50 protein-coding genes (2 of these 50 cut by a window edge) are annotated in these 57,671 nt (G+C 61.2%); 11 read left to right on the top strand and 39 right to left on the bottom strand.

Features of this window, described 5'->3' with window-relative positions; all coding sequences use genetic code 11:
• From CVS30_RS09805 to CVS30_RS09790, 4 genes are all read right to left on the bottom strand, one after another.
• Window positions 1-231 carry the start of a GNAT family N-acetyltransferase gene (locus tag CVS30_RS09805; RefSeq protein WP_245934534.1) on the bottom strand. Its footprint begins 339 nt before the window's first position, so only the first 231 of its 570 coding nucleotides appear in the window; the start codon lies at window positions 229-231; its stop codon lies beyond the left edge, outside the window.
• Window positions 232-323: 92 nt separating this feature from the next.
• On the bottom strand, window positions 324-1,238 hold the full coding sequence (locus CVS30_RS09800; RefSeq protein ID WP_110485149.1) for a glutaminase: 915 nt from the start codon (window positions 1,236-1,238) through the stop codon (window positions 324-326).
• 91 nt (window positions 1,239-1,329) lie between these two features.
• Entirely contained in the window at window positions 1,330-2,076 is a 747-nt protein-coding gene (locus CVS30_RS09795; protein WP_110485148.1) for an amino acid ABC transporter ATP-binding protein, read from the bottom strand.
• Window positions 2,073-3,578 carry an amino acid ABC transporter substrate-binding protein/permease gene (locus CVS30_RS09790; RefSeq protein ID WP_245934533.1) on the bottom strand — a complete coding sequence of 502 codons (1,506 nt, stop codon included), beginning with the start codon at window positions 3,576-3,578 and terminating at the stop codon, window positions 2,073-2,075. Before CVS30_RS09790 ends, CVS30_RS09795 begins: the two co-directional genes overlap by 4 nt.
• Window positions 3,579-3,792: 214 nt before the next feature.
• Here CVS30_RS09790 and CVS30_RS09785 point away from each other — a divergent pair, with 214 nt between their 5' ends.
• Entirely contained in the window at window positions 3,793-5,286 is a 1,494-nt protein-coding gene (locus tag CVS30_RS09785; RefSeq protein WP_110485147.1) for an arylsulfatase, read from the top strand.
• 101 nt (window positions 5,287-5,387) lie between these two features.
• On the opposite strand, the gene CVS30_RS09780 is transcribed toward CVS30_RS09785, so the two are convergent.
• From CVS30_RS09780 to CVS30_RS09765, 4 genes are all read right to left on the bottom strand, one after another.
• Window positions 5,388-6,422 carry a beta-sandwich domain-containing protein gene (locus tag CVS30_RS09780; RefSeq protein WP_110485146.1) on the bottom strand — a complete coding sequence of 345 codons (1,035 nt, stop codon included), beginning with the start codon at window positions 6,420-6,422 and terminating at the stop codon, window positions 5,388-5,390.
• Window positions 6,423-6,451: 29 nt separating this feature from the next.
• Window positions 6,452-7,861 carry a Gfo/Idh/MocA family protein gene (locus CVS30_RS09775; protein ID WP_110485145.1) on the bottom strand — a complete coding sequence of 470 codons (1,410 nt, stop codon included), beginning with the start codon at window positions 7,859-7,861 and terminating at the stop codon, window positions 6,452-6,454.
• 527 nt (window positions 7,862-8,388) lie between these two features.
• A complete protein-coding gene (locus CVS30_RS09770) occupies window positions 8,389-11,451 on the bottom strand; it encodes a bifunctional [glutamine synthetase] adenylyltransferase/[glutamine synthetase]-adenylyl-L-tyrosine phosphorylase (RefSeq protein ID WP_110485144.1) in 3,063 nt (1,020 codons plus the stop codon).
• 8 nt (window positions 11,452-11,459) lie between these two features.
• The gene (locus CVS30_RS09765; RefSeq protein ID WP_110485143.1) at window positions 11,460-12,806 is read right to left on the bottom strand and encodes a glutamine synthetase family protein; all 1,347 of its coding nucleotides are present in this window, start codon (window positions 12,804-12,806) and stop codon (window positions 11,460-11,462) included.
• Window positions 12,807-12,964: 158 nt separating this feature from the next.
• Here CVS30_RS09765 and panB point away from each other — a divergent pair, with 158 nt between their 5' ends.
• Window positions 12,965-13,903, top strand: coding sequence for a 3-methyl-2-oxobutanoate hydroxymethyltransferase (gene panB / locus CVS30_RS09760; RefSeq protein WP_110485142.1), 939 nt, complete (start codon window positions 12,965-12,967; stop codon window positions 13,901-13,903).
• Between the two features lies 1 nt (window position 13,904).
• Here the strand turns inward: panB and CVS30_RS09755 are convergent, their stop codons facing one another.
• Window positions 13,905-14,084 (bottom strand): SPOR domain-containing protein, encoded by a 180-nt coding sequence (locus CVS30_RS09755; RefSeq protein ID WP_370800743.1) that lies wholly within the window; start codon window positions 14,082-14,084, stop codon window positions 13,905-13,907.
• Window positions 14,085-14,184: 100 nt separating this feature from the next.
• Here CVS30_RS09755 and map point away from each other — a divergent pair, with 100 nt between their 5' ends.
• The 3 genes from map to CVS30_RS09740 all read left to right on the top strand — a co-directional run bounded on the left by map (window position 14,185) and on the right by CVS30_RS09740 (window position 16,736).
• The gene (gene map, locus CVS30_RS09750) at window positions 14,185-15,063 is read left to right on the top strand and encodes a type I methionyl aminopeptidase (RefSeq protein ID WP_110485141.1); all 879 of its coding nucleotides are present in this window, start codon (window positions 14,185-14,187) and stop codon (window positions 15,061-15,063) included.
• Between the two features lie 114 nt (window positions 15,064-15,177).
• Window positions 15,178-15,972, top strand: a complete 795-nt coding sequence (gene ppgK / locus CVS30_RS09745) for a polyphosphate--glucose phosphotransferase (protein ID WP_110485140.1) — start codon at window positions 15,178-15,180, stop codon at window positions 15,970-15,972.
• Between the two features lie 5 nt (window positions 15,973-15,977).
• Entirely contained in the window at window positions 15,978-16,736 is a 759-nt protein-coding gene (locus tag CVS30_RS09740) for an SDR family oxidoreductase (RefSeq protein WP_110485139.1), read from the top strand.
• A gap of 74 nt (window positions 16,737-16,810) precedes the next feature.
• Here the strand turns inward: CVS30_RS09740 and nrdR are convergent, their stop codons facing one another.
• The 26 genes from nrdR to dinB all read right to left on the bottom strand — a co-directional run bounded on the left by nrdR (window position 16,811) and on the right by dinB (window position 46,981).
• Entirely contained in the window at window positions 16,811-17,287 is a 477-nt protein-coding gene (nrdR, locus tag CVS30_RS09735) for a transcriptional regulator NrdR (protein WP_110485138.1), read from the bottom strand.
• Window positions 17,288-17,395: 108 nt separating this feature from the next.
• Entirely contained in the window at window positions 17,396-18,784 is a 1,389-nt protein-coding gene (hisD, locus tag CVS30_RS09730; protein ID WP_370800738.1) for a histidinol dehydrogenase, read from the bottom strand.
• Between the two features lie 10 nt (window positions 18,785-18,794).
• Window positions 18,795-19,325, bottom strand: coding sequence for a hypothetical protein (locus tag CVS30_RS09725; RefSeq protein WP_110485137.1), 531 nt, complete (start codon window positions 19,323-19,325; stop codon window positions 18,795-18,797).
• Window positions 19,325-22,891, bottom strand: a complete 3,567-nt coding sequence (dnaE, locus tag CVS30_RS09720; protein WP_110485136.1) for a DNA polymerase III subunit alpha — start codon at window positions 22,889-22,891, stop codon at window positions 19,325-19,327. The genes CVS30_RS09725 and dnaE overlap by 1 nt, the downstream gene beginning before the upstream one ends.
• A gap of 194 nt (window positions 22,892-23,085) precedes the next feature.
• Window positions 23,086-24,009 carry an RluA family pseudouridine synthase gene (locus CVS30_RS09715; protein ID WP_110485135.1) on the bottom strand — a complete coding sequence of 308 codons (924 nt, stop codon included), beginning with the start codon at window positions 24,007-24,009 and terminating at the stop codon, window positions 23,086-23,088.
• A complete protein-coding gene (lspA, locus tag CVS30_RS09710; protein WP_110485134.1) occupies window positions 24,002-24,586 on the bottom strand; it encodes a signal peptidase II in 585 nt (194 codons plus the stop codon). The genes CVS30_RS09715 and lspA overlap by 8 nt, the downstream gene beginning before the upstream one ends.
• A 96-nt stretch (window positions 24,587-24,682) precedes the next feature.
• Window positions 24,683-25,363 (bottom strand): DivIVA domain-containing protein, encoded by a 681-nt coding sequence (locus CVS30_RS09705; RefSeq protein WP_110485133.1) that lies wholly within the window; start codon window positions 25,361-25,363, stop codon window positions 24,683-24,685.
• 144 nt (window positions 25,364-25,507) lie between these two features.
• Window positions 25,508-25,798 carry a YggT family protein gene (locus tag CVS30_RS09700; protein WP_110485132.1) on the bottom strand — a complete coding sequence of 97 codons (291 nt, stop codon included), beginning with the start codon at window positions 25,796-25,798 and terminating at the stop codon, window positions 25,508-25,510.
• Window positions 25,799-25,939: 141 nt separating this feature from the next.
• Window positions 25,940-26,467 (bottom strand): cell division protein SepF, encoded by a 528-nt coding sequence (locus tag CVS30_RS09695; protein ID WP_110485131.1) that lies wholly within the window; start codon window positions 26,465-26,467, stop codon window positions 25,940-25,942.
• Window positions 26,468-26,553: 86 nt separating this feature from the next.
• The gene (locus CVS30_RS09690) at window positions 26,554-27,297 is read right to left on the bottom strand and encodes a YggS family pyridoxal phosphate enzyme (protein WP_110485130.1); all 744 of its coding nucleotides are present in this window, start codon (window positions 27,295-27,297) and stop codon (window positions 26,554-26,556) included.
• Window positions 27,294-28,100, bottom strand: coding sequence for a purine nucleoside phosphorylase YfiH/LACC1 family protein (locus CVS30_RS09685; protein ID WP_110485129.1), 807 nt, complete (start codon window positions 28,098-28,100; stop codon window positions 27,294-27,296). The genes CVS30_RS09690 and CVS30_RS09685 overlap by 4 nt, the downstream gene beginning before the upstream one ends.
• A gap of 74 nt (window positions 28,101-28,174) precedes the next feature.
• Entirely contained in the window at window positions 28,175-29,344 is a 1,170-nt protein-coding gene (ftsZ, locus tag CVS30_RS09680) for a cell division protein FtsZ (RefSeq protein WP_110485128.1), read from the bottom strand.
• Window positions 29,345-29,663: 319 nt separating this feature from the next.
• Complete coding sequence (locus CVS30_RS09675; protein WP_110485127.1) at window positions 29,664-30,749, bottom strand: cell division protein FtsQ/DivIB; 1,086 nt, start codon at window positions 30,747-30,749, stop codon at window positions 29,664-29,666.
• Entirely contained in the window at window positions 30,742-32,214 is a 1,473-nt protein-coding gene (gene murC, locus CVS30_RS09670) for a UDP-N-acetylmuramate--L-alanine ligase (RefSeq protein ID WP_110485126.1), read from the bottom strand. Before murC ends, CVS30_RS09675 begins: the two co-directional genes overlap by 8 nt.
• Window positions 32,215-32,219: 5 nt before the next feature.
• Window positions 32,220-33,329 (bottom strand): undecaprenyldiphospho-muramoylpentapeptide beta-N-acetylglucosaminyltransferase, encoded by a 1,110-nt coding sequence (gene murG / locus CVS30_RS09665; protein WP_110485125.1) that lies wholly within the window; start codon window positions 33,327-33,329, stop codon window positions 32,220-32,222.
• A 14-nt stretch (window positions 33,330-33,343) separates the two neighbouring features.
• The gene (ftsW, locus tag CVS30_RS09660; protein WP_181419764.1) at window positions 33,344-34,681 is read right to left on the bottom strand and encodes a putative lipid II flippase FtsW; all 1,338 of its coding nucleotides are present in this window, start codon (window positions 34,679-34,681) and stop codon (window positions 33,344-33,346) included.
• Window positions 34,681-36,234, bottom strand: a complete 1,554-nt coding sequence (gene murD, locus CVS30_RS09655; RefSeq protein ID WP_110485123.1) for a UDP-N-acetylmuramoyl-L-alanine--D-glutamate ligase — start codon at window positions 36,232-36,234, stop codon at window positions 34,681-34,683. The genes ftsW and murD overlap by 1 nt, the downstream gene beginning before the upstream one ends.
• A complete protein-coding gene (gene mraY / locus CVS30_RS09650; RefSeq protein WP_110485122.1) occupies window positions 36,216-37,328 on the bottom strand; it encodes a phospho-N-acetylmuramoyl-pentapeptide-transferase in 1,113 nt (370 codons plus the stop codon). The genes murD and mraY overlap by 19 nt, the downstream gene beginning before the upstream one ends.
• Window positions 37,325-38,830 (bottom strand): UDP-N-acetylmuramoyl-tripeptide--D-alanyl-D-alanine ligase, encoded by a 1,506-nt coding sequence (locus tag CVS30_RS09645; RefSeq protein WP_110485121.1) that lies wholly within the window; start codon window positions 38,828-38,830, stop codon window positions 37,325-37,327. Before CVS30_RS09645 ends, mraY begins: the two co-directional genes overlap by 4 nt.
• Entirely contained in the window at window positions 38,823-40,547 is a 1,725-nt protein-coding gene (locus CVS30_RS09640; protein ID WP_110485120.1) for a UDP-N-acetylmuramoyl-L-alanyl-D-glutamate--2,6-diaminopimelate ligase, read from the bottom strand. Before CVS30_RS09640 ends, CVS30_RS09645 begins: the two co-directional genes overlap by 8 nt.
• Window positions 40,540-42,360, bottom strand: a complete 1,821-nt coding sequence (locus CVS30_RS09635) for a peptidoglycan D,D-transpeptidase FtsI family protein (protein WP_306418766.1) — start codon at window positions 42,358-42,360, stop codon at window positions 40,540-40,542. Before CVS30_RS09635 ends, CVS30_RS09640 begins: the two co-directional genes overlap by 8 nt.
• A 73-nt stretch (window positions 42,361-42,433) precedes the next feature.
• The gene (gene ftsL, locus CVS30_RS09630; RefSeq protein WP_110485119.1) at window positions 42,434-43,102 is read right to left on the bottom strand and encodes a cell division protein FtsL; all 669 of its coding nucleotides are present in this window, start codon (window positions 43,100-43,102) and stop codon (window positions 42,434-42,436) included.
• Complete coding sequence (gene rsmH / locus CVS30_RS09625) at window positions 43,099-44,097, bottom strand: 16S rRNA (cytosine(1402)-N(4))-methyltransferase RsmH (protein WP_110485118.1); 999 nt, start codon at window positions 44,095-44,097, stop codon at window positions 43,099-43,101. Before rsmH ends, ftsL begins: the two co-directional genes overlap by 4 nt.
• 265 nt (window positions 44,098-44,362) lie before the next feature.
• Window positions 44,363-44,794 (bottom strand): division/cell wall cluster transcriptional repressor MraZ, encoded by a 432-nt coding sequence (gene mraZ, locus CVS30_RS09620; RefSeq protein WP_110485117.1) that lies wholly within the window; start codon window positions 44,792-44,794, stop codon window positions 44,363-44,365.
• 395 nt (window positions 44,795-45,189) lie between these two features.
• Window positions 45,190-45,567: an SCO2097 family morphological protein gene (locus CVS30_RS09615; RefSeq protein ID WP_110485116.1), complete on the bottom strand. Its 378-nt coding sequence runs from the start codon at window positions 45,565-45,567 to the stop codon at window positions 45,190-45,192.
• 199 nt (window positions 45,568-45,766) lie between these two features.
• Window positions 45,767-46,981, bottom strand: a complete 1,215-nt coding sequence (gene dinB, locus CVS30_RS09610) for a DNA polymerase IV (RefSeq protein WP_306418765.1) — start codon at window positions 46,979-46,981, stop codon at window positions 45,767-45,769.
• A gap of 103 nt (window positions 46,982-47,084) precedes the next feature.
• On the opposite strand from dinB, the gene CVS30_RS09605 reads away from it, so the two are divergent.
• On the top strand, window positions 47,085-47,645 hold the full coding sequence (locus tag CVS30_RS09605) for a hypothetical protein (protein WP_110485115.1): 561 nt from the start codon (window positions 47,085-47,087) through the stop codon (window positions 47,643-47,645).
• Window positions 47,646-47,713: 68 nt separating this feature from the next.
• On the top strand, window positions 47,714-48,841 hold the full coding sequence (locus CVS30_RS09600; protein ID WP_110485114.1) for a polyprenyl synthetase family protein: 1,128 nt from the start codon (window positions 47,714-47,716) through the stop codon (window positions 48,839-48,841).
• A gap of 95 nt (window positions 48,842-48,936) precedes the next feature.
• Here CVS30_RS09600 and CVS30_RS09595 read toward each other — a convergent pair whose 3' ends face one another.
• Complete coding sequence (locus tag CVS30_RS09595; protein ID WP_110485113.1) at window positions 48,937-49,290, bottom strand: Rv2175c family DNA-binding protein; 354 nt, start codon at window positions 49,288-49,290, stop codon at window positions 48,937-48,939.
• 181 nt (window positions 49,291-49,471) lie between these two features.
• Between CVS30_RS09595 and CVS30_RS09590 the strand changes: the two genes are divergently transcribed.
• Window positions 49,472-50,920 carry a LysM peptidoglycan-binding domain-containing protein gene (locus tag CVS30_RS09590; protein WP_110485112.1) on the top strand — a complete coding sequence of 483 codons (1,449 nt, stop codon included), beginning with the start codon at window positions 49,472-49,474 and terminating at the stop codon, window positions 50,918-50,920.
• 103 nt (window positions 50,921-51,023) lie between these two features.
• Window positions 51,024-53,150, top strand: a complete 2,127-nt coding sequence (locus tag CVS30_RS09585) for a Stk1 family PASTA domain-containing Ser/Thr kinase (protein ID WP_110485111.1) — start codon at window positions 51,024-51,026, stop codon at window positions 53,148-53,150.
• 129 nt (window positions 53,151-53,279) lie between these two features.
• Here the strand turns inward: CVS30_RS09585 and CVS30_RS09580 are convergent, their stop codons facing one another.
• Window positions 53,280-54,677 (bottom strand): class II 3-deoxy-7-phosphoheptulonate synthase, encoded by a 1,398-nt coding sequence (locus CVS30_RS09580; RefSeq protein WP_110485110.1) that lies wholly within the window; start codon window positions 54,675-54,677, stop codon window positions 53,280-53,282.
• 121 nt (window positions 54,678-54,798) lie between these two features.
• On the bottom strand, window positions 54,799-55,617 hold the full coding sequence (locus CVS30_RS09575; protein WP_110485109.1) for a lysophospholipid acyltransferase family protein: 819 nt from the start codon (window positions 55,615-55,617) through the stop codon (window positions 54,799-54,801).
• Window positions 55,618-55,761: 144 nt separating this feature from the next.
• Here CVS30_RS09575 and CVS30_RS09570 point away from each other — a divergent pair, with 144 nt between their 5' ends.
• A complete protein-coding gene (locus tag CVS30_RS09570) occupies window positions 55,762-56,532 on the top strand; it encodes an alpha/beta hydrolase (RefSeq protein WP_245934531.1) in 771 nt (256 codons plus the stop codon).
• The gene (locus CVS30_RS09565; protein ID WP_110485108.1) at window positions 56,532-57,035 is read left to right on the top strand and encodes a hypothetical protein; all 504 of its coding nucleotides are present in this window, start codon (window positions 56,532-56,534) and stop codon (window positions 57,033-57,035) included. The genes CVS30_RS09570 and CVS30_RS09565 overlap by 1 nt, the downstream gene beginning before the upstream one ends.
• Window positions 57,036-57,053: 18 nt before the next feature.
• Here the strand turns inward: CVS30_RS09565 and CVS30_RS09560 are convergent, their stop codons facing one another.
• On the bottom strand, window positions 57,054-57,671 hold the 3' portion of the coding sequence (locus tag CVS30_RS09560) for an ROK family glucokinase (RefSeq protein WP_110485107.1). The gene runs 387 nt beyond the window's last position; only the last 618 of its 1,005 coding nucleotides appear in the window; its start codon lies off the right edge, out of view; its stop codon occupies window positions 57,054-57,056.

Genomic DNA, 57,671 nt, shown 5'->3' with positions numbered 1-57,671 from the left:
CACATGTGAACCCTCCACAGCGGCTTCAGCGGCCGCTGAGACCACGATGGCGAAAGGGTGCCGGGCAGGATCATCCAAGGCCAGCTGAGCCATCTCGGTGGGCTCACCAACAAAGGCGTCCTGGCCGGCCGCTAGTTCTAGCCCGGCGATGCCTTCTCGGAGAGCATCTAGTTCCGGTTCCATAAGGTTTTTCAACGGCAGCAGTCTGAGCGTCGGCACGGAGGTCATCATGCCTCCAGCCTAGACGGCGACGGTGACAAGGCCGTAAAGTGATGCCGCGTCCACGAAAAACCGCCGGAAAGTGATGCCGCGTTGGAAGGGGGCTAGAAGATGGACCAGCCGGTTCGGCTTGTGAACGCGTCAAGGGCGGCAATGCCGGCCACGGAGTTGCCGTTCGGGCCCAACGCTGGACCCCAGACCGTGATGGAACAGCGACCCGGGATAATCGCCACGATGCCACCACCCACACCACTCTTGCCCGGCAACCCCACGCGGTAGGCGAACTCCCCCGCCGCATCATAGGTGCCGCAGGTCAGCATCACGGCATTCACACGCTTGCTTTGATTCGGACTCAGGAACGGAGATCCTCCCGCTGAGACACCCTGACGGGCCAGGAACAGTGACGCCTTGGCCAGATCCTCACAGTTCATCTCCATGGCACACTGCTTGAAATAGTTCTCCAACACCAGATCCACGGGATTCTCTAGATTGCCGTAACTGGCCAAAAGATGCGCCATGGAGGCGTTGCGGTGTCCATGATCGGCCTCGGAGGCGGCCACGACGGCATCGATGTCGATGGACGCGTTGCCTGATTCACTGCGCAACAGCCCGCGCACCGAACCTGCCGCGTCACCTGTGAGCGTCAGCAGTCGATCCGTCACAACGAGCGCCCCGGCATTGATGAAGGGATTACGCGGGATGCCGCGATCGGCCTCGAGCTGGATCATGGAGTTAAAGGGCGTGCCGGAAGGCTCCCGGAAGACGCGCTTCCAAATCGACTCATAGTCGTAGGACATCACGAGCGCGAGCGAGAAAACCTTGGAAATACTCTGGATGGAAAAAGGGGTGCGCCAATCCCCCGCCCCATAAATGGAGCCATCGGCCATGGCCACGCACATGCCAAAGTTATCGGGCGACACCTCCCCAAGGCTGGGAATATAACTGGCCACCTCACCCTGCCGGCACAAAGGTGCCACAAGATCGGCAATCTCGTGCAGAATGCCTTGAAGGTCTTTCATTCCCGCTCCCAACTGAAGTGTGCACGCCGTCGTGCATTAAAAAGAGGGGCGACTGGCACATAGCCAGCCGCCCCCGAAACGCGATAAATCTTTAGAGAACCTTCGCCAGGAACTCCTGCAGACGGGGCTGCTGAGCGTTACTGAAGATCGCCTCGGGGCTGCCCTCTTCACAAATGTAGCCGCCATCCATGAAGATGACACGGTCAGCAACTTCGCGAGCGAAGCCCATCTCGTGCGTGACAACCACCATGGTCATACCTTCCGCGGCCAGGTCACGAATAACCTGCAGCACCTCGCCCACCATTTCGGGGTCAAGCGCGCTGGTGGCCTCATCGAAGAGCATGATGCCGGGGTTCATGGCCAGCGCACGGGCAATCGCCACACGCTGCTTCTGACCACCCGAGAGCGACGCCGGACGGGCATCAGCCTTCTCGGCCAAACCCACACGCTTGAGCAGTTCCATGCCCTTGGCACGCGCGGCAGCCTTGTCCAACTTCTTGAGCTCGACAGGGGCCAGCATGATGTTCTGGATGACAGACATGTGCGGGAACAGGTTGAAGTGCTGGAAGACCATGCCGATGTTCTGGCGGACGGCGTTGAGATCAACCTTGGGGTCGGTCAGGTCAAATCCATTGACCGTCACGGTGCCGCCGGTGATGTCTTCGAGCTTGTTCAGGCAACGCAGGAACGTGGACTTTCCCGAACCTGAGGGGCCAATGACACACACGACCTCACCCTCAGCAATATCAACATCGAGGCCCTTGAGAACCTGGTTGGAGCCGAAGGACTTCTTCAGTTCGCGGACACTGATTTTCGCGGTTTTTTCGCTGACGCTCATTTGTTGAACTTCCTGTCCACGACGTTGGAGAGTTGGGTCAAGATCGTGATGACGATGAAGTACAGCGCGGCCACGATCAGCAAGGTTTCACCTGTACGGAAGTTGGAGGCGTAAATCTGCTGCCCCTGGTACGTCAATTCCGCGAAGCCAATCACGGCCAGCAAGGAGGTGTCCTTCAAGGTGATGACGAACTGATTAATGAACGACGGCGTCATGATCTTCACAGCTTGCGGCACCACGACACGGCGCATCGAGGTGACGTAGCCAAGACCCAGGCTACGGCTAGCCTCAAGCTGACCGGAGTCAACGGACTGAATACCACCACGGACGATCTCGGTCATGTACGCACCGGCGTTCAGGCTCAAGGTGATCACACCGGCCGTCAAAACGTCGATGGGCTGTCCCGTCATCTGCGGCAGACCAAAGTAGAAGAAGAAGGCCTGAACCAGCAACGGCGTGCCTCGGAAAATCGCCACGTACACTGTGGCCACTCCGCGCAGAATCTTGCTTTCGGAAACCTTGAAGAAGCCGAAGAGAACACCGAGCACAAGGGCAATCGCGAGGGAGAGTGCCGTGGCAACGAGGGTCAACCACAGGCCCTTCATGAGCGAGGGGAAGCTGTCCTTGACGAGCTGGAAGAAGCCGCCGTGCTCAACAGCCTCGGTCTTAGCGAGGTACTTGTCCAGAATTGCCTGGTATTCGCCGTTAGCCTTTAGATTGGCCAGACCCGTGTTGAACGCCTGCAGCAGTTCCTGGTTTTGCCCCTTGTTGACGGCGAAACCGTAGGAACTACCCTGCTCCTTTTCGGTGACAATCTTCAGGCCGTTGTTCTGGCCAACACCGTAGGCAAGCACCGGGTAGTCATCGAAGACGGCGACGGAGTTGCCGGCCTTGACATCGTCATACATGGTGGCAGAATCGGCCAGGGCCTTGACCTTGAAGCCGTACTGATCCTTGATGGAGTTAGCGAAGGTCTCACCTTCGCTACCGCGCTTGGCGGTGACGGTCTTGCCCTTGAGCTCTGCATAGCTCTTGATCTCTTCGTTGTTCTTTGCGATGGCCATTTGCACGCCGGAGTCAAAGTACGGATCGGAGAAGTCAAAGATGTTCTTGCGTTCATCTGTGATGGACATACCAGCGATGACACCGGCCACCTGGTTGGACTGCAGGGCCTGCAGGGCAGCATCGAAGCCCAAGGACTTGATGTCTGCTTCGAAGCCCTGATCCTTGGCGATGGCACGCAGCAGGTCCATGTCGATACCCACCAGCTCGCCACTGCCGTCACGGAATTCAAACGGGGCAAAAGTGGTGTCTGTGGCGATGGCAAACTTCTTGCCCGCCAGATCGGCACTCTGCACGCCGTGTTCCTGAATGGCGGGGGCCGGCACGCTCAACGCCGAGGCGCCAACCACCCCAAATGCCATAAATACGACGGTAAAGAAGGCGGCGAGAGCGGCAAAGGCGCCGCCTCTACGCCGCCGTATCGGCGGAATCCTCAGCATAAAATTTCCCTCACAAAGGTGTCGCGCCCCCTGTGGGGCGATGGAATTACCCCTTGACGTTACAGCGTTTGGCGCCGTCATGCGACACGCACCACCTTTGGGTAGCAGTCAGCCTCCCTAGAGCCAACTCATTCCACCCCTTAGGACGGGCACGCCACGCTAGGCTAGCTGTGGCCTACGTTATGTCACCACCCCGCATTGGAGAAGAAACCACATGATCAAGCCCAACGTCATCCTCATTTGTGTCGACGAATGGCGTGGCGACTGCCTCGGTGCCGAGGGGCATCCCTATCTGCAGACCCCGCATCTGGATGAGCTGGCGTCCAAGGGTGCCCGCTTCCGACACGCCTACTCGGCGACCCCCACCTGTGTGCCTGCACGGGTGGCCTTATTTACCGGGCAGTCTCAGGAGCGGCACGGTCGTGTGGGGTATGAGGAAGGGGTGAAGTTCGACGACGCCCATCCCGTCACGCTGGCCGGAGAGTTCCGTCGGGCTGGCTACCAGACCCAGGCCATTGGCAAACTGCACGTGTATCCGGAGCGTAATCGTGTGGGCTTTGACGAGGTCATCTTGCACGATGGCTTCTTGCATCACGCCCGGCGGGAACATCGACGCGACTTTAAGTTCTTTGACGACTACGTTCCGTGGCTGCGGCGCCAACCCGGCGTCACGGCCGACGAGGAGTACTTTGACCATGGCGCCGGGTGCAACTCCACGGTGGCCCGGCCATGGGATAAAGCCGAACGGCTCCATCCCACGTCGTGGACGGGCTCGCAGGCTGTTGAGTGGCTGTACCGCCGCGATACCACGGCGCCGTTCTTCTTGTACCTGTCCTTTCATCGTCCGCACCCACCGTACGATCCGCCGGCATGGGCTATGGACATGTATCTGGATCTGCCCGCCTTTGAGCGCAGGCTTGGCGATTGGGAGCACCACTACGAATCAGTGCGAACTAATGGCCATCATCAGTTGTCTTTCGGCGCACTGGCGCCAGCGGTCACCCACCGTGCGCGGGCCGGTTACTACGGGCTCATGACGCAGATCGACATGCAGTTAATGCGGGTCTTCGAGGCCTTGAACGAGTTTGGTCTAGCCGATGACACCATCGTGGCCTTCACCTCCGACCACGGTGAAATGCTCGGCGATCACGACTTTTACCGCAAGGCCGTCGGTTATGAGGGTTCCGCCCGTGTGCCCTTGATCGTCGCCCCGGCCCCCAACGATCCCGCCGCCCTGCGCGGGAGTGTCGTCGATGAGGTGGTGGAGCTGCGCGACATCATGCCCACGCTGCTGGATCTGGCAGGAGTCCCCATCCCGGAGAGCTGCGACGGGAAGTCACTCGCGCGGTTCCTGCACGAGTCCCCCGCCGACACGGTCGCACCCGAAGAGGAACCGTGGCGCGAGTGGCTTCATGGCGAACACGTGTATTTTGGCCAGTCGCTGCAGTGGGTGACCGACGGTCACGTGAAGTACCTGTGGGCCTCGGAGTGGGGCAGCGAAGAGCTCTTTGACCTCGACGCCGACCCTGGCGAGCTGCGGAATATCGCCCCGCTTCCCGAGTATGCCGAGCTTCTGAAGCTGTGGAAGGGCCGGCTCATCGCAGACCTCACCGGGCGTGAGGAAGGATTCGTGCGCGACGGCGAACTGGTCACCGGGGCACTGGTGGTCACCATGCTGTCCCACACTCGCGCCCTCCTGTCGGCTTAGCTTCTTTCCTCCGCGAAAAAGGCTGGGTTCCTGCACCTTTGCTTTGGTGAAGGAACCCAGCCTTTTCCTGAGCCTGAACTCTGGCACGAATGCGAGTAGTCCTACTCGGGAATAGCTGCGGCTGGCGCCGTCGTGGCGGGCGGAACCACAGCAACCGGAACAAATGCCACGCCAAAGATGTGAATGTTGGCGTTGCTGGGCAATGTCACCATGCTGACGGTCTTGGCCGGGTCAATGGCGATGGTGTTCGTGAACAGACGATAGGCAACATCTTGGTTCATGAACCCTGTCGGCGTGTTACGGCCCATGGTGGTCTTTACCAGCGTGGCACCATGTGCCGTGGGTTCCTGGAAGCCCCAGTTCGGGAAGCCGAAGGTTCCTTTTGAACTTGATCCATCGGTGTAGTGCACTGTGGTTTCACCCGAGGCACCATTGGCGACACCGGCACCCAGGAAGGCCAACTTGCTACCCTGACCGGTGAGCTTGAAAGTTTGCCCGCCGCCTGTGACGTTGTCCGGCTTGCCTGCTTCGGCAGCGGGCCAGGTGAATTCCGTGCCAGCGGCCTTGATCGTGGCACCCGGTGTGACGCCTTGCTCAGCAAGGCGCTCACGGGAGAAACTGTTCTTCTCCCCGTCGTAGTTGCCCTGGGCAGTGGTGCCAAGTGTTGTCGTGCCAACGTTGTTGAAAAGTTCGGCAAGGGATCCCGAAATGGTGCCTGTGAGCTGATTGCGCTCCACGAAGGACGTCTTCACACCGTCACCGCCAGCGTAGGAAGCCGTGGCGGTGAAGCCTCGGGTGACCGAACTGGCGGGACTATTGGGCACGTGAATTTCGCTGGTCACTGTGGTGGTGGCACCGGGGGGCAGTGCTGCGAGAGTGTGGGTGTCCGGGTACAGCGACCAGTTGATGGGCCCGGTGACCTTGACTTGAACCTTCGTCATGGCCTTGCCCGAGGTGTTCTGTAGCGTCACGACAATGTCCGAGATAGCCGGCCCTTCAAGGTCAACTTCGGCAATGGTCATGACCAACGCGGAATTGCTTCCCTCGGCCTCCGCGGGCGTGCTGATGACCGCCATGCCGCCACCAAAAACCAACGCAGTCGCCAGCATGGCAATGATTGCTCGTACTTTTTTCATTTCTTAGTTGCTCCTTTCTGAGGAAATTCTTAGACCACTGCTGGCATGTCGAGGGCAACTGAATCCAGACCAACGCGGGGGCGGACCCAGCCGCCGCGCGTGAAGTCGGGAATGTCCACCGGACGGCCGCCGTCGGCCAGAGACTGCACACTCAGGGGCACCGGCGCACACCAGGCGGCTGAATCGTAAACGTCGATGTCCGGGACGGTGCCGGTCCGCATGGACTGGATGGTGCGCCACTGCAGGATGTAGTCCATGCCGCCGTGGCCGCCGTTGGCAGCCGCGTCGTCGCCCACCTTCTTCCACAGCCAGTGATCAAACGAGCCGCGCGAGGGAGCGAAGTCAGCCCAGTTGTGGCCGCCGTGGTCCGGTTCCAGGTAGACACGTGCGCCAGTGCTGCCACCCCCGGCGTAGTCCTCAAATATCCCGCGGCTGCCGGCCAGACTGTTGATCCGGCTGTAGGGACGCGGGGTGGAGACGTCGTGTTCGGCGCGGATGATCCGGCCCTTTTCGGTGCCGATCATGCAGGTAACGAGGTCACCATTGATGTACTCCTCGTTCCACGAACGGTGCCCCTTGGGGACTTTGCGAGCACGATAATCCGCCAGGCCCTTGGGAGGGGTCGCAGTAGCGGAGAGCGTCTTCATGCGGTCGCCGCGGTTGATGTCCATAGCAGCGGCAATGGGGGCCAGACCGTGCATGGCGTAGAAGCTGGCGGTGCTTCGCGTGTGCCATTTCCGCCGCCAGTCGTCGGTGTAATAGCCGTCCGCGAACAAGAGCTCACGCAGGTCATGGAGGTAGCCACCGTGGCCGTTGGTGACATCTCCGAAGACCCCCTCATGAGCCATCTTGAGCATGGCCAGTTCATTGCGGCCGTAGCTGCAGTTCTCCGCAAGCATGAGATGCTTGCGCGTCCGCTCGGAGGTGTCAACCAGGTCCCACAGCTCGGCGAGCTCGGTGGCAACAGGCAGCTCCACCATGGCATGGGCGCCGGCCAGCATGGCGGCCTTGCCTTGTTCGTGATGGAACTCCCACGGAGTGGCGATGTACACCAGGTCCAGGTCCATAGTGTTCAGCATCGTCTTGTAGGCATCAGCCGTGCCGCCGAAGTCTGCCGGGCGTGGCCGTCCCCTGTTTTGCAGATTTGCAGCCATGTTAGTTGCCCGGTCCTTGCGAATGTCACACACGGCCACGACGGTGGCACCGGGGACGGCCGACCAACCTATGCTCATACTGTTGCCCCGGTTTCCCACGCCAATCACGCCCACCCGCACGGTTTCATGGCGCTCAAAGGGAACGCCAATCATGGTTTCCTGGCCGGGCGGACGTCCTAGCGGGTTCTTGTTGGCTAGGGAACTGGGTGCCATCGCCGCCATGAGCGTCGTTGCTAGCGCACCTCCCAAGACCGTTCGTCGAGAAGCCGTGGATAGTTGAACCATGAGCAATCCTCCTGCAAGAATCCCAGCCCACAGCTGTGCTGCTGAATGTGGCTGGATTGGTGAGTGATGCCTATCAATGTGACATGGCTCATACTTCCAAGCGCAAACTCCGAATGTCAATTGATGACTAATACTGACCAATAAAACGCATCATCAATCATAGTCCTGGAACAATTTCTCACAACCGCGAGCGTCGCCACGCACGACCACCCAGGAGGACAGCCTCAGCAGGAACGCAAAATTGTTATGGATAACTTCCACGGTGCCGGGATTCCGCGGCTAGGCACCCCGCAGCCTGGGCAGGAGTAGCGGCGAGCTGGATGTCTCCGTGAAATAACTACGGCCGCTTGAGAGGGCGATCAATTCATGAGCATCCACGGGTTTCCGGCTCAAAGATGCTGAATAGAACCCGAAGATTCTATCCCAATTGTCCACAAATGATTGAAATTGTTTGATATATACATCCGATGTTTCGTCATCAGGACGTCCCCGTCGCCACCTCACAACGGGGAATGGCTGGTGCCGAGCTACCCGTAAAACAGGCGTTCAAACACGGCCCGGGCGCGGCGCGTCAAGCTCAGGTAGTTCTCCTCGAAGACCGCGGCACTGCCCTGCTCATAACCGCAGAGCCGAGCAACAGCCTCAAGATCACGCCGTGCTGTTGGCAAGAGATCCGAGGGTGTGCCTGTCCACATCACGTTGGCATTGCGAATGCGTCCGGCGAGCCGCCACGCACTCTCGAGGATCTCGGCGTCGGCCGCGTCCACGAGCCCCAACGCCTGCGCCGCATGCAGGGCCGGCAGTGTCTGCGTGGTGCGCAGCTCCGCGTAGGTATGCGCATGCTTGAGCTGCAAGAGTTGGACCAGCCACTCGACATCGCTGAGCCCGCCACGACCCAATTTAACGTGCCGGGCAGGATCCGCGCCACGAGGGAGGCGTTCGGATTCCATTCTGGCCTTGATGCGCTTGATCTCTCGCAGACCGTCCTCGGACAGCGACTGCGGGTACCGGATGGGATCGGCCATGGCCACGAAGCCCTCCGCCACGGCATCCGATCCGGCCATGGGCAGGGCCCGCAGCAATGCCTGAGCTTCCCAAGTGGATGACCAGCGGGCATAGTATTCCCGGTAGGCCTCCAGCGATCGCACGAGGGGCCCGTTGCGACCTTCGGGGCGTAGGTCTGCATCCACGCTGAGCACACGTTCGGCCTGGATGGCAGGACGCAGCGGAGCCGTGAGTAGCGCCGTCAGCCGTTGCACGATGGCCTTGGCCTGTTGCGTTGCGGCCTCGTTCTGGCTTTCCGGCAAGTCGGCCACGGGCTGGTGCACAAACAAGACATCGGCATCGGAGCCGTAGCCAATTTCGCGGCCGCCCTGACGGCCCATCGCCACCACCAAGACCTGGGTCAGAGGTTCGCTTCCTGCGTAGATCTCTTCCTCGGCCACCATGAGAGCCCCGAGGACGGCGGCCCGGTCGGTGTCACTGAGCGCTGCGGACACCTCATCCTGAGCGAGCAAGCTGCAGCTATCGGCGATGCCGATGCGCAGAATCTCACGCTGACGCAGCAAACGGATCAAACGAATAGCCTCGGAGCCCTCGCGGTGCCGGGACAATTTCGATTGAATCTCTGTCCACTGAGATTCAAAGCTGACGGGCACCAATTCCTTAGAGTTCCCCAACCATGCCGTGGCCTCGGGCGAAACCTCCAGCAAGTCACTGACGAGGCGGGAGCTCGAGAGTAAATAGCACAGGCGCTCGGCGGCGGCCTGATGGTCACGCAGCATGCCGAGGTACCAATGGGAGGTTCCTAGGGCATCACTGACGCGGCGGAAGGCGAGCAATCCGGCGTCGGGATCAACACCGTCTGCCAACCAGCCAAGAAGCACAGGCAGCAATTGACGTTGCAGCGCGGCACGCCGGCTCACTCCGGCGGTGAGGGCCTCGATGTGGCGGGTCGCACCGGCAGCATCTCGGTAGCCCAGGGCTGCCAGGCGGGCCCGTGCGGCATCCGAGGTCAAGGCCGCATCCTCGGCGCTGAGGTGCGCCGCCGTGGCCAGGATGGGTCGGTAGAAAATTTGCTCATGCAAGGAGCTGACGGAGCGTTTGACTCTCGCCCAGTCGGCCAGCAAGGAGTCGGCACTGGGCCGTTTCAAACTCAGGGGCCCCTCGAGGGACCTCGCCAAGGCGCGTAACTGCTCCGGAGCCGTCGGCATCATGTGCGTCCGGCGCATCTGAACCAGCTGAATGCGGTGCTCCAAAACACGCAAATAGGTGTAATGGTTGCGCAGCAGCGCCGCGTCGGTGCGGCCGATATAGCCGGCCTTCGTCAAGGCGTCGATGGCAGCTGTTGTGGAGCGAATCCGCAGGCTGGGATCGTTCTTGCCATGGACAAGCTGCAGGAGCTGGACGGTGAATTCAACATCGCGCAAACCTCCCTTGCCGAGCTTGATCTGGCGATCGGCCTCCGAGTCGCGAATGTTGGCTGTCACGCGACGGCGCATGGCCTGCACAGATTCGACAAAGCCCTCTCGCTCGGAGGATGCCCAGATGAGCGGGGCTACAGCCGCCTCGAAGGACTCCCCCAGGCTCTGATCGCCCGCGATGGTGCGCGCCTTCAAGAGTGCCTGAAATTCCCAACTCTGGGCCCATCGTTGGTAGTAGGCAAGATAAGAGTCAAGGGTTCGGACCAGTTGCCCGTCTTTCCCTTCTGGCCGCAGGTTGGCGTCAACCTCCCATAGACCAGGCTCCCGCTCGGGCGCGTAGATGGCGCGTGAGAGTGCCGTGGCCATAGCGCTTCCCACCTTGACAACCTCACCCTCATCGAGCACCGAGGCTCCCGTAGCAGGGTCCACCACCGACTCCACGACATACATGACGTCGACGTCGGAGATGTAGTTCAGCTCGCGGGCGCCACATTTGCCCATCCCCAGGACGGCGAAGCGCACTGCGGCTACCTTGTCGGACCCTTGGGCCTCGCCCACTTCTGCCCGAGCCACCGCGAGGGCGCCCTCGAGGGCGGCCGCGGCCAGGTCGGCGAGCTCGGCACCGACAAGGGGCATGACCGACTGGGGCGAGGCCGCACCCAAATCACGTACGGCTAGCTCGCACAGGTGCCGTCGATAGCGGCTGCGTAAAGCCAGCCGCGCGGTGATTCCCGTCATCGCGGCCGTGGGCATCTCGGCCGCGGTATCGGCTCCGACGGCACGCAGTACAGAGGCCCGGAGCCCCGCCGCGTCTGCGGCCATCGGTTCAATGGACGGCACGCCATCGACGACATCCAGATGCTCCGGATGCCGCATGAGAAACTCGGCCAGAGCCTCCGAGGCTCCCAGCAGGCGGAAGAGCGACTCGTTAGAGATCGGCTCGCCACCTTCTGGATCGGCCATGGTGAGCTTGGTGCGGGCCTCCGGCACGGCACTGAGCAACCGCACGAGCGATTGCAGAGCCAAATCCGGATTGTCGGCAACCGACAGGGCATCCAGCAATGTCCCCTGGTCGATGTCGGCCAGCTCGGAGAAACCCAGAAACCGCTCGGAGGTTTCTAGGTCAGAGAAACCACGGGAAATGAGGGTACGGGTCAACGAGCTCATGGTGATTTTTAGAGCACTCCCAGGTAGCGGTTAATTTCATACGGGGTGACCTGCAGACGGTATTCCTGCCATTCGGCCCGCTTGTTGCGCAGGAAGTTTTCAAAGACCTGCTCGCCTAGGATCTCCGGCATAAGCTCAGATTCTTCCATCTGACGAATAGCATCGTGCAGGCTGGACGGCAACGGGTCATGACCCAGAATGCGTCGTTCGGCGCTGCTCAAGGCGCTAATGTCTTCTACAGCGGCGTCCGGAAGTTCGTAGCCTTCCTCGATGCCCTTCAGGCCAGCGCCCAGGAGTACCGCGTACGCCAAATACGGGTTCGCGGCCGAGTCGATGCCACGGTATTCCAGACGCGCGGCCTGGCCCTTGCCGGGCTTGTACAGCGGAACACGCATGAGAGCCGAACGGTTGTTGTGTCCCCAGGACAGGTAACTGGGAGCTTCTCCCCCACCCCAAAGGCGCTTGTACGAGTTCACGAACTGGTTCGTGACCGCAGTGAACTCCGGGGCGTGCTTCAAGATGCCGGCCATGAACTGGCGTGCGGTCCTGGAGAGCTGGTACTCAGCACCGGGCTCGTGGAAGGCATTGCTGTCGCCCTCGAACAAGGAGAAGTGTGTGTGCATGCCGGATCCCGGGTGCTCGGAGAACGGCTTCGGCATGAAGGTGGCGTAGGTGCCCTGCTGGATGGCTACCTCACGGATGACGGTGCGGAAGGTCATGATATTGTCGGCGGTCTGCAGCGCATCGGCGTAGCGCAGATCGATCTCGTTCTGGCCCGGGCCGCCTTCGTGGTGGCTGAACTCGACGGAAATTCCCACATCTTCGAGCATCGTGACGGCTGTTCGCCTAAAGTCCTGGGCGACACCGCCGGGGACGTGGTCGAAGTAGCCGGCCTGGTCAACGGGAACAGGAATGCCGTCCGGGCCGGGCTTGTCCGACTTCAACAGGTAAAACTCAATCTCGGGGTGGGTGTAGCAGGTGAAACCCATGTCGGCAGCCTTGGCCAGGGTGCGCTTGAGAACGTTACGCGGGTCAGCTGCGGAGGGTTCGCCGTCGGGCGTTAAAACGTCGCAGAACATGCGGGAGGTTTGTTCTGACTTGCCATTACCGCGCCACGGCAGGATCTGGAAGGTCGAGGGATCCGGCTGGGCGAGCATATCGGATTCAAAGATGCGGGCGAGCCCCTCGATCGCGGAGCCGTCAAAGCCGAGGCCTTCTTCAAAGGCGCCCTCCACCTCTGCGGGGGCCAGTGCCACCGATTTCAGACTGCCCACCACATCGGTGAACCACAGACGCACAAACCGTACGTCGCGCTCTTCAATGGTGCGAAGTACAAATTCCTGCTGACGGTTCATGTATGTGCCTCTTCCTGATGACGCCCCACCCCGACACCGATTGCGGGCAGGCAAGTGGATAGCTTTGCGGGTTGTTGTGTTCCCTGCAGTGATTACTCTACTAAGTCCTGCGCCATGGATTGCCCAATTCGACATACGACTCGTAATAAGGTGGAGGCATGGCACCCACAAGTACCCCCGATTCCACTGCAACGACCTCGAGCGCGACTGCTTCCGCTGAGCTCGTGGCCCCCTACGGCACTGGCGCTGGCGCCACTGCTCAGAGCACTGCACCGAAAAGCACCCACGCAATTCCGGGCACCGCACCCAAGGTCCGGACGCATCATTTGCGCGCGGCCAAGGAGGCTGGCGAAAAATTTGCCATGCTGACCGCGTACGACCAGTACACGGCACAGATTTTCGATGAGGCCGGCATTGAGGTGTTGCTCATTGGCGACTCCGCCTCCAACAATGTCCTCGGCAACGAAACGTCGCTGCCGATCACCTTGGATGAAATGATCATCTTTTCCCGCGCCGTCACGGCCGGGGCCAAGCGAGCCTTGATCGTGGCCGATCTGCCATTCGGCAGCTATGAGCAGTCCCCTGAGCAGGCCATCGCCTCCTCCGTCCGCCTCATGAAGGAGGGCCTGGTTCACGCGGTGAAGATGGAAGGCGGCGCCTACTACGCCCCCACCGTCAAGGCCTTGACGCAGGCCGGCATCCCCGTCATGGCCCATATCGGCTTCACGCCGCAAAGCGAACACACGCTCGGCGGATATCGCGTGCAGGGCCGTGGCGAGCTGGCCCAAACCCTGATCGACGACGCCGTGGCCTTGGAAGAGGCCGGCGTGTTTTGTGTCTTGATGGAAATGGTTCCGGCCACAACGGCGGCCGCTATCGATGCGGCGATCTCCGTCCCCACCGTGGGTATCGGGGCCGGCAAGGAGACCACGGGTCAGGTGTTGGTCTGGCAGGACATGGCCGGCTTACGCACGGGCAAGATGGCCAAGTTCGTCAAGCAGTACGCCCAGATGCGTACCGTCCTCGCCGACGCCGCCACGGAATTTGCCGACGAGGTACGCTCGGGCACCTTCCCGGGACCGGAGCACACCTTCTAACTCAGGCGTCCTCGTCGTCGTCCTCTTGGGCGTCGGCGAGCTCATTGCGTTCCCGGACCTTTGCCAACGCTTGTTCGGCTTCGGCTCGGCTCTCGTAGGGCCCAATCAGGGACTTCCACCCTGATTGGGCATCCTTTTCCACTTCGTGCGTCTGAACGTTGTACCAGTACTGCGCCATCATGCCCTCCGGAGCTGCTCAACAATGTGCCTGTCAAGGCCCATCATAGGCTCGCCTCGAGCAGGTCCCGGCAGCCAACGCCTAAAACTTATAGGATAAAGGCATGTCTTCAACAGCAACCACGGCTCCTATCGGCAAACTCGTTCCCGGAATTATCAGCCCGGAACTGCCCGTCCCCCTCTCCATCCCGCGTCCTGAGTACGTGGGCAAGGCAGGCCCGGCACCCTTTAAGGGTTCCGAGGTCAAGGACGCAGAAACGTTGGAGAAGATCCGCATCTCCTCCAAAATTGCCGCACAGGCCATCGTGGAAGTCGGCAAGCACATTGTCCCGGGCGTCACCACGGATGCCTTGGATCGCATCGGGCACGAATTCTTGCTCGACCATGATGCGTACCCCTCGACGCTGGGCTACCGCGGTTTCAAAAAGTCCTTGTGTTCCTCGATCAACGAGGTCATCTGCCACGGTATCCCCGACACGACGGTCGTCGAAGATGGCGACATCATCAACATTGACATCACCGCCTTCAAGAATGGCGTCCACGGCGACACGAACTGGACCTTCACAGTGGGTAACGTTGACGAAGAGTCCCGCCTGCTTGTCGAGCGCACGCAGGAGTCGCTGCGACGTGCCATTCGCGCCGTGGCTCCGGGTCGTGAAATCAACGTGATTGGCCGGACCATCGAGTCCTACGCGAAGCGATTTGGCTACGGCGTGGTGCGTGACTTCACGGGCCACGGTGTTGGCGAAGCGTTCCACACGGGACTGATCATTCCGCATTACGACGCCGCTCCGGCCTACAACACGGTCATGGAAGAAGGCATGGTGTTCACAATTGAACCCATGCTCACCCTGGGCGGTATCGAATGGGATATGTGGGAAGACGACTGGACCGTTGTCACCCGAGATCGCAAGCGCACAGCACAGTTCGAACACACTATGGTTGTGACCGCCACAGGTGCAGAAGTTCTCACACTTCCATAGACTCGCGACCCTTTGCGGTACCGGCGGTCTGTGAGCTGAAGTACACTACCAAAGGCGCCCATTGTGGGGTGTCGCTTTATACCCTTGCCATTTTTCTACTCTTCAGGAGTCTGCATGTCTAAGAAGCACTCATCCGCCAGCACTGTCATTGGTATCGATATTGGCGGCACGGGCATCAAGGGTGGGATCGTTGACTTGGACAGCGGAGAGGTTCTGGGTGATCGCTACCGCATCCCCACACCGACCCCCTCCACGCCGCAGGCAGTGGCCAAGGTTGTCAAGGAAATCGTTGACGAGCTCATGACCCGTGAACACGCACCTCACGAGGACGCACCCGTCGGCATTACCTTCCCGGCCATCATCTCCCACGGTGTGGCCCGCTCGGCCGCTAACGTGGACAAGTCCTGGATCGATGCCGACGTCGATAGCATCTTCACAAAGGAACTGGGCCGCGACGTTCAGGTCATGAACGACGCCGATGCAGCAGGCCTGGCTGAGGCCCGCTACGGCGCCGGCAAGGACGTCGACGGAACCGTTCTGGTCATCACCTTGGGCACGGGCATCGGCTCGGCCTTCATCTACGATGGCAAGCTCATCCCCAACGTTGAGCTCGGTCACCTGGAACTCGATGGCTTCAACGCCGAGTCCAAGGCCTCCGCCAGCGCCCGCGAACGCGACGACATCTCTTGGGATGAATACTCACAGCGCCTGCAGCGCTACTTCTCCCACGTGGAGTTCTTGTTCTCCCCCGAGCTGTTCATCATCGGTGGCGGCATCTCCAAGCGCAGCGAGGACTACCTGCCGCAGCTGAAGTTGCGCACCAAGATCATCACGGCCGAGCTGAAGAACAATGCCGGCATTGTCGGCGGCGCCTTGCAGGCAGCCGTCCACTTCAAGCTGACCAAGTAGTCACCGTGGCGGCATCTGGGCACGGCGTAGCCATCATTACGGGGGCTAGCCGAGGGATAGGTGCCGCCATTGCTGTCAGGGCCGCCGCGGCAGGCTATGCCGTGGTGGTCAACTTCAGCACCGATGCCGCCGGCGCCACGTCCGTCGTGGACCAGATCGTGCGCGACGGCGGGACCGCCTTCACCGTTCAAGCCGATGTCAGTGACGCCCAGGCCGCGACAACACTCTTTGACGCGGCAGAAGCCTTGGGCCCCGTGACGGCCGTGGTGAACAATGCCGCCATCACAGGTAACTACCTCGGTGAGCTGATCGATGTCCCGGCGAAAATCGTCAAACAGGTACTGGACGTCAACGTCTCCGGGACCATCTTCATGTGTCAGGAGGCTGCGCGCCGTATGTCGCGCCTCGCAGGCGGCAGGGGCGGCTCAGTCGTCAACATCTCCTCCACGGCCGTCAAGGCCGGCTCCCCCGGCGCCTGGGTGCACTACGCGGCCTCTAAGGGCGCCGTGGATGTCCTCACCGTGGGTTTTGCCACGGAAGCTGCTCCGCTGGGGATCAGGGTCAATGCGGTGTCGCCGGGTATGACGAATACCGGGTTGCATGCCGCCGCCGGAATGCCGGATCGGGTAGAGAGCCTCAAGCATCTCATCCCGCTGGGTCGTGGCGGCGAGCCGGAGGATGTCGCCTCGGCCGTGCTGTGGCTTCTGAGCGAGGAAGCTTCCTACGTCACGGGGGCCATTCTGCCGGTGGCAGGCGGACGCTAAGTCACAACTTTTAAAGCAAGAAGAGGGCTTGGACGGTGCACAATGCACCGTCCAAGCCCTCTTCTATATATGAACTAATTATCCGAGGCGTGAACGCTGGCTTCCGCCTTGTCGCTGCGAAGCTGCGCAATCGAGCTCTCGAAGTCCTCCAGCGATTCGAAGGCCTGGTAAACACTGGCAAAGCGCAGATAGGCCACCAGGTCCAGCCGCTTGAGCGGCGCCAAGATCGCCAGTCCTACGTCGTTAGCCTCAATCTCGGCCGCACCACTGGCCCGAATCGACTCTTCAACTTCCTGCGCCAATTTCGCCAGGTCATCGTCCGTGACGGGTCGACCTTGGCAGGCCTTGCGAACACCGCTGATGACCTTGCTGCGGCTAAAGGGTTCGGCTACTCCGGATCGCTTACTCACCGAGAGGCTTGCGGTTTCCACGGTGCTGAAACGTCGTCCACACTCTGTGCACTGTCTCCGTCGACGAATGGATGATCCGTCGTCGGAGAGGCGCGAATCAACGACCCGTGAATCGGGATTACGGCAAAACGGGCAGTACATGCTGATCCCCTCGAGAGTTGGTGTTTTCCAGTCTAAGGTGAGTTTTTCTCAAACAACAATTTCGCCGATACCACTTCTACACATCCACCACAAGGGCTAGCGCTAAAATCATGCGAAACGAACAGCCACCGCATCTCCGTGAGCGGGCAATCCCTCGGCTTTGGAGAGCGTGATGACGTGTTCGGCCACCTGCTCCAGCGCATCCTTGGTGTAGTTGATGAGCTGCACGGCACGCAGGAATGTGGTGACATTCAGGCCCGAGGAGAAGGCCGCCGTGCCACTGGTGGGCAGGACGTGGTTGGATCCTGCGCAGTAGTCGCCGAGGCTGACGGGGCTGTAGTTGCCCACAAAAATGGCGCCGGCGTTTGTGATCCGAGCCGCGATGGCCGGGGCGTCCTCCGTGGCAATTTCCAGGTGCTCGGCCGCGTAGGCGTTGCATACGGCGATACCTTGCGCCAGATCATCCACGAGCACAATGCCCGACTGCGGACCGCTCAGGGCAATCTCCACACGTTCCCGGTGTGAGGTGGCCGCCACCTGCTGTGCCAGTTCACGTTCGACGGCGTCAGCAAGTTCCACCGAGGTCGTCACCAAGACGGAGGCCGCGTGGGGATCGTGCTCGGCCTGGCTGATGAGGTCGGCCGCGACAAACGACGGGTTAGCCGTGTGATCTGCCAAGACAGCAATCTCGGTGGCACCGGCCTCCGAGTCGATCCCCACGACCCCCTTGACCAGACGCTTAGCCGTTGCCACAAAGATATTGCCCGGGCCGGAGACCACGTCCACGGGGTCGATGGTGTCGCCTCCCCCGTTCGGGCCGGTACCCGCCTGGACCCCGTAGGCGAAAGCAGCGATGGCCTGGGCGCCGCCCATGGCATAGACCTCGTCAATACCGAGCAGGGCTGCCGCAGCGAGAATGGTTTGACCCGGCATTCCCCCATTTTCCTTCTGTGGCGGGGAGGCCAGTGCGATTGATGCCACGCCTGCAGCCTGAGCGGGAACGGCATTCATGATGACGGAGGATGCTAGCGGGGCAAGGCCCCCGGGCACGTACATGCCAGCGCGGGAGACGGGCACCCAGTGCGAGGACACGACGGCGCCATCGGCAATCGGGTAATCAACGTCGGCGGGCTTCTGCGCCTGCGCGAAGGCCTTGGCTCGGGTGATGGACTCTTCCAGCGCTGCCCGAACCTTCGGGTCCAAGGATTCCAGCGCCGCAGCAAGGGCCTCGGCCGGGACCCGGGGGTGTTCCTGCGTCACGCCGTCGAACTTCTGAGCGAGATCTGCCAACGCGGCATGGCCACGCTCCCGGACGTCGGCGATGATGCCGAGAACGGCGGTTTCGGCGGTCGTGACAGTTGCCTGGGCCGTGCGAGGAACGGCACTTTTCAACTCGGCAAGGCTCAGGGCGCGTCCGCGCAGGTCGATGCGGTGCAAGGGTGCAAGGCTGCTGGCGCTGGACGGGGCGGTGGACACGGAAGATTCAAGGTTGCTCACCCGTGTAAGTTTACCCGTTGAGCTTGCTTTCCTCGTGCAGCGAGTCCTTCATGACGGGCACAAATGAGTAGGAGATCAGGCTCCAAATCCAGACCACGAGGGCGCTTGTGAGCGGCCAGAACAACAGCACAGGCCCAGAACGCAGCGAGAACACCATGCTTGGATGGGGCATGTTTTCCGGCGGTGTCTGGAACAAATCTCCCGCAAAGACGCCCATGCGCCAGGCAACGACGGCTCCGAGGAATCCCGAGAGCAGCAAAATGATGACCCTCAGACGCGTGTCCTCGAGCTGGTTCTGGGAGGAAGCACGACGGCGGCGCGGCCGCGGGTGGCGCATCGAAAAGAAAGCGCGGAGCGCCCCCGCGACGATGAGCAGTCCGGCCAGGACCGCGTCACGCGGCAGCCAGCTGAAGAAGTCCGTGCCAGCACCATACAAGGCCCCGCCGGGGGCCAGCAGCCACCAGAGGATTCCCGCAACAATGCCGGTGAGCACGGAGGATGTGATCCCCCGACGCCACAGCGTTGCGCTGCCTTCACGCATCAGCCCTCCAAACACGTCGGCCCCAGCAAGACTTTCAGGTCACCAAAGAGCGCCGGAGTGGGATTGACCCGGTGATGCAGAGGCAGCTTCATGACCTTCATGGAACGAGTGCCGGAGAGATGCATCTTCACCTCGGTCGTCCCTCGGTGGTCTCCCAACACATTCTTCAACGCCAACAACACCTGCTCGTTGGCCTTGTGCTCCGGCATCGAGATCACGAGCGGGCCGGTCAGCCCCTCCGTCAGGTCCGGAACCGTCAGCTCCATCGCGTTCAAGGTGACGGCTCCGTCGTCGCGCTTTTGCAAACGTCCCTTGATGACCACAATCAAGTCCTCCGCCAAGACATTGGCGATGGGACCATAAACCTGCCCGAAGAACATGACCTCAACGGAACCGCCAAGATCTTCCACCTCGCAGCGAGCATAGGGATTGCCGCTGCTCTTAGCGATACGGCGCTGGAGGTTGGTGATCATGCCCGAAATCGTCACGATGTGCCCATCCTGGGGGCCGTCGTCGCCGAGGAGGGCGGTGATGGTGATGTCGGCGTTCTGACTTAAGACCCCCTCAAGACCACGCAGCGGATGATCCGAGACGTAGAGACCGAGCATGTCACGTTCAAACGCGAGCTTGTCTTTTTTCTCCCACTCGGGCAGATCCGGAATCTCGGTAATCAGGGCCGCTTCGGGTTCCGCGTCGCCTCCGAGCCCCGCGAACAGGTCAAACTGTCCCACGGCCTCGTTGCGCTTGATGGTAATGACCGAGTCGACCGATTCCTCATGAATCATGGCCAGGGCACGGCGCGCATGGCCCAGTGAATCAAACGCTCCGGCCTTGATGAGAGATTCAATCGTGCGCTTGTTGCAGACCACGGCCGGAACCTTCATGAGGAAATCGGCGAAGTTCTCAAAGTTTCCGCGTTCGTTGCGGGCCTCCACCAAACCGTTCACAACATTGGCACCCACGTTGCGGATGGCCCCCATGCCGAAGCGAATATCGCGACCCACCGGGGTGAAGTTCAGCGCTGACTCGTTGACGTCCGGGGCGAGCACTGTAATGCCCATGTGGCGGCACTCGTTGAGGTACAGGGCCAGCTTGTCCTTGTCATCGCCGACGCTGGTGAGTAGCGCGGCCATGTATTCCGCCGGGTAGTGGGCCTTGAGATAGGCGGTCCAGTAGCTGATGACACCGTAGGCAGCCGAGTGGGCCTTGTTGAAGGCGTAATCGGAGAAGGGCAACAGAATCGCCCAGAGCGTTGCGACGGCGGCGTCTGAATAACCGTTGTCCAACATGCCCTGATGGAAACCGGCGTACTGCTTATCCAGCTCCGACTTTTTCTTCTTACCCATGGCACGGCGCAAAATATCGGCCCTACCCAGAGAGTAGCCGGCCAGCTTCTGCGCGATCGACATAACCTGCTCTTGATACACGATCAAGCCGTAGGTACCGCCGAGAATCTCCGCGAGCGGCTCTTCCAGCTCCGGGTGAATCGGGGTGATCGGCTGCAACCCATTTTTACGCAGGGCATAGTTGGTGTGCGAGTCGGCACCCATGGGGCCCGGTCGGTACAGCGCCAACACTGCGGAAATATCTTCAAAGTTATCGGGACGCATGAGCTTGAGCAGGCTACGCATGGGCCCACCATCGAGCTGGAACACGCCCAGCGTGTCACCGCGGGCCATGAGCTCGTAGGATTCGGCGTCGTCGTATTCCAAGCCCTCAAGGTCAAGCTCGAAGCCGGTGTTGGCCTTGATGTTCTCCAACGCGTCGGTGATGATGGTGAGGTTTCGCAACCCCAAGAAGTCCATCTTGATCAGGCCTAGGCCCTCACTCGTCGGATAGTCGAACTGGGTGATGACCTGCCCGTCCTGGATACGACGCATAATCGGGATGACGTCGATGATGGGGTCCGAGCTCATGATGACACCGGCTGCGTGCACACCCCACTGCCGCTTCAAGCCTTCCAGACCCTTGCTGAGTTCAAAGACCTTGGCGGCTTCCGGATCGGTGTTGATCAGATTACGGAAATCGCCGGCTTCCCCGTACCGCTTGGCTTCGGGGTTTTCAATGTCATTGAGCAAAATGTCCTTGGCCATGACGGCCGGCGGCAGCGCCTTGGTGAGCATTTCACCCATGCTGAAGGGGTGTCCCAGCACGCGCGAGGAGTCCTTCAAGGCCTGCTTGGTCTTAATGCTGCCGTAGGTGACGATCATGGCCACACGCTCGTCGCCGTACTTTTCGGTCACATACTTAATGACCTCATGGCGGCGACGATCATCGAAGTCCACGTCAAAGTCAGGCATGGAGACGCGCTCAGGGTTGAGGAAGCGCTCAAAGATCAAGCCGTGGCGGATCGGGTCAAGGTCGGTGATGCGCATGGCGTAAGCCACCATGGAACCGGCACCGGAACCACGGCCCGGGCCAACGCGGATGCCGTGGTCCTTGGACCAGTTAATAAAGTCGGCAACCACCAGGAAGTATCCGGGGAAGCCCATCTTGATGATGACGCCGAGCTCGTAGTCGGCGCGTTCGCGGACATCGTCGGGGATCCCCTTGGGGTACCTGAACTTCAGTCCGGCGTCGACCTCCTTGACGAGCCATGAGGTTTCGTCCTCGCCGGGCGGGCAGGGGAACTTCGGCATGTAGTTGGCGTCCGTATTAAAGGACACCTCACAGCGTTCGGCAATCAGGAGCGTGTTATCGCAGGCGGAGGGCAGTTCCGAGAACAGTGAGCGCATCTCGGCCGGGGACTTGAGGTAATAGCCGCTGCCGCTGAAGGCAAAGCGCTTACCGCCTTCGTCGTAGGTGGGCTCCGTCAGGGTGGAGGCCGATTGCAGCGCCAGGAGGGCCTCGTGGGCCTTGGCATCGTGCTCGTGGGTGTAGTGCAGATCGTTCGTGGCGACCAGTGGAATGTCCAGTTCCTTGGCCAGTCGCAGGAGATCCTTCGTGACGCGTCGCTCAATGTCCAGACCGTGGTCCATGAGTTCGCAGAAGTAGTTTTCTTTGCCAAAGATGTCTTGGAACTCGGCGGCGGCAGCCTTCGCCTCGTTGTACTGGCCCAGACGCAGTCGAGTCTGCACCTCACCGGAGGGGCACCCTGTGGTCGCAATCAGGCCGGGGTGGTACTGGTTGAGCAGCTCACGGTCTAGGCGCGGGTACTTGCCCATGGGCGAGTCCAGGGAGCCGATGGAGGAGGCCCGGAACAAGTTGCGCATGCCCTGGTTGTTGTAGCTCAGGAGCGTCATGTGGGTGTAGAAACCACCACCGGAGACGTCGTCCTTGCGCTGGGATTCCTCGGTGCGCCATTTGACCCTGGTCTTGTCTGTCCGGGCCGTGCCCGGGGTGACGTAGGCTTCAACACCAATGATGGGCTTGATGCCGGCGTCGGTGGCCTTCTTCCAGAAATCAAAGGCGCCGAAAAGATAGCCATGATCCGTCGTAGCCAAGGCCGGCATTTCAAGCCGCTTTGCCTCGTCGAAGAGTTCGGTCAGACGCGCCGCACCGTCCAACATGGAGTATTCGGTGTGCGTATGAAGATGAACAAAACTGTCAGTCGATGAGCTAGCCACCGAACCATTCTAGTGCTCATTTCCTCTTCCGTTTCCCCAACGCGGCACCACTTTAGTGCGTCGTCAGGCAGACGCGGCACCACTTCACTGCTACACAACAAACCCTGCACCACAAGGTGATGCAGGGTTTGTGAAAAATGGCCGTATTGTGATGCCGCGTCCGCGAAAAACGCCCGGAATGTGATGCGGCGTTGCTAGTGCTCGCCGCGCAAGTGCTCCAAGGCGTAGCTCAGATCCTGCGGGTAGGGGCTCGTGACCGAGACCGGCTCCCCCGTGGACGGGTGCGTGAAGCCGAGTCGGTGCGCGTGCAGCCACTGACGGGTCAAACCAAGTTCGGCGGCCAGGGTCGGATCCGCACCGTAGGTCAAATCTCCTGCGCAGGGATGACGCAGCGCGGAGAAGTGCACACGAATTTGGTGGGTGCGACCCGTTTCCAGGTGCACCTCCACGAGGGAGGCCTTACCGAAGGCCTCGAGAACTTCGTAATGCGTCACGGAGGGCCGACCGCCCTCGATGACGGCAAAACGCCAGTCATAACCGGGATGCCGACCCAGGGGCGCATCGATCGTGCCCTTGAGGGGATCGGGCAGACCCTGCACGACCGAGTGGTACACCTTTTCTACCGTGCGGGAGCGGAAGGCTTCCTTGAGCACAGTGTAGGCGTGTTCGGTCTTGGCGACGACCATGGCGCCGGAGGTGCCCACGTCGAGGCGGTGCACAATGCCAACGCGCTCTTGCGCGCCCGAGGTGGAGATCCGGTAACCGGCAGCGGCGAGTCCGCCCACTACGGTGGGACCAACCCAGCCCGGTGAGGGGTGCGCGGCAACTCCAACGGGCTTATCGACCACGACAAATTCATCGTCGTCGAGCAAAATGTTGAGGCCGTCGACGGGCTCGACCACGATTTCTAGCGGGTCGCGGCGTTCCGGGATCGTGACCTGAATGCTCGCGCCGGCACGGAACTTCTCGCTTTTGCCCAGAACGGCGCCATTTTGCAGCACATTGCCTTCGGAGCACAGCAGGGCCGCGGCGGAACGCGAGATGCCCAGCAAAGCCGCCAGTCCGGCGTCGGCCCGGCTTCCTGAAATGTCCTCGGGAACGGTAAAAGTCTCAGTCATTATTGTTGTCCTCTGCCGCCTGCGCGGGGTTTTGCTCTGATGAAACGGCCTCTGCCTTGACACCGTTCATCGGGATGCCGATAAGCGTCAGGAGGCAGATCGTAATAACTCCGCCCACAACGGCCATATCGGCCATGTTAAAGATGGCGAAGTTGGGGAAAGAAATAAAGTCAACAACGTGGCCCATGGCGAACGACGGCGGACGGAACAGTCGGTCCGTCAGGTTTCCTAGCGCGCCACCTAAGACGAGTCCAAGACCAACACCCCACCAAGCCGAGCCGATCTTGCGCGACATGACGATGATGGCTGTTGCCACGACCGCCATGACGATCGTGAAGAACCAGGTGAAGTTCTCACCGATGGAGAAGGCTGCGCCGGAGTTGCGAATGAAGTACCACTGGAGGACTCCAGGAATAACGGCCGTGGTCTGACCCTCAACCATGGTGGAGGTGACCCACCACTTGGTGAGCTGGTCACATACATAGGCAAATGCGGCGCATCCCACCCACAGCCACCAAAAGCGTCGGTGACTGCGTGCCGAGATAACTGTCGGGCCCTGCAAAGAGTTCTCGCTCATGATACTTTCATTTGTTCTGGGTCAGAAAAGTAATTGCTCAATCAAAAAAAGCCGGTGGAACAAGTTTCCTTGCACCACCGGCTTTTAGTTCTTGGCTTAGGATTCCGAGGTACCCTCGGCGAAATCCGGTGCTGCGACCGAACCGCGGGCATCCAGGTCCCGTAGCTGACCTTCAATGTAGGTCTTCAGGCGTGAACGGTAGTCACGCTCGAAGCCGCGCAACTGCTCAACCTTGCGTTCGAGAACCGAACGCTGCTGCTCCAAGGCACCAAGCGTCTTACGGCTCTTCTCCTGGGCGTCGTTGACCAGCGTGCTGGCTTCGATCTGTGCTTCTGCGATGATCTTATCGCGCTGCTCCACACCTGCGTTGACGTATTCGTCATGCAGACGCTGTGCCAAGGCGATAACGCCTGTTGCGGACTCAGCCGTGGTGGCGGACTCTGCCTTGGCCGCCGGAGCAGCCGCAACAACGGGCGCCTCGACAACTGCGGGCTTGGCCTCAACAACGGGCTCGGGCACGACAACGGGCTCGGCCTTGACCGGCTCCTTGACAGCTTCGGGTTCCTTCTTCAACACCGGTGCTGCTGCAGGAACGACCGCCGGGCTGGCACCACCGTCGGCGAGCTGCTTGCGCAGGTCGTCGTTTTCTTGGTGCAAGCGGCGAAGCTCTACGACGATTTCGTCAAGAAAATCATCAACTTCGTCCTGGTCGTAGCCTTCGCGGAACTTCGTCGGCTGGAACCGCTTGTTGACAACGTCTTCTGGCGTAAGCGCCATTTAGTCACCTCATTGGTTTTAGTGAATCTGATACTGACCGAAGTCGTCCAGACTACGGTACCGAATACAAATCTAATGACCTGTATAGGGGTCTATCGCTTTTTACAATATAACTTTTCGTCGGCGAAAACTAACGACGCGGCTCTAATTCACAAAAGTTTTTGTGAGGCTCATCCCAATGCCTACGACAAAGAGCAGCAAAATGAAGCCAATATCAAGGGCAACAGTGCCAATTCGCAGGGGCGGAATGAGCGCCCGCAACTTACGCAACGGCGGGTCGGTGAGCCGGTAAACAAAGGACGCACTGATCAAGGCAGCCCCCTTGGGGCGCCAGTCACGGGCGAACACCTGAATCCAGTCAAAGACCATGCGCAACAAAAGAGTCAGGAAGTACAGGAGCAACAACAGATACAGAAGAGCAAAGACAATTGTCACGCGAGGCACACAATCCCTAGGTGGCGGAAAATCGAACACAAATGTTGTGTCCAGAATAGACCAATACCCGGCACACATAGTGTCCGGGTATTGAAAATCATCGCTGGGCGCAATGGCACGGACTCAACCGGCCCCCGCGAACTAGCTCTGGTTGAAGAAAGTTGCCTGCGTGTCGGACAGCTTCTTGTCGTCGCCCAGAACCTCGATGTAGGACGGTGAGAGCAAGAAGACCTTGTTGGTTACGCGCTCAATCGAGCCGCGAAGGCCAAAGACAAGTCCTGCCGAGAAGTCCACGAGACGCTTAGCGTCGGCTTCGCCCATGTCGGTGACGTTCATGATGACAGGAATGCCATCCCGGAAGCTTTCACCAATGATCTTTGCGTCATTGTATGACCGGGGATGGACGGTGGTGATCTGGCGCAAGCTTTCAGCCTCTTCCCGATTGGATGCTGCACGTTTGATGGGGGTCACCGGAGCTCGGTATTCTTCGTCGCCGGCCTTGGGTGCGGCGGCTTCTACGACCGGAGCGGGCGTAACGGCCGGCTCACGTTCGATAGTTTGGGCGTAATCTTCGTCTTTTTGGACTGACGGAGCCTGCTCAGCGTCATAGTGCTCGTCACCATCGGCGAGTCCAAGAAAGATCATTGTCTTGCGCATAGCGCCAGCCATGGTTGCTCCTCATTAGTCTGCAATGCACACAACACGTCACCGTTAGCTTGTGCGATACTTCAGCGTTGTTTCCAACACTCAAAACGCTACAGTACTGCAGGACGGGGGCCGAGTATATCGGAACCGACACGCAGGTGTGTCGCCCCTACAGCCATGGCGGCCTCCAGATCGTGGCTCATTCCCGCAGAAATCGCCCGCGCGCCCGGATGTTGTGCGATCAGCGCCGCCGAGGTTTCTGCGAGAAGACAAAAGGCCGGCTCGGGCGCCACACCGAGAGGTGCCACGGCCATGACGCCTGCCAAGATCAAACCTTCAGTCGCAGCGATCTGATCCGCCAAACGAGCCATGTCCGACGGCGCCACCCCTCCCCTGCCGCTGTGGCTGGCAATCTGGGCATCCGCCAATCCGGGGTAGGCCTCGCTGAGGTCGAGTTGGATAAAGCATTCTAGATCCGCCCGGCCGGTAGCCTGTTGCTGGATAGCGACGGCCTTGCCGAGCGCCGTCACGAGCGATCCACGATCGATCGAGTGCACGGACTGGGCGTAGGCGGCCACCGATTTGGCCTTATTGCTTTGCAATTGGCCGATGAAGTGCCAGCGCAGATCAGCGTCAGCTACCTCTACCGCCTTTGCTGCCGCTTCCTGGTCCCGATTTTCTCCCACATCGGCCACGCCGAGGCTGCGTAAGCGCACAACATCGGCGGCCGGATGGAACTTCGTCACGACAATGAGCGTGGGGGCAGTGCTCGTGCCCGCCGCCGCTTCGATGCGCTGGCGAACGGCTGTGAGGCGTTCGGCGAGAACTGTCGTGCGGGCATCCTGCAAGGTCATGGTGTTGACGCGCTTTCCTTCAATGGTTCGACGTGCGGGTCCGAGAGTGCTGCGACTAGGCCGATGAAACGGCCCTCGCTTTCTCCATCTCGCTGTGCACGCCGATGAGAGTAATACTGGGAATCTTCTAGGGTACAAATGCCGGAACCATGAGCCGAGGCACCATGGGAGGCCAATTGCTCAAGCACGGCGGCTGGCAGGTCAAGGGCCGGGGTCCCCCATGAGGTGGTGGAGTACGACGCCGGGGCCACGGCGGCGACCGTCGCACGCATGTCTTCGGGCACCTCATAGCAGTGGCCACACACGCTGGGCCCGAGCCACGCCTCAAGGGCGACGGCTCCGGCCTGGCGCATGTGCGTAACGACGGCGCCGATGACGTCCTTCTCGACTCCTGGACGTCCGGCATGAGCCACCCCCATGACGTATCCGCCGTCGGGCTTCTCCCCCACCAAGACCACGGGAACGCAGTCGGCCACCATGACGGCCAGACCGGTTACCCCGCCCCCCTGGACGGGAGTTGCCACGGTCACCATGGCATCCACGGCGGGTGCGGCATCGCCGGTGAGAACGGGAGCGGCTGGGTCAATATCAGCCACGTCGGCACCATGGACCTGGTTCATATATCCAAGAACAGGCACGAGCGAGCCGGGCAGCCCGGCCTGCGCAGCTAGGCGTTCGGCCACCTGCGAGCGACGCTGCGTAACGGCTTGCGCGTCATCACCAACATGAAAGGCCAGATTGCCTGCCGTGGTATCGGTAAAGCCAACCCAAATTCCGGGACGGACTTGCTCTGACCACCACATGCAAACAACCTGACCTTTGTGGCGTCAGCGGCCTAAGCCGCTGACGCAGGGACGTACTTTTGTAAGGCGTGTTCCTACTTCAAGAAGTCCGGAACATCCAGATCATCGGCACGGTGACCACTTAGATCCGGTTCAACGATGGCCGGAAGCTCAACGTCGAAGCCACCATCGGCGGGAACGTTGTTGCCGGAGTGCTGACCCCACTGGTTCAGGTTAGTGACCGTGGCGCTGGCGGGAACGGCCGAAGGAACCGGAGGAGCCACAGCCACGACGGGCTCGGCTACCTCGGCGACGGCGTCGGGAGCGTCAAAGCCGGCGGCAATCACCGTGACACGCACCTCGTCACCCAAGGCGTCGTCAATGACGGCACCGAAGATGATGTTGGCCTCGGGGTGAGCGACTTCCTGTACGAGACGTGCAGCCTCGTTGATCTCGAAGAGACCCAGGTCGGAGCCACCCTGAACAGACAACAGCACACCGTGTGCGCCGTCAATGGAAGCCTCGAGCAAGGGCGAGGCGATGGCAAGCTCGGCAGCCTTGACTGCACGGTCTTCGCCCCTCGCCGAACCAATACCCATCAGAGCCGAACCGGCTCCCTGCATCACGGACTTGACGTCCGCGAAGTCCAGGTTGATCAGGCCCGGTGTGGTGATCAGGTCGGTGATGCCCTGGACACCGGAGAGCAGCACCTGGTCAGCGGAGCGGAAGGCATCCATGACGGAGACGTTGCGGTCGCTGATGGACAACAAGCGATCGTTGGGGATCACGATCAAGGTGTCGACCTCGTCGCGCAAAGCTTCAATACCAGCGTCGGCGCTGGAGGCGCGGCGGCGGCCTTCGAAGGTGAACGGTCGCGTGACGACACCAATGGTCAGGGCGCCCAGGGTACGTGCAATGCGGGCTACGACGGGCGCGCCACCGGTTCCGGTGCCACCACCCTCGCCGGCCGTCACGAAGACCATGTCGGCGCCGCGGAGGACTTCCTCGATCTCTTCCTGGTGGTCTTCGGCTGCCTGGCGTCCCACATCGGGGTTGGCGCCGGCGCCAAGGCCACGTGTCAGCTCGCGGCCAACGTCAAGTTTAACGTCGGCGTCGCTCATCAATAGCGCTTGTGCGTCGGTGTTGATGGCGATAAATTCAACGCCGCGCAAACCCACGTCAATCATGCGGTTCACTGCATTTACGCCGCCACCGCCGATACCGACGACTTTGATGACTGCCAAGTAATTCTGGGGTGCTGCCACGTTAGGTGTCCCTTGTTCGTATGTTGCTTCGAAGATCAATATTTACTGCTGCCGCCAAAGATTCCGGCTCCTCCATCAAGCCACCGGCGTCGATCTCCGGAGTAACCTTGAAGTCTTGCTTGAAACTTTAGTAGCTTAACCCTCAACTTGAAGGTTATAGTTATGTCAACTAACTCTTACCAGTGACGCTATGGTGCATCCCGGCCGCATGCAATGACCATTGCCGCGTGTCGCCCGAATCCGCCAAAAAAGACCCTCTGCTGGGCCGCTGCAGTGCCACAGCCCACTCCATCATCCCTTATCTGGCGTACCTTAGCGCTCATCGAGTCACCGGATGACGCGGCGCACTGACATCAAATACCTTGGCCGGCGCCGGATTAGGCTTCCCTGCGGGGGCCGTGGGTGCCGGGGCCGTGAGCAAAGCCTCAAGGACTTGAGCCTTCAATTCCATGTCGCTGGCGTTGCCCCAGATGACACTACGGCCGTCAGACAAGGCCAGCTCCACAGCATCAGGCGACTTCGCCGTGGCGTTGGCCAATTGCTCGAGAATACTCTGCGGCAGGTTCGACAAGACCGCGGTCATGGCACGGAAGGTGTCTTGTCCGATGGCGGCCGTGCCGCCATCGATCAGAGGCAAGGCCACCGTGGTGGGATCCTTGGTGGCGCCCAGTTGCACGCCGTCCTGATCCACCAGGAGGTACTCGTCTCCGTTTTTTAACAGGGCCACAGGGATGCGCTCCACAATGTGCACCAGCAGAGTCGACGGCGGTCGTGCCTCGATGCGAGAACTTTTCACCTGCACGACCGTGCTGAGCAGTTCTTGCACCTCGGCCTCACTGACCTGGGGCAACGGCGTGTTCACAATGGGAGCCACGGCCAGCTGCAAAGTTGCCTCCCCCACCAATTTCTGACCATCAAAGACCACGGTCTTGACGTTCAGAACAGGCGAGAACAAGGCCATGCCCATGACGAGCGCCAGTACCGCGGCCACTCCAGCGATGGAATACCACACGGTGCGTCGGCGCCGCTTGAAGCTCGGTACCGGGAACGCCAAGACCTTGGCATCCTCGCCAGGTGCATCTTGAGCAGCTGTGGCCGTCTTGACCGTGGCGGCTTTTCCACTGTCTTTGGAGTGTGGTCTCGGCTGTGCCTTTGCCTCGGACTGCGACGTCGGCTTCGGCTTCGGCGCCAATTTTTCCTTGAGCGCGGCCCCCTTGAGGGAAGGCCGCGGGATCTTACGCGCTGCCTCCTTCTTCGATGGTGCCGTCACCAAGGGCTCAACAGAGACCTTGGAGCTAGTTTTCCGCACGGCCGTCTTCTCGGTAACGTCCGGCGCAGGATCGTGAGCGGCGGGGGCCGGCGACTGCCGCGTCTTGATGACCCGAGGCTTGCGTGGCTCAGCCATCACTGCCCTTGACCGGACCGTCACCGTTGAGCGCGGCAACAAGCACCGGGCCAAATTCCGTCACGTCTCCGGCGCCGATGGTCAGGATAATATCGCCCGCGGCGGCACCATCTGTTAGTCGGCGCACGGCGGCGGCGCCGTCGGGGGCGTATCCGTCATCTTGACGCAAGGCACGCGTAATGAGCTCACTCGTCACGCCGGGGATGGGATCCTCGCGCGCGGGGTAAATATCCAGCACGGCCACGGTGTCGGCCAGATCGAGCGCCTGGGCAAACTCGGCAGCAAATTCGCGGGTCCGTGAGAAGAGGTGTGGCTGGAACAGCACGTGCACCTTGTGCTCCCCCGCGACGATCCGGGCAGCCTTGAGGGCGGCCGTGACCTCTGTGGGGTGGTGAGCATAGTCGTCGTAAACGCTCACGCCACGTCCCTCACCCTTTGCCTCAAACCTTCTGGCGGCGCCGCTGAAGTTCGCCAAGGCGAGCAGGGAGGACTCGAGGTCAACGCCGAGCGCCACGGCAACCGCCACGGCGGCCGCGGCGTTGCTGAGGTTATGGTTTCCCGGCACCTGCAGACGCAAGGTCAACGGGGTCTCCTGGACGCCCGGCAACAATCCCTCACGGAATTCAAGGGTTGCCGTGCTGTGCAGGCCCTGTTGCGTGCTGGGAATCAAACGAATATCGGCACCCTCGGCGAATCCGTAGCTCAGGCAACGTGTTCCGGAAGCCGCCGCCTTGGCAGCCAAGGCGAGGGATCCGGCGTCGTCGGCGCACGCAACCAGCGTACCGTCGGCCGGAATCAGGGCCGCGAACTTCTCAAAGGCGGCAAAAACGGCCTCTGCCGTTCCGTAGTGATCCAGGTGATCGGCCTCAAGATTAGTCACCACGGCAATATTGGGCCGGTAGTTAAGGAAGGACGCGTCGGATTCATCGGCCTCGGCCACGAAGACCGGGGCCTCGCCGTGAGCGGCGTTGACGCCCAAGCCCTGGACCGTGCCACCAACGGCAAAGGAGGCATCTACGCCGGCACCCTTGAGCATGACCGTGATCATGGAGGTCGTGGTGGTCTTGCCATGCGTTCCGGCAACGGCCACGACGGCGTCATCGGCCATCGCGGCGGCGAGGGCCTGGGAACGGTGCAAGATGCGCAAGCCGGCGGCACGAGCGGCCATCAGCTCCGGATTGCTGTCCCGGATCGCGGTCGAGATGACGATGGTGTCCGCCCCGACAACATTTTCGGCAGCCTGACCAACGTGCACCGTGGCACCGAGGACGCCCAGCTCGGACAGTCCAACGGATGCCTTCGCGTCCGAACCACTCACGGGAACGCCCTGGCCCAGCATGATCCGGGCAATGGCTGACATGCCAGCCCCGCCCATGCCGATGAAGTGGACATGACCTAGGTCAGAGAGTGTTGGTGGAATATAGGCCACGGCGGTTGTTTCCTCAGTGCTTGATTGTTCGGTCATGGTGGTTACTTCCCGCTCGCGGCAAGAACCATGGCCGCCATGCTTTCGGCGGCGTCACGGATGCCCAGATGTTTCGCAGACTCCCCCATCGTGGCCAATCGGAGGTCATCTTTGCAGAGCGGGATGACGTTCTCCGCGATCCATGCGGCATCCAGAGACGCGTCGTCGACCAGCAGCGCGGCGCCCGCGGCGACCAGCTCGGCGGCATTGCGAGCTTGTTCGCCATTGCCAATGGGCAGGGGAACAAAGACGGCAGGCAAGCCCACGGCGGCCACCTCGGAGACCGTCCCGGCACCTGATCGGCAGAGCAGCAGATCGGCTGCCGCGTACACATCTTCCATGCCGTCAACGTACTCCCTCTGCTGGTACAGGGGCGCGGTGAGCAGTTCGCCGCTAGCCGTTTCCACGGCCTTGCCCTTACCCGTGATGTGCAGTGTCTGAATTCCTGCCGCGGCCAAGGCCTCGAGTGAGGCGGCCACGGCCTTGTTGATCCGCAATGCACCTAGGGAACCACCTGTCACGATCAGGGTTGGCCGATCGGCGTCGAGCCCCAAGCGTTCCCTCGCTGCGGCACGTTCGGCAGCGCGATCCAGGGTGGCCACGGCCTTGCGCATGGGCATGCCCACGAGATGTGCGTGACGGATCTGCGTCGCGGCAAAGGCGGTGCCCACGAAGGTCGTGTACCGGGCACCCACCTTATTGGCCAGGCCGGCCTTGGTGTTGGCCTCGTGAATAACGATGGGCACGCCCAGGGATTTCGCGGCCAGGTACATGGGGGTGCACACATAGCCGCCCACACCCACGAGCACATCGGCGTTGGCATCCCGAAGGATCGACTTGGCCGTAGCAATCGCACGGCTCATGCGCATAGGCAGTTTGAGCAGATCGAGCGAGGGCCTGCGGGGAAAAGGAATACGGTCAATGAAGGCCAACTCGAAACCCGCCGCCGGAACAAGCCGAGTTTCCAAGCCATCCTTGGTACCCACGGCCACGATGGCCGCCTCCGGCACGGTGGCCTTGATCGCGTGGGCGATGGCCAGCAAGGGGCTCACATGACCGGCCGAACCACCACCGGCCAGCACGACAGATAGCGGGGCGTTGCTTGAACGAGTCATTCTTGTCTTCGACATCAGGAGCTTTTGGTTCTTTCTTTAATGGCGGCGGTGGGATCGGTGCGGGCGAAGGACAACACGATGCCTATCGCCGCGAGCACCATGATCAGCGAGCTACCGCCGTAGGAGATCAAGGGTAAGGGGACGCCGATGACGGGGAGCAAACCCGTCACCATGGCGATGTTGGCCACGGCCTGGCCGATGACCCAGAAGAGAATCGAGCCGCAGACGACCCGGGCAAAGGTGTCATTGCGCTTCATGACCACGGTGAAGATGGCAAAGGCCAAGACCCCGTAGAGCCCCAGGATGACGATGGTGCCCAGCAGCCCAAATTCTTCGCCGATAATGGCGAAGATGAAGTCATTGTGGGCTTCGGGAATCCAGCTCCACTTTTGCCGGCTTTGTCCCAGCCCGACACCAAACCAGCCACCCGAGGCCAAGGCGTACAAACCATTCTGAGCCTGGTCGCAGAGACCGTCCGTGTCATTACACTTACCCAACCAACCAGCCAGGCGCGCGGTTCTATTGCCACTGACGGCCGCCAAAATAAGGGCCGCCGCAGCGCCGACCACAATGGCCAGGATCAAGACGCGCTTGCTGCCGCCACCAAAGAAGAGTCCGGCGCCGAGAATACCCATGACGATCACGGCGGTTCCCAGATCGTCACCCTTGAGAATCAGCGCAACGAGGGCGATCCCGACGGGCACGACGGGCAAAATGGTGTGGCGCCAATCGGAGACGAGCCGGCCCTTGCGGGCCATGACAGCACCCATCCACAAGGCCAGGGCGAGCTTGGCCGCCTCGGAGGGCTGGAAGCTCAGCGAGCCACCGAGGTTGATCCAGTTCGTGTTACCACCGGCGGACCTACCCAGCGGGGTAAAGACCACGGCCATCAACAAGATCACGGCCAGGATGATGGCGGGCCAGGCAATCTTTCTCAAACCCTCGGCGCCGACGAAGGATAGAGCCATCATGACGACCATGCCCACGAGGGCAAAGATGGCGGCGCGCACGAACAGCGCGTACGGATCGGCGCCTTCGGAGATGGATTCTGCGGCTGAGGCCGAGAGTACCGTCATCAGGCCGATGCAGGTCAGCGCCACCGTGGTGGCAATGATCCAGTAATAGGACGCACTGGGGCGTCCCGCACGGGCATTGATGCGCCCAAAGATCCGTTGCCACTTTTTTGCGGACTTGACCGGAGCAACAGGCGCGGCAGGAGCTTTCGTGCCAGCCGCCGTCGAGCTTTTCGACGGCGACACGGAAGAAGCCGGCTTGGCAGTGGATCCCCCAGCAGCCTTGGCCTGCGCTGCACGGGCGGCGGATGTGCCTGGCTGTGTGGGGGTCCTAGCCACTATGACTCCTTATCGGCGCTTGCCTGTGATTCCAACAGCTCACGAACCGCGTTGATAAACGCTTGGCCTCGGTGGGCGTAGGAAGAGAACTGATCCATGGAGGCCGACGCCGGTGCCATCAGCACGGTGTCTCCGTCGGCTGCCAGCGACGCGGCGATCCCGACGGCCTCGGCCATGACGGCGTCCCCGCGGAGCGTGTCGGCATCGGCATGCCGTCCGCCCTCTGCCCGAGTCACGATGACTTGAACCTCGGGGGCATGGCGTTCTAAGGAACTCGCGAGAGCGGAGCTATCCGCCCCGATCAGCACCACGGCCTTGAGTCGCTTCGCGTGTTCTTGCACGAGCGCATCAAAGTTCACGCCCTTGGGCAAGCCGCCGGCGATCCAGATGACGGGCTTAAAGGAGGCCAGGGAGGCCGAGGCGGCGTGGGGGTTGGTGGCCTTGGAATCGTTGACCCACAGGACACCACCGGAACTGGCCACGGGCTGGATGCGGTGATCGCCCGTATGGTAGTTCTGCAGGCCCAGGCGCACATCCGCCGGCGTCACACCGTAGGCGAGCACGAGCGCCGCGGCGGCCGCAGCATTGGCGACCAGATGGCGCGGCACGAGGTCACCGATGTCGCTCATGGTGGCCAGCTCTGCGGCTGAATCTTTGCGCTCTGCAATGAAGGCACGGTCAACGAGCAAGCCCTCAACAACGCCGACCATGCTCACCGATGGCACACCGGTCGTGAAGCCCACCGCGCGGCAGCCTTCTTGAACGTCGGCGTTTTCCACCATGCGTTCGGTTTCGATTTGCTCGGCGTTGAAGACACAGGCGATCTTCGTATTTTCGTAGATCTTGGCTTTGTCAGCGGCATAGGCCTCAAAGCTGCCGTGCCAATCAACATGGTCCTCGGCCAGGTTCAGGCACACGCTCGAGACCGGCGCCAAGGATTCACTCCAGTGCAGCTGGAAGGTGGAGAGCTCCACGGCCAGCGCATCATAGCCTTCGGGGTCGCGCACCGCGTCAAGAATGGGCGTACCAATGTTGCCGGCGGCGATGGCGCGTAATCCTGCGGCCTGCAGCATGGACTCCACCATGGTGGTGGTGGTGGTCTTACCGTTCGTGCCGGTGATAGTGATCCACTCGGCCGTCTTTCGGCCAGCCTTGGTGCGCACGCGCCAGGCCAGTTCGACATCTCCCCAGATAGGAATGCCGGCCTCGGCGGCTGCGGCCAGCAAGGGGTGGCTGGGCTTGAATCCGGGGCTCGTCACGACGAGTTCGGCGGGCAGCCCATCGACGAGTGGGAGGACCCAGGAGGTGTCCTGGCCCAGGATGACCTCCTGGACCCCCACGATCTTGAGGGTATCGGCGTTGGCCCGGGCCTCGTCGTCGTCCGACGCGGCAACAACCACCACGTGGGCACCCAACTCGGCCAAGGTGTCGGCCACAGAGAAGCCCGTCTTGCTGATGCCGGTGACGACAACTCGCAACTTAGACCAATCGGCGTCCCAACTTGTCAGCGACTCAAGCCGGTTTTCTTCAACACTCACAGGCGAACAATCCATTCAGCATAAAAAGCTCCAAGCCCGACGGCGACCATCAGGCCAGCCAGGATCCAGAAGCGGACAACAACCGTCACCTCACGCCAGCCCTTCAGCTCAAAGTGGTGCTGCAACGGCGCCATGAGGAACACGCGCTTGCCCTTTGAGAGCTTGAAGAAGCCCACCTGAATGATGACCGAGAGGGAAATAACAACGAACAGGCCGCCGATGATGGCGAGCAAGATTTCGGTGCGGGAGAGGATGGCGAAACCAGCCATGGCACCACCGATCGCGAGGGAGCCGGTGTCGCCCATGAAGATCTTGGCCGGGGAGGTGTTCCACCACAGGAAGCCGATGAGGGCCGCAAACATGATGCAGGCCACCAGGGCGAGATCTCGGGGGTCACGAACCTCGTAGCACACGGTCTGGCTCGGCAGCTTGTGAGATCCACAGGCCTGGCTGCTCTGCCAAATACCGATCAGCGTGTAAGCAGCGAAGACGAGAATCGAGGCACCTGTGGCCAGACCGTCGAGACCATCGGTGAGGTTCACACCGTTGGTGGCGGCCGTGATGATCAGGTTCGACCAGATCACAAACAGCACCACGCCCAGACCCGCGCCAGCAAAGGCCAGGTTCAGGGCCGGAATATCGCGGGCGAAGGAGATGAAGGTACTGGCGGGCGTACGCCCCGCATCATCCGGGAAACCCAGGGCCATGACGGCGAAGGAAATACCCACGACAGCCTGCCCAATGAGCTTGCCCTTAGGGTTCAAGCCCGTGTTGTGCTGCTTGGAGATCTTCAGGAAGTCATCAAGGAAACCAACCAAGCCCATACCCACCATGAGGTAGATCATGAGCAGGCCCGAGGCCGTGGGGCCTGTCCATTCCGGATTCAGCAACCACACGATCAAGTGCGTCAGGAAGTAGGCAGCCACGACAGCGCCAACAAAGACGGTGCCGCCCATGGTGGGTGTACCGCGCTTGATCTGGTGCGAGGTGGGACCATCCTCACGGATGATCTGTCCGTATCCCTGCTTGACGAGGAATCGAATGAAAAACGGGGTGCCTGCCAGGGCAAAGGCCAAGGCCAAACCTGCACCAATGAGCAATGCGATCACGGCTGGACAGTCCTTTCACCTGGAGTGGGTTCACTTGTCTTGGTGGGGATATTCCCCGTGGGTAATGCTATCCGATCACCCAAGAAGCGCAGTCCAGCGCCATTGGATGATTTGAACAACACGACATCTCCGGGCGCCAATTCGGCGCTCAAAAGTTCATAGGCCGCCTCGGCATCTGGCAGGAACATTGATTCGTCCCCCCAAGATCCCTCCATCACGGCACCCACATGCATGGCCCTGGCACCGGCGCCAACCACGATCAGGCGGGAAATATTCAGGCGTACGGCGACACGGCCAACGGCGTCGTGTTCGAGCACCGAGTCCTCGCCGAGTTCGAGCATTTCACCCAACACGGCCCAGGTGCGGCGTGTCCCGCTGCCACCCAATTCCGCCAAGGTGCGCAGTGCGGCACGCATCGACTCGGGGTTGGCGTTGTACGCGTCGTTGATGACGCTCACGCCATCGCTGCGATCCGTACGCTCCATGCGGTAGCGGCTCGCCGCCCGTTGTTCGTTGAGCGAGTCCACGATGTTTTCGGCAGAAATACCGAGCACGTGCGCGGCGGAGGCCGCGGCGAGCAGGTTCGTGACGTGGTGCAGGCCAAGGAGCTTGCTGTGGACCTGGTATTCGCTGTCCTCTCCGGGGAAGAGCAGATCAAATTCCGGCTCCCCCTCGGCGTTAGTGCGAACGTTGCGAGCCTGCACGGTGCTCTGAGCCGTCTCGTCCGGGGCAGCGTCGGCGCTGCTGAAGAAGGTCACGGGTGCGCCGGAGCGCTGCGCCATGGCCCGCACTCGGCCGTCGTCGAAATTCAAGATGGCCCGGCCGGCGGGTGTGAGCGCCTCAACCAGTTCGCCCTTGGCTGTGGCGATGTTGTCGATGGAGCCAAATTCGCCCGCATGCGCGCTGCCGACGCCCAGGACGACACCCAGATCGGGGTGGACCATGCCGCTGAGATAAGCGATGTGGCCAATCTTGGTGGCGCCCATTTCGATGATGAGGTAGCGCGTGTCTTCGACGGCGCGGAAGACCGTCAAAGGCACACCAACCTCACCGTTGTAGGAACCAATCGGTGCCACGGTGGCGCCCGCTGCGGAGAGAATACCCTCGAGCAGATCCTTCGTCGTGGTCTTACCGGCGGAGCCCGTGATACCGATAACGGTGAGCGGTGAATGGGCGCGAATCTGGCGCACCACCTCGGCCGCCAACGTCCCCATCGCAAGGACAGCGTCGGCGACGATGACAGCGGGGAAGGGAGTTCCGGCGTCGTCCGCTAAGACCTCACGCTCGGCCAGGGCCAGCACGGCACCGGCAGCAAAGGCGGGGGCCATGAAATCGTGGCCGTCAGCGTTCTCGCCGGCTTTCGCGACGTAGAGTCCCCCGGGGATCACCTCGCGTGAATCCGTGGCGATGCTAGCCACCTCGATGGAGGTAGCCGGGTCAGTGCCAGCGGTCAAGGTGCCGCCGGTCAGTTCGGCAATCTGGGCCGCAGAAAATTCAATCATTAGTTGTGGACTCTATCTTGCTTGCATCTGTCAGGGGGAATCCGTGGGCCAGCAGTGCCGCCCGTAGTTCCACCCTGTCGTCGAGGGAAATATTGACACCCTTGACCTCTTGGAAAACTTCATGGCCGCGCCCCGCAACCAAAATCACGTCATGGGGTGTGGCTAAGTCCACGGCTCGGGCGATGGCTGCGGCACGCTGATCAAATTCCTCAACGACCCGGCCCAGGCCCTCGTGCGTGTTGGCGTCGCGTGCCCCTGCCAGCACCGCGGCGCGAATGACGGCGGGGTCCTCGTTGTGCGGATCGTCGTCGGTGATGATGACAACATCAGCTCCGCGCGCCACAACGGCACCCATGATGGGACGCTTCGTGGCATCCCGCTCCCCCGTGGCGCCAAAGACGGCAATGACGCGCGCACCAGGGGTTGTGGGACGGACAGCGTCGAGGGCACGTTCGAGGGCGTCGGGATTATGGGCAAAATCCACCACGGCGACAGGAGCGGTCCCGACGAGCTGCATGCGCCCGGGCACCTCCACCGTGAACGGGTCGTGGCGGTCGAGTGCACCCTGGACCCGCTGGAGCACATTGTTGACGGAAAGTTCGACGCCGGATCCCGCGTCCTCGGCGATCGCGAGCAGGCGGGTGGTCACCATGAGCAACGCCAGGGCCGCGTTGGCCACGTTGAAGTCCCCGGGCAAGCCGGTGTGGGCCTCGAGCACAACGCCGTTGGGGCCTGACAGGCTAAAGCGCGAGCCAACGCCCTCGCGGCGAATCGTGCGAACCTGCCACATGGCGGGAGCGTCTGTGCTCTCCTGTGGCCTCGTGGAGAGCGTGACAACGGGAACCGTGGCGGCCGCGGCCATACGGCGACCCCAGGAATCATCTACCGTAATCACGGCAGCGCGGGCGTGCTCGGGTGTGAACAAGGCCGCCTTCGTCTCGAAGTAGCCTTCCATGCCGCCGTGCAGGTCCAGGTGATCCTGGGTGAGGTTGGTAAATCCGGCTACCTGGAAGTTCACGGCATCCACGCGCCCAAAGGCCAGGGCGTGTGAGGAGACCTCCATGGAGGCTGCGCTGAGCCCTTTTTCCGCCATGACGGCGAGTAAGGCATGTACGTCTGTTGACTCGGGCGTGGTCAATTTGCTGGGAATGGCTTCTTCACCGGCCAAGATCTCGATGGTGCCGATCAGCCCGGTGGTGTTTCCCAGCGCCCGGAGCAGGGAGTTCAGGAAGTACGTTGTGGTGGTCTTGCCGTTAGTTCCCGTGACAGCAAAGAGTTCGAGGGGCGATTCGCCGCTGCCATACACACGTGCCGCCGCCGTTCCTGTGACCGCGCGGGCGTCTGCCACCGTGAGGACCGGGAGAACCGGCGCTTCTCCGAGAAGCCGCGTTCCGGCGTCGTCCGTCAAAATCGCCACGGCACCTGCCGCGATGGCTTGTGCCGCAAACTTGGCGCCGTGGACGCGGGCGCCAGGAAGCGCCACGTACAAATCCCCGGGGCAAATGGCGCGAGAGTCAAGGCTGACACCGCTAATACGCACGGGAGCATCCATGCTCGCAGGGGCGCTCTGGGCGGCCCCCACCAGGGCAGCCAGCCCCGCAAGATCCGCACCACGATGGTGCTGCGGACGGAGCGGGGCGGCTGAAGTATTCACAGGCACGTGCTCAAAATCCTTTTCTGTCACTTTTACTCGGCTCGGGTCTTGGCGGCTATTCATAGAACTTAGCTGGCTTGACCGCAGGTGTGGTGGAGGGCGGCACATCGTTGCTGCGCAGGACCTGTCCCATCACCTGATTAAACGTATACCCCTGTGTGACTCCGTAGATGCTTCCCTTGGGGCGTTGGACAGTAATACCCACCACATACCGCGGATCATCCATGGGAGCCATGCCGATGAACGAAGAAGTGTAACCGTCAAAGCCCACTCCATTATCCGCCGGAGCCTCAGAGGTACCCGTCTTGCCGCCCGTTCGGTAGCCGGGGACGTTGACGACCTTGTAGTCGGTCATGGTCACAACGCCCTCAAGCATGTCGCGGGCGGCCTGAGCGGTTGCCGGGCTCACAACCTCGACGCCGGGTGCCTGGGCTACCTGATCGACGGTGCCGTCGGCATGCGTGAAGGACTCAATGAGGGCGGGCTTGAGGCGCACGCCGTTATTGGCGATGGTCTGGAAGATCATGGTGGTCTGCAGCGGCGTTTGGGCCACACCCTGGCCGAACAGAACGGTGTAGCGCTGACGACCGTCCCAGTTTTGCCAATTGGCCAAGATGCCGGGGCTCTCACCGGGCAGAGGAATTCCGGTTTTCTCGCCCACGCCAAATTTGCGCATGTAGTTGTAATACTGCTCCAGCGACAGCTTGGAGCCAGCCATGACGGTTCCGGTATTCATGGAGTCGGCGATGATGCCGGCCAGCGTCCGCTTTTCCGTGCCATGGACGAAGGAGTCGGAGAAGTTCTGCCCGCCAATATTCAGCGTGGGAGGGACCAGGTACTGGCTCATGGGGGTCGCGAGACCTTCCTGGACCAAGGCCGCGGCCGTCATGATCTTGCTCGTTGAGCCCGGCTCCACGACGGAGCTGACGGTGCGTGAACCAATATTGGCTACGGCCGAGGCCCCCACGTTATTGGGATCGTAGGAATCGCTGTCAGCCAGGGCTACGACCTTGCCGGTCTTGGCCTCAATGACGGTGATGCTTGCCCAGTCGGCGCTGTACTGTTCCTTCTGCTGCTGTGCTGCTTGCTGGGCGTAGTACTGCAGGTCTTGATCGATGGTGAGCGTGACGGTCTGCCCATCGACGGCTGGTTCGGTACGGACAGGAGCCGTGGGAATGATGATGCCGTTCTTTCCGGCCTGGAAGGTGCGCTTGCCATCTACACCTGTCAGCTGTTTATTCATGGTCTGTTCGATACCGGCCAAAGGATTTCCATCAGCGTCAAGGAAGCCAACGAGGGGGCCACCAACGGCTCCCATAGGGTAGACGCGCTTGGTGATGGCTTGGGGGTAAATACCCGGAATGCCGAGCTCAGCTACCTGCTTCTCCACGAGGGGACTGACATCCCGGGCGATGTAGTTAAAGTTCGCCGTTCCCGTGGCGTTCTTCTTAACGTCGGCATAGTTCAGATCCAAGACCTTGGCCAGCTGGGCCAGACCCTCATCGACGGTGTAGGTGGCCTTGACCTTGTCACCTGTTTTGGGGTCTACCTCGGTCCGGCTGAAGTCCTTGACTTCGGCAAGATTGTTTTGTGCCACGGTGATGTCGTAACGGATGATGCTTTCGGCCAGTACATGACCCTTGGAATCTACGATTTTGCCGCGGACTGCCGGCAATTTTTGAACCACGGTGCGCTGGTCTTCGGCCGCCTGTGCCATGTTGCCAACATCCAGGCCCTGGATCAGGATGAGCTTTCCCGCCAAGATCAAGAGCACAATCATCATGAGTACAAAGCCGATACGCATTCGCGTTCGGCCGACTTTATTGAGCTGTTGTGCAGTTGCGCCGTGTGCTGACTGGGTCGGTTTCTGTGCCACTGCTGCTGTTCCTTGCGCTGTTAGCTTTGGGGGCGATCATGCCACCTGAGGTGATGAGGCTTCTCGTTTAACTCTAGTCGCCCTTCTCGAGCGGTGCCGGGATGGTACCGCCGTTGAGTTCTGGAGCGAGAACAGCGGCAGGAGCCGGAGCGGTCTTTTCTGCCGGGACTGCGGGTGTCTTGGACGCATCGTCCTTGACGGCCGGAGCCTCGGGTTCGGCCACGACAGGAGCAGTCGGCGTGTCTATGAGGGCTGGCGGAAGCACGACCAGGCCCTTAGTATCTGCCGAGGCAGGCTGAGGTGAACCACTGACCTGTTTGGTCCGCACATCGATCTGCCCGGTGGTGCTGGCCGGAACCATACCGAGGGCAGAAGCCTGAGCAACGAGTTCCTGAGGAGCCTGCTTAGCTGCAATGTCCTGCCGCAGTGATTGATTCACCTTGTACAGATCTTGCTGCTGGTTCTTCAGTCCTACTAATTCGTACTGGCCCTTGGATACCGAGATGCTTATGACGAGCACCACAGCCATCGCGGCGACAATCACCATGAACAAAATCACCACGAGGGAGCGGGAGCTGCGCTTGGGCGGGGAAACCACCAAACGAAGGGGTGCGCGGACCTTTTTCGCCTTCTCAGGAGCCTGGGTGGGGCTGCCAATGAGTGGGTCAAGCAAGGGCGCACGCAGCACAGGGGCAGAACTGCCCGACATCACCGGGATATTGCGTGCCGCTTGCTGGCTCATTTTGCGCTCCTGATCCTAATCTTTTCCACGGCCCGCAAACGCGCTGACGCGGCTCGCGGATTCTCGGCAATTTCTTCCTCGGTGGGTATCTCTGTGCCCTTGGTGAGGCGTTTGAGCGTTGCTTTGTGTTCTTCGAGCTCCACGGGGAATCCCGCGGGAGCCGAGGACTGGGCACCTGCAGCGAAGACAGACTTGACGATCTTGTCTTCTAGCGAGTGGTACGACATAACGACGGCGCGACCGTGGAGGACCAGTGCATCGACGGCGGCGGGAATGGCGGTTTCCAGCACGCTCAATTCCTCGTTGACCTCGATGCGCAGCGCCTGAAAGGTGCGCTTGGCGGGGTGTCCACCCGTTTTCGCGGCTCCCGAGGGAACGACATTGCGGATGATGTCTACGAGCTCGCCCGTCCGGGTCAGCGGGGCCTTGTCGCGGGCAGCCACAATGTGGTTGGCGATACGCCCGGCGAACTTTTCTTCGCCCCACTTGCGGATGATACGGACGAGGTCCTCTTCGGAGTAGCTGTTGATGACGTCTGCGGCCGTCTGTCCGCGGCTGGTATCCATGCGCATATCCAGCGGCGCATCGAAGGAGTAGGCGAAGCCGCGGTCGCGCTCATCCAGCTGGAGTGAGGAGACGCCGAGGTCCATCAAAATTCCGTCGATACCCGGCACGCCCAGGTCGGCCAGGACGTCGGTGATCTCGTCGTATACGGCATGGACCAGATCGGTGCGATCGGAGAAGGGGGCCAATCGCTCGCCGGCGAGGCCCAGCGCCTCTGTGTCACGGTCGATGCCGATAAGATGCAGATCGGGATAGCGCTGCAACATGGCCTCGCTGTGACCGCCCATGCCCAGGGTCGCATCGATCACGATGGGGGTCCGGCCAGCCACGCGGGCCAGCTCAAAGGCGGGGGCTAAGAGGTTAATACAACGATCTTTTAGAACAGGAGTGTGGCGTTCGGACGTAGGTGGCGTGGGGTTCTCCGACGTCATCACGACTCCGTTTCTCTTCGGTCAAAACCGGCTAGGGTATGCAATCCCCGTGGGGCAAATCTTTACTAACAATGTGTACTGCGGTGGTGCCTTGGTTCATCCCCATGGGGAACTCTTGCTCTTGAACCAGATCCCCCTCCGCGCCAAGCTGTGCCATGCCTGACTCCGGGGAAGGTGAGTCAGGAAGGGCTGTGCTGGGCGGCTGGAGATCTCATGCAAGACCATCGCTGAAGGCGAAACTACTGCCTCTCAGCGAAAACATCATCTAGCTGATACCTGGAATAGCGAGTTCGTCAGTTGCTGCGAAAGCGCTCTCCTTGGCGGCTAGATAATCATGCCAAGCTTGGGCGTCCCAGATCTCTGCCCGGCTACCGGCGCCAATAACCACCAGTTCCTTCTCGAGGCCTGCATAGGATCGCAGGGTGGCCGGAATGGTCACCCTTCCCTGCTTGTCGGGAACCTCGTCAGAGGCTCCCGAAAGAAATATTCGAATGTAGTCTCGTGCCGCCATGTTGGACAGTGGAGCATCCTGCATTTGAGCTAAGACTTTTTCAAATTCCCTTGCACTGAAAACGTAAATGCAGTTTTCCTGGCCCTTTGTCAGAACCAATCCGCTGGAAAGTTCCTCCCGGAACTTTGCGGGAAGGATAATGCGACCCTTGTCATCAAGGCGCGGTGAATGTGTTCCAAGAAACACCGTCCACCACCTTCATTGCCGAGAGCCTACCCAATCCCCTCTTACGTGCTCCACATTACTCCACAATCCTCCACCGTCAACTCCACTTTTGGGCGTGTTGACCATGGAATGGATTAATTTTCCGCGTCATTTCAAGGATTCTCTTGAGGGTTTGCGGTGGAGGGAAAAATAGGGTGTGCACCACAGTTGGCACCGACATCGCTCATTTGGCCCCATGGAGGCACGATTTGGCAGCACAATGCCCACCCGGTGGCGCAAAGTGGAGGGATTTAGGGTTGGCGGTGTTTGAGGCCTGATTCACAGGAAACTATTTCGAACGTGCCCGCCTTAAAACAAAAAAGACCCCTGAGGGTCTTAGTTGTTAAGGCCAAACGTCAACGTTTGAGGTGGTGCCGCTATTGCTGGCGGCGCCGCTCTTCCCACTTTTCCTCGAGGCCGTTCATGAAGCCGCCTTTTTGCTTGGCTCCGCCGTTCCCGCCAGCCCTCGTGGACTGCTGCGAACCGGAGGCCGACTTGGACTTGGCCAGTGCAAGGTAGACGCCCCCGCCCATAACCAGGAATCCGAAAACTCCGAGCAGCAAAATCTTCAAGGCGACTGCGCCAAGAACACCCACCAAACCGACAATAACTATGAGCACGCCGATGACAACGTTCCGCATGGACATGGAATGCTTTGCTTCCGAGGACAGTGCCTGGGCAAACTTGGGATCTTCAGCATGCAGCTGCTGTTCCAACTGGTCCAACAGTCTCTGTTCGTGTTCAGAGAGGGGCATGACGACCTCCTTCAGGTCAGGGCCGCTGGGGTCTTTCATTGTTAACGACAATACCGTCGAAATGATTCCCGAAGAACCAGTTCGATGTGAGAACGTCACGATCGTGTTTATCGTGACATCTTCACCGTAGCGGCGCCAATCAATTAACTCCTATGACTAACAATAATCCTGATTTTCTCGAACTGAAAGTCCACTCGTACTAGTCTCTGCGAGGCCTAATCAGCCGTGCCGGAGCTATTTTCGCGGTCCCGAATTTGGCGGCAATCGCGTCGGCCACAACCTCCGCATTGCGTGAGTGGTCATCCCGCGGATCCAGGGTGAATTGCAAGGGGGCACTCTCGAGAGATTCCAGCTTTTCCACTCGGAGTCCAATGAGTCGCACGCTCTGCGGCCTGTCGCCGAGCGCCTGCAGCAGGGCCACGGTGCCGGCATAAATTTGCGTGGCGCTATCGGTGCTGGCGGGGAGCGCCTTGGATCGGGTGATCGTGGTGAAATCTGAGTATTTAATCTTCAGGGCGAGGATGCGACCGCTGAGGCCTGCCTCTCGGAGCCGTCCTGCGACGCGGTGTGAGAGCCGCAGTAGTTCTCGTGTGAGCAATTCCGTCTCAAAGGTGTCTTGCGCGAAGGTCTCCTCCGCACCAATACTCTTCTCTTGATGCTCTGGGGTGACTGCCCGGGGATCTATCCCCCATGACAGTGCATGGAGCGCCGTCCCGGTACTGCCCAACGATCGCTGCAGGGAGGGCAAGGGAGTTGCGGCAACATCGGCGACGGTAAAAATGCCCAGCCTAGCAAGCACCTCGCGGGTCTTGGCGCCGACGCCCCACAGCGCTTCAACGGGCAAGGTGTGGAGGTATTCGACGGTTCGCGCCTTTTCGATCAGCAGCATGCCGTTGGGCTTGCATCGGGTCGAGGCGACCTTGGCCACAAATTTACTACCGGCGATACCCACCGATGCCGTGATACCAATCTCGGTCAGAATCCTTGTCCGAATCAAAGCGCCAATCTCCAGGGGCGTGCCGAGCCGTCGCAGGGAACCGGCGATATCAAGGAACGCCTCGTCAACGCTGAGCTGCTCCACGGTGTCTGTAATGGAGCGAAAGACCTCCATGACCTCTCCTGAGACCTGGTAGTACAGCTGGTGCCGAGGCTCGATCACGACGGCGTCGGGACACATCCGCAGCGCCGTGGACATGGGCATGGCCGAGCGCACCCCCACGGCACGCGCCTCATAGGAGGCCGATAAAACCACCGAGCGCCCCGTGGGGAACCCCACAATAACTTTCTTGCCAATCAACTCCGGGCGCTCACGGAGCTCAACGGACACGAAGAAGGCGTCCATATCAACATGCATGACGGTGCAACCCTCTTGCACGGGAGCCCGCTCACCGCCTACCTGCCGATCTTGATCCACTCCTCAAGTGTAGTGATTGCCGAAGAACTCCAGCAGCGGCTCTTATCGTGGGTAAACTGGACAAGATGCCATCTCGCAGGCTCCGGAAGCTAAGGAAATGCTCATGACTCTTGTTTCACCCTTGACAGGGCGCACACTGCCGTTGATGCGTCGCCGACTTGCTGTTGCCATGGCAACGGCCGCCGTCATCTTTCTGACCGCCTGCTCCGGCGCCAGCACCGGGGATTCCTCGGCCACCAGCTCTGCCACAGTCGCTACAACTCCAAGCCCGACGGCGTCAGCCACCGCCGATGCGGTATCCACGGCCGCCGCCTCAGCAGAAACGGCCGTCAAGGAACTTGTCGCCGGCTTCCCCACCACTGTCATGCCCCTCATGAAGGGCGCACAGATTCAGGCCTCGAGCCTCCAACACGGCCAGCCCGTCTCCTTGGCCTCCTTGACGGCGACCGTGACAGCCCCCTCAGCCGATGTGGTCAGCAACTACACCAAGGTCTTTACCGACCAGGGTTTTAAGGCTCAGCCGGGCGACTCGGTGGACGGCGTTCCGCTGAAAACCTTCGTCCGGGCAGAAGGCCAGGAAATCGTCACCGTCTCGGTGGTTCAGACCGGGGCAACCGCCACCTTTACACTCGGCGCGACTCTGCTGCCGGCGTCGTTCAAGTAATAGCAGTACCTTCCGTACCCGCACTTTTATTCACCGCACCAGATCAAACAGCAAGGAATCTTGAAAGCATGAACGCAACGTCTGTCCCTCGTGGCGCGAACCCAGCGGCCGAACAAGAGGCCTTCATTGCAGCCGTTGCTACAGAGCTCACTAGTTTCCTGGCCGAGAAGCATGCCTTGTTGGCACGTATCTCCCCCGACACCTTGGTGTTGATTGACTCGATCAGGAAACTTGTCACGGGTGGAAAAAGGATGCGGGCTTTGCTCTGCTACTGGGGCTGGCGTGGGGCCGGCGGCGCCGCCGATGACCGGGCTATCATTCAGGCCGGCGCCGCGCTGGAGCTCTTTCAGGCGGCGGCGCTCATTCACGATGACATCATCGATCGCTCCGACACCCGCCGCGGCGGTCCCAGCGTGCACCGACAGTTCGGCACCCTGCACACGGACAGTGGCTGGGCGCTGGACCACGAGCGCTTTGGCCATGCGGCAGCGATCCTGACCGGCGATCTATGCCTGTCCCTGAGCGAGGAGATGTTCTCGCTGATTGCCGCAGGTAGCAACGAGCCCGTTTCGCGTGCCGCATCCTCGCGGGCCCGCGCAGTGTTCAATGTGATGCGGACCGAGGTCATGGCCGGACAGTACCTGGATATCTTGGAGGAGGTGTCCGGACCGTCCAAGCCGCACGGTACGGCGGTGGCGCGCGCCTCGGCGATCATTCGTTTTAAGAGTGCCAAATACTCCTCCGAGCACCCCTTGGTCATGGGCGGCGCCCTCGCCGGTGCCGATGACGAGCTGCTGAGCGGCTACAGCGACTTTTCCTTGCCGCTCGGGGAAGCTTTTCAATTGCGCGACGACGTCTTGGGTGTCTTCGGCGATCCGGCCACAACAGGTAAGCCGGCCGGCGATGACCTCCGCGAAGGAAAGCGCACCGTCTTGGTCGGGCTGACGATCGATGCCGCCGCTGCTGCGGATGGGGAATTTGTGGATCAAAACCTCGGTCGACAGGACCTCAGTGACGCAGAGGTGGAGCGCTTGTGCGCCATCATGGTCGACTCCGGGGCACTGGCCAACACCGAGGCCATGATCACCGAGCTGAGCGAGCGTGCCTTCGCAGCCCTGAAGCGGTTGACGATTGCAGACTCCGTGACAGAAGCCCTCTCGGCGCTGGGACTGGCCGCGGTCGCGCGGACCTCATAATGCAGCAGATCGCCACGAGCGCTTAAGTAATAAAGGAGAGGTTGGGCACCATGCCCAACCTCTCCTGTTGTCTTACTTAGCTAATCGAGCGTGCCTTACCAGCCCAGGGCTGAGGCACGACGACGAATCTCGGTCTTGCGGCCACCGATCAGTGCGTCGATGGGACGGCCCGGCAACGACTCGTCGGGGGTGTACAGCCACAGAATGGCCTCTTCGTCTTCGAATCCGGCGTCCTGGAGGACCGTGATGGTGCCTCGCAGGCTTTCCAGGATATGGTCACCGGCAATGAATTCGGCCGGAACGGACCGAATCTTGCGTTCCCCCACACGTGCGGCAAGCAAGGAACCATCCTTGACCAGTGCGTGGACTTTGGTGACCGAGACATCAAGCATCTCGGCGACATCGGGCAGGGGCAACCATTCGCTGACTACTGTTTCAACATTACTCACCCTCAAAGGTTCCCACATATTGCCGTTAACCGTGTAGACGAGAGGGCAAAGTAGCTAAAATTTGTGCGCCAATCCACAGCGGGGTCCCGAAGAACTGGGTTTTAGGGTAAATTTTTGATAGCACTTTAGTAACATCAACCCCATTGGTCTCATCCGTAACGGAAACTTGAGGTACGCACCCATGACTCCCACACGCCCTTCTTCTGCCGCGACAAAATCGGCCGCGGGTGGTAAGCAGCTGGTTGCGGTCGCCACCGCGGCGATCCCGGTTGTTATGCTCTCCTCCTTAGGCCTCGCGGCTCCCGCGTCGGCAAGCCCGCAGCACACGGGGATTGCTCCTCAGGGAACGCACGGAAGCCTCGATTCCCAAAAGGTGCTGGCTGCCGTTCAGGCACGCACCGCCGCCAACCGTATTCCCACGGCTCTTGTGGCCAGCTCGGTGCCGCGTGCTGTCACAGCGCTGAGCCCTAGCGAGACGAGCTTCAAGACCACGCTCACCGGAACCCTTGCGGGCGCCTTGAAGGCTCAGGCAGGCATCACCTCCCACACCGTCGTGGCTGGCGATACCGTCTCAGGGATTGCCGCCAAGTACGGGGTCTCCACGGAGTCCGTCCTGACACGCAACAAGATCTCGGCCAGCACCGTCATTTACCCCGGCGAAGTTCTGAGCATCTCAGGCTCGTCGGCAGCAGCGACGGCTCCGAGCACCTCAAGCACCACGGCATCGGCCAGCTACACCGTCCGCGCCGGGGATACCCTCAGCGGGATTGCCGCCGATCACAAGATCAGCCTCTCCAGCATCTTCTCCCTGAACAGCCTCGACGGACGCTCCATCATCCATCCTGGCCAGAAGATCAAGGTGGGCGGCGCTGTGACGACAGCTCCGTCGTCGAGCCCGGCGAAGGAAAATAAGCCAGCCACGGGCGAACGCTACGTTATCAAGGCCGGCGACACGCTCTCCGCCATTGCGGCCAAGAATAACGTCAGCTTGGCAGCCCTCGTGTCGGCCAATAATATCGACGCCAAGGCCACCATTTACCCCGGGAAGACCCTGAGTATTCCGGGCCTGAACGCGGCCTCCAGCGAAATCGCCCCGATCACGCAGAAGCCGCAGGATGTCCCGGCCGCACTCGCTCCCGAGGACCAGGTCCCCAGCACCTTCTTGCACTACACCTACCCGTCTGCCGTCGTGAATGACGCCAATCGGAATAAGGCCCTGCTGCTGGCGGCTCCTGCCCCCTCGGTGGAAGAGATCAAGTCGCTCGTGGCCAGCACCGCCTCGAGCATGGGCGTAGACCCGTCGCTGGCCCTGGCCTTTGCCTTGCAGGAATCCAGCTTCAACCACCAGTCGGTGTCCCCCGCAAATGCCATCGGCACCATGCAGGTCATTCCGGACTCTGGCGACTGGGCCTCTGGCCTGGTTGGCCGCAAGCTAAACCTGCTCGACCCCACGGACAACGTCACGGCCGGTGTCGCCATCATCCGCGCACTCCTGAAATCGGCACCGAACGAATCCGAGGCGATTGCCGGTTACTACCAGGGCGCCTACTCGGTGAGCGTCAATGGCATGTTCTCCGACACGGCCACCTACGTTGCCGGCATTAGCTCAAAGCGCGAGCTCTTCCGGTAGCAACAACCCCGAATACGGGCCGAAAGTACGCTTTCAACGAAAAGGGACCGCCAGCACGGTGTTGCTGGCGGTCCCTTTTCCATACTGCTTCTAAGGTGGAAGGGTGCAAGAAGTCTCTAACGACCCGCTGAACGGGTCAACCATCGATGGTCGCTATCTGGTTGTATCCAAGGTGGCGCACGGCGGCATGTCCACCGTGTACCTCGCCAAGGATCTGCGGCTAGGCCGCAATATCGCCCTCAAGATTCTGCATCCCCATCTGGCCACCGACACCGCGTTCATCACCCGGCTCAGTCGTGAGGCGCAAAGTGCCGCGAGCCTGTCGCATCCGCATGTCGTGCAAATTCACGATCACGGTGTGGGGCCGCAGCACGCCTACCTCGTCTTTGAGTTCATCGATGGCTACACGCTCCGCGACGTGATCAATGAAAACGGCGCCCTGAGCTTGCGCCAGGCACTCGACCTCCTGGACCCCGTCGTGGAAGGTCTCGCCGCTGCGCATAACGCCGGCCTCGTGCACCGAGACGTCAAACCCGAGAATGTGTTGATCTCCCGTCAGGGGTGGGTCAAGATCGGCGACTTTGGGCTGTCCCGTGCCGTCACCACCTCCACCAACACCGGAACCCTCCTGGGCACGGTTGGCTACATCGCCCCCGAGTTGGCTCGCGGCCAGGGCGGAGATGCGCGCAGCGACATTTACTCTGCCGGCATCATGCTCTATGAACTGCTGACCGGCCAGCAGCCCTTCCGTGCCGAACTGCCCGTGGCCGTGGTCATGTCTCATATCCAAGACGAGCTTCCTGCGCCCTCCTTGGCCGTTCCCGGACTCCCGCCCGTCATGGATGAGCTAGTGCGGTACATGACGGAGAAGGACCCAGACCATCGTCCGGCCAACGGTGCCGCCCTGCTGGAGGATCTGCGCCATATTCGCAAGACCCTCTCCCCCGCCGAACTTGATTTTGGTGCGAGCCCGGACGGTCCCATCATTCCCTCCGGGAACCAGCACACTGCCCTGACAACTACTCTTGAGCCCGCGGAGCATACCGAGGTCATCACGGGCCCGCGTTCCTTCCCCGACGCCACGAGTGTCATTGCGCCCCCCTCTTTCCCCACCTCCGTCTTGCCGTCATCGCCCAAGCTCTACGCCGAAGATCCGCACGCCGATCTGTACCCCACCGTCGCTCTGGCTGTGGAGAAGGACGACGTCGCACAGGCCAGCCACGCTGACGATGACAGTTCCGAGGAAGCTCCTCCTCTGACAAAACGTCAGTCGGCGCTGGCCGCGAAGGAGCGAGCCAAGGCGGCGGCAACGCCCACGAAGAACCTTGGACCAGCTAAGCCCAAGCGACGCGCCCTGCTGTGGATTTTGTTGGTCCTAGTGCTGGGAGCCTTGGCTGCTGGCGCTGGTTGGTTTGTGGGCTTTGGGCCAGGCGCTCTCGCGACCGTTCCAGATGTGCACAACCAGAGCGTGCCTCAGGCGCAAGAAATGTTACTTGCGGCCGGGTTCGAGCAGATCCCGACCTCTGAAATTTTTGATGAGAAGGTCGCCGCGGGCTTGATCGTGGCCACGGATCCGAGCGCGGGATCATCTGTGCGTAAGTTCAAGACCGTCACCTTGCAGGTCTCCCTTGGCCCCGTGCTGTATCCGGTCCCGGCCGTGACGGGGCGGGCCCTCGATGCCGCGACGGCCGCACTGAAAGAGGCGCAATTGACGGCAGGAACCGTCACGGAGGTCTTCGACGAGAAGGTGCCGGCCGGCGTGGTCCTGAGTCAGGATCCGGCTGCGGGTAAGGAATTTCGCGCGGGCACCAAGATAAATCTCGTGACCTCTAAGGGCCCCAAACCCATCCCGGTGCCCTCCGTGGCCGGGATGAGCGAGGGTGACGCCATCGCGGCACTCAAGGCCGTAGGGCTCGTCTCCGTGACAGCGCCCGAACAGGTCAACAGTAAGACCGTTCCCGCCGGTGTAGTTCTTTCCCAGTCCCCGGACTCCGGAAACCTCACAGCGGGCGGCACCGTCACGCTCACCCTCTCCAAGGGGCCAAAGATGATTGGCGTGCCGAACACGGTGGGTAAGCAGGTTGGTGCGGCCACGGCCGAGCTCAAAGCCCTCGGCTTCGAGGTCGAGGTGAAGAACCTGCTGGGCGGTTTCTTCGGCACGGTGCGTTTCCAAGACCCGAGCGATGGCCAGGCCCCCGAGGGCAGCACCATCACGCTCCAAGTTATCTAGCCCAGACAGGCTACTGGGGCTTAGCGCATCGGGAGCCGAGATCCTCGGCGCGGCTGAACCATCGATCCCCGCAGGAACGACAAAAGGCTCCCACTCTAATGAGTGGGAGCCTTTTGCATGGTGCCGAAGTTACTTGTTCTTGCGCAGACCTTCGGAGACCAGGAACGCCATTTCCAGAGACTGCTTGTGGTTCAGGCGCGGGTCGCAGACAGACTCGTAACCGGTCAGGAAGGCTTCCTGGTCGATCGGATCGGCGCCGCCGAGGCACTCGGCCACGTCGTCGCCGGTCATCTCAACGTGCAAGCCACCGGGGACTGTGCCCTGGGCTTCGTGCACCTCGAAGAAGCCACGGACTTCGTCGATGACATCGTCAAAGTTACGGGTCTTGTAACCGTTAGGTGAGGTGACGGTGTTGCCGTGCATGGGGTCAGTAACCCACAGCACCTGAGCGCCGGAGGCGGTGACCTTTTCCACCAGGTTCGGGAGTTTCTCACGAATGTTGGTGGCACCCATGCGGGTGATGAAGGTCAGGCGGCCGGGCTCGCGGTTCGGGTCCAGTTTCTCGATGAGGCGCAGGGCATCATCGGGTGAGGTCGTGGGGCCGAGCTTAACACCGATCGGGTTGCGGACGCGGGACAGGAAGTCCACGTGTGCCTGGTCCAGATCGCGCGTGCGCTCACCGATCCACAGGAAGTGTGCCGAGGTGTCGTAGGGCAGGCCCGTGCGTGAGTCGATGCGGGTCAGGGCCCGCTCGTAGTCCAGCAGGAGTGCCTCATGGCTGGCGAAGAACTCAACGGTCTTGAGCGCATCAAAGTCGGCGCCGCAGGAGGCCATGAACTTAATGGCACTGTCGATTTCCTTGGCCAGCTGCTCGTACCGGCTGTGGGCCGGGTTGGAGGTGAAGCCGCGGTTCCATTCGTGCACGCTGCGCAGATCGGCAAAGCCGCCCTGCGTGAAGGCGCGAATCAAATTCAGGGTCGAGGCAGAGGTGTGGTAGGCCTTGAGCATGCGGGACGGGTCGTGCTGGCGGGACTCCGGGGTGAAGTCGTAGCCGTTGACGATGTCGCCACGGTATGCCGGAAGGGTCACGCCGTCGCGCGTTTCATCATTGGAGGAACGCGGCTTGGCGAACTGGCCAGCCATACGTCCCATCTTGATGACGGGCAGCTGAGCACCATAGGTCAGCACCACGGCCATCTGCAAAATGGTCTTCACGCGGGCACTGATCTTGTCGGCGGTGGCAGCCTCGAAGGTCTCGGCGCAATCGCCACCCTGCAGCAAGAAGGCCTCGCCCTTGGCGGCCTGAGCTAGGCGCGACCGCAGCACGTCAACCTCACCGGCAAACACCAGCGGAGGCACGGAGGACAATTCCTTGACCGTGGGCCCGAAGGCCGGGTGTTCGGACCAGGTCGGCTGCTGGGCGATAGTCAGCTCGCGCCAGTCATCAAGGCCTGGGTAAACGGCGGCACCGGGGACGGAAATTCCGGCAGCGGGTGCAAGTGATTCGTTTAAGGTTAGATCAGTCACGTGTTAAGGGTATCCCCCAAAACCGCGGTGGACTAAACAGTCCGACACCTGAGATGGCGATGTTCGCTTTCGGCCCGCCACGGCGCCTGCAAAAAAGCCGCAGGCCTCAGTTTTGAGGAGCCTACGCCTCGGGGGCAGCTTTCTCCTCGGGGGTGTCCTTGTCCTTTTTCGCGCCGATGACCGTCACCGCACCGGGGGCGATGACGGCCGGCGGGTCGATCCGGATAGCATCGCTGGCGGCGGCCGGTTTGGCTGACTTGTCGGCGGCGAGCTTGTCCTTGATGGTGCTGGCGTAGGAGTCGACATATTCCTGGCCGGAGAGGCGCATGAGTTCATACATGATCTCGTCCGTGACCGAGCGCTGGACAAAGCGGTCATCGGCCATGCCCTGATAGCGGCTAAAGTCCATGGGCTCACCAAAGATGACACCCAGCCGGCGGATCGAGGGGATGCGGCGGCCGATCGGCTGCACCTTGTCGGTGCCGATCATGGCCACGGGAATCACGGGAACGTTGGCCGTCAACACGAGCTTGGCGACGCCCACCTTGCCACGGTAGAGGCGACCGTCGGGGCTCCGGGTGCCCTCGGGGTAAATGCCGAGCAGGCCGCCGTCGTTGAGGACATCGATCCCGGTCTGCAGCGAATTCGCGGATGCGGCGCCACCGGAGCGGTCCATGGGCAGCTGGTTCGTCAGAGTGAAGAAGGCCGCCGTCAGGCGCCCCTTGATGCCCTTGCCCGTGAAGTAATCGCTCTTGGCAAGGAAGACGACGGGCCGCGGGACCATGAGCGGCATGAAGATTGAGTCCGAGAAGGACAGGTGGTTGCTGGCCAGAACGGCCGGGCCGTCAACGGGTAGATTATCCAGCCCCTTAGTCCAGGGACGGAACAACAGCTTCAAAATGGGGCCTAGAAAAATCTTTTTAAGTACCCAATAGATCACGGTCGTGCTCCTCCTCTGGCGCTGCCGGTTGCACACGAACCGGGTTCACGGCGGTTCCCCCCACTGTGAACGTATCAACAGTAGTCTAATGAAAGCGGCTGTTAAACGCGGTAGCACGGCCGCAGTCACGCGAGGACGTCCCGAATGGCAAAAATTCGGGAAGAAAAGGGGCTACACATCATGGTGCAATCATTCCGCTCCCCCGGGCACGGGGAGCTGGCTCGCATTGGCGTCGCTGTCTGCCACGGATTCACCGGTTCGCCCGTCAGCATGCAGAGCTGGAGCGAGTCCCTGGCCGAGGCAGGATTCGCCGTGAACATGCCACTTCTGGCCGGCCACGGAACGTCCTGGCAGGATCTGGCCAAGACGCCCTGGGAGGACTGGTACCGCGACTTTGAGGCCGCGTATCTAGAGCTGGCCGCCCGTTGCGACTCGGTCTACGTCGTCGGCATGTCTATGGGCGGGGCACTGTCGCTGCGGGTCGCGGCCCTCCATCCTGTCGCCGGAGTCGCCGTCGTCAATCCCGGGCTCACCTTCGGTGATCCCAAGGCCAAGTACGCCGGGCTACTGAAGTACGTCCTCAAAAGCGTTCCGGCCATTGGCAATGACATGAAGCTTCAGGGCGTGAGCGAGGGCGCCTACACCCGGACCCCTGTTGCGGCGGTGCATCAGCTATCCCAACTCTTTAGCAACACGATTGAGCTGCTTCCTCGTGTGACGGCCCCAACCCTGGTCTTTCGCTCCACGGTGGATCATGTGGTGCCCGATTCCAGCATCGAGGTACTCAAGGAACGGATAGGCTCCTCCGAGCTTCGCATCGTGCCGCTGGAAAACAGCTACCATGTAGCCACGATGGACAACGACGCGCCCTTGATCTTTTCCCAGTCGGCCGACTTCTTCCGAAGGACCCTTTAATGCAATCTGATCCCGGAGCGGGTTCGCCACAGACCGGCGGAAATGACGAGGAGATCTGGCTCGACCTTGTCGCCAGGCTGGAGGACGTGGAGGATTCCTTCATGTCCGAGCCGGGCTTGGTGGCTCCTCCCGAGACGAGTCGGTCTGAGCCCAAGCGCGTGCAAGATTTTGACCCGCTCGGCGTCTGGGCTGCTCAGCCTGCCGCGGACGACGGCGACACCTCCACCAGTGGGCCCCGAGACTATGCGGTGGAGGACTCCGCTGACGACTTTGTTCCCGAGGAGCCGCCCGTGCTGCGGAACACGGAGCCGGCCATCTTGCTCTCGTGGATTGGGGCCGCGGGAGGCCCGTTATTCCTGGTCTTTGCCTCGATCTTCTGGCGTCAGGCGCCCATGATCTTAGTCATCGGCGTCATCATGGCATTCCTCGGGGGCGCCGGTTACCTGCTGTTCCGCCTGCCCGACCACCGTGATGACAGCAAGGGTGACGGCGCGGTCGTCTAGCTGCTAGCCAGAGCGCCGCTAGCGGCGGGCGCGGGAGAGATCTGCCGCGCCGATGAGTCCAGCGGCCGCGCCTAGCTGAGCCTCTTCAATGGCCGCTTCCTTGCGATATCCACGTCCGGTCAGATTCCGGGAGTAGGCCCGACGCGCGGGCTCGAGCAATAGCTCGCCGGCGGCGCTCAGGCCGCCGCCAATGACAAAGAGCGCCGGATCCAGCGCGGCGGCCAGATTGGCCATGCCGAGGCCCAGCCAGTCCCCCACCTCAGCGATGAGCTCCTTGCTCGTGGCCTCGCCCTGCAAGGCCAGATCTGTCACGACGGTGCCGGTGATCTCTTCGGCACGTCCGTCGACCGCGGCCAGCAGTGCTGCCGCCATGGGTGATTGTTTTCCAGCCAATTCGCGAGCCTCGCGGCCGAGCGCATTGCCGGAGGCGTACTGTTCCCAGCAACCGCGGTTTCCGCATTCGCAACGATGACCGCCGGGCATGATGATTTGGTGGCCAAATTCTCCGGCCATGCCAAAGGCGCCGCGTTCCACCTTGCCGTCGAGAACCAGGGCACCTCCGATGCCGGTGCCCAGCGTCAGCATGATCATGCGAGAGTGACCCTGGCCGGCCCCGAAGCGCGCTTCGGCCCACGC

Source organism: Arthrobacter psychrolactophilus (genome assembly GCF_003219795.1).
Taxonomy (GTDB): domain Bacteria; phylum Actinomycetota; class Actinomycetes; order Actinomycetales; family Micrococcaceae; genus Specibacter; species Specibacter psychrolactophilus.
This window is presented reverse-complemented; position numbering and strand designations above follow the sequence as displayed.

Bases quoted from the DNA above. Each gene is read 5' to 3' on its own strand.
- CVS30_RS09800 (WP_110485149.1), bottom strand. From the start codon at position 1,238: ATGAAAGACCTTCAAGGCATTCTGCACGAGATTGCCGATCTTGTGGCA.
- CVS30_RS09795 (WP_110485148.1), bottom strand. From the start codon at position 2,076: ATGAGCGTCAGCGAAAAAACCGCGAAAATCAGTGTCCGCGAACTGAAG.
- CVS30_RS09790 (WP_245934533.1), bottom strand. From the start codon at position 3,578: ATGCTGAGGATTCCGCCGATACGGCGGCGTAGAGGCGGCGCCTTTGCC.
- CVS30_RS09785 (WP_110485147.1), top strand. From the start codon at position 3,793: ATGATCAAGCCCAACGTCATCCTCATTTGTGTCGACGAATGGCGTGGC.
- CVS30_RS09780 (WP_110485146.1), bottom strand. From the start codon at position 6,422: ATGAAAAAAGTACGAGCAATCATTGCCATGCTGGCGACTGCGTTGGTT.
- CVS30_RS09775 (WP_110485145.1), bottom strand. From the start codon at position 7,861: ATGGTTCAACTATCCACGGCTTCTCGACGAACGGTCTTGGGAGGTGCG.
- CVS30_RS09770 (WP_110485144.1), bottom strand. From the start codon at position 11,451: ATGAGCTCGTTGACCCGTACCCTCATTTCCCGTGGTTTCTCTGACCTA.
- CVS30_RS09765 (WP_110485143.1), bottom strand. From the start codon at position 12,806: ATGAACCGTCAGCAGGAATTTGTACTTCGCACCATTGAAGAGCGCGAC.
- panB (WP_110485142.1), top strand. From the start codon at position 12,965: ATGGCACCCACAAGTACCCCCGATTCCACTGCAACGACCTCGAGCGCG.
- CVS30_RS09755 (WP_370800743.1), bottom strand. From the start codon at position 14,084: ATGATGGCGCAGTACTGGTACAACGTTCAGACGCACGAAGTGGAAAAG.
- map (WP_110485141.1), top strand. From the start codon at position 14,185: ATGTCTTCAACAGCAACCACGGCTCCTATCGGCAAACTCGTTCCCGGA.
- ppgK (WP_110485140.1), top strand. From the start codon at position 15,178: ATGTCTAAGAAGCACTCATCCGCCAGCACTGTCATTGGTATCGATATT.
- nrdR (WP_110485138.1), bottom strand. From the start codon at position 17,287: ATGTACTGCCCGTTTTGCCGTAATCCCGATTCACGGGTCGTTGATTCG.
- CVS30_RS09725 (WP_110485137.1), bottom strand. From the start codon at position 19,325: ATGCGTGAAGGCAGCGCAACGCTGTGGCGTCGGGGGATCACATCCTCC.
- CVS30_RS09715 (WP_110485135.1), bottom strand. From the start codon at position 24,009: ATGACTGAGACTTTTACCGTTCCCGAGGACATTTCAGGAAGCCGGGCC.
- lspA (WP_110485134.1), bottom strand. From the start codon at position 24,586: ATGAGCGAGAACTCTTTGCAGGGCCCGACAGTTATCTCGGCACGCAGT.
- CVS30_RS09705 (WP_110485133.1), bottom strand. From the start codon at position 25,363: ATGGCGCTTACGCCAGAAGACGTTGTCAACAAGCGGTTCCAGCCGACG.
- CVS30_RS09695 (WP_110485131.1), bottom strand. From the start codon at position 26,467: ATGGCTGGCGCTATGCGCAAGACAATGATCTTTCTTGGACTCGCCGAT.
- CVS30_RS09690 (WP_110485130.1), bottom strand. From the start codon at position 27,297: ATGACCTTGCAGGATGCCCGCACGACAGTTCTCGCCGAACGCCTCACA.
- CVS30_RS09685 (WP_110485129.1), bottom strand. From the start codon at position 28,100: ATGTGGTGGTCAGAGCAAGTCCGTCCCGGAATTTGGGTTGGCTTTACC.
- CVS30_RS09675 (WP_110485127.1), bottom strand. From the start codon at position 30,749: ATGGCTGAGCCACGCAAGCCTCGGGTCATCAAGACGCGGCAGTCGCCG.
- murC (WP_110485126.1), bottom strand. From the start codon at position 32,214: ATGACCGAACAATCAAGCACTGAGGAAACAACCGCCGTGGCCTATATT.
- murG (WP_110485125.1), bottom strand. From the start codon at position 33,329: ATGACTCGTTCAAGCAACGCCCCGCTATCTGTCGTGCTGGCCGGTGGT.
- murD (WP_110485123.1), bottom strand. From the start codon at position 36,234: ATGGATTGTTCGCCTGTGAGTGTTGAAGAAAACCGGCTTGAGTCGCTG.
- CVS30_RS09645 (WP_110485121.1), bottom strand. From the start codon at position 38,830: ATGATTGAATTTTCTGCGGCCCAGATTGCCGAACTGACCGGCGGCACC.
- CVS30_RS09640 (WP_110485120.1), bottom strand. From the start codon at position 40,547: ATGAATAGCCGCCAAGACCCGAGCCGAGTAAAAGTGACAGAAAAGGAT.
- ftsL (WP_110485119.1), bottom strand. From the start codon at position 43,102: ATGAGCCAGCAAGCGGCACGCAATATCCCGGTGATGTCGGGCAGTTCT.
- rsmH (WP_110485118.1), bottom strand. From the start codon at position 44,097: ATGACGTCGGAGAACCCCACGCCACCTACGTCCGAACGCCACACTCCT.
- CVS30_RS09615 (WP_110485116.1), bottom strand. From the start codon at position 45,567: ATGCCCCTCTCTGAACACGAACAGAGACTGTTGGACCAGTTGGAACAG.
- CVS30_RS09605 (WP_110485115.1), top strand. From the start codon at position 47,085: ATGACTCTTGTTTCACCCTTGACAGGGCGCACACTGCCGTTGATGCGT.
- CVS30_RS09600 (WP_110485114.1), top strand. From the start codon at position 47,714: ATGAACGCAACGTCTGTCCCTCGTGGCGCGAACCCAGCGGCCGAACAA.
- CVS30_RS09590 (WP_110485112.1), top strand. From the start codon at position 49,472: ATGACTCCCACACGCCCTTCTTCTGCCGCGACAAAATCGGCCGCGGGT.
- CVS30_RS09570 (WP_245934531.1), top strand. From the start codon at position 55,762: ATGGCAAAAATTCGGGAAGAAAAGGGGCTACACATCATGGTGCAATCA.
- CVS30_RS09565 (WP_110485108.1), top strand. From the start codon at position 56,532: ATGCAATCTGATCCCGGAGCGGGTTCGCCACAGACCGGCGGAAATGAC.